At 64.6% G+C, this 56108-nt stretch carries 55 protein-coding genes, 1 tRNA gene and 1 pseudogene (1 of these 57 cut by a window edge); 32 read left to right on the top strand and 25 right to left on the bottom strand.

All coding sequences use genetic code 11. The features are described 5' to 3' along the window. Positions 1-167: 167 nt before the first annotated feature. From B597_RS38885 to B597_RS38935, 12 genes are all read right to left on the bottom strand, one after another. Positions 168-653, bottom strand: a complete 486-nt coding sequence (locus B597_RS38885) for a hypothetical protein (RefSeq protein ID WP_024162250.1) — start codon at positions 651-653, stop codon at positions 168-170. Positions 654-659: 6 nt separating this feature from the next. Continuing rightward, complete coding sequence (locus tag B597_RS38890) at positions 660-959, bottom strand: hypothetical protein (RefSeq protein ID WP_024162251.1); 300 nt, start codon at positions 957-959, stop codon at positions 660-662. 1 nt (position 960) lies between these two features. Then, positions 961-1281, bottom strand: a complete 321-nt coding sequence (locus B597_RS38895; protein ID WP_024162252.1) for a hypothetical protein — start codon at positions 1279-1281, stop codon at positions 961-963. Between the two features lie 67 nt (positions 1282-1348). Continuing rightward, positions 1349-1555, bottom strand: coding sequence for a hypothetical protein (locus tag B597_RS38900; protein WP_024162253.1), 207 nt, complete (start codon positions 1553-1555; stop codon positions 1349-1351). Then, the gene (locus B597_RS38905; RefSeq protein ID WP_024162254.1) at positions 1552-2370 is read right to left on the bottom strand and encodes an N-acetylmuramidase domain-containing protein; all 819 of its coding nucleotides are present in this window, start codon (positions 2368-2370) and stop codon (positions 1552-1554) included. The genes B597_RS38900 and B597_RS38905 overlap by 4 nt, the downstream gene beginning before the upstream one ends. Next, complete coding sequence (locus B597_RS38910) at positions 2367-2681, bottom strand: phage holin, lambda family (RefSeq protein WP_031323590.1); 315 nt, start codon at positions 2679-2681, stop codon at positions 2367-2369. Before B597_RS38910 ends, B597_RS38905 begins: the two co-directional genes overlap by 4 nt. Further along, positions 2674-3132 carry an enoyl-CoA hydratase gene (locus B597_RS38915; protein ID WP_024162256.1) on the bottom strand — a complete coding sequence of 153 codons (459 nt, stop codon included), beginning with the start codon at positions 3130-3132 and terminating at the stop codon, positions 2674-2676. Before B597_RS38915 ends, B597_RS38910 begins: the two co-directional genes overlap by 8 nt. Next, entirely contained in the window at positions 3123-3332 is a 210-nt protein-coding gene (locus tag B597_RS38920; RefSeq protein ID WP_024162257.1) for a tail protein X, read from the bottom strand. The genes B597_RS38915 and B597_RS38920 overlap by 10 nt, the downstream gene beginning before the upstream one ends. Next, positions 3332-3805, bottom strand: coding sequence for a head completion/stabilization protein (locus B597_RS38925; RefSeq protein WP_024162258.1), 474 nt, complete (start codon positions 3803-3805; stop codon positions 3332-3334). Before B597_RS38925 ends, B597_RS38920 begins: the two co-directional genes overlap by 1 nt. A 99-nt stretch (positions 3806-3904) precedes the next feature. Beyond that, positions 3905-4828, bottom strand: coding sequence for a phage terminase small subunit (gpM, locus tag B597_RS0223590; protein ID WP_024162259.1), 924 nt, complete (start codon positions 4826-4828; stop codon positions 3905-3907). A 3-nt stretch (positions 4829-4831) separates the two neighbouring features. Next, positions 4832-5902, bottom strand: coding sequence for a phage major capsid protein, P2 family (locus tag B597_RS38930; RefSeq protein WP_024162260.1), 1071 nt, complete (start codon positions 5900-5902; stop codon positions 4832-4834). Positions 5903-5935: 33 nt separating this feature from the next. Beyond that, the gene (locus B597_RS38935; RefSeq protein ID WP_024162261.1) at positions 5936-6766 is read right to left on the bottom strand and encodes a GPO family capsid scaffolding protein; all 831 of its coding nucleotides are present in this window, start codon (positions 6764-6766) and stop codon (positions 5936-5938) included. A 155-nt stretch (positions 6767-6921) separates the two neighbouring features. On the opposite strand from B597_RS38935, the gene B597_RS38940 reads away from it, so the two are divergent. Together B597_RS38940 and B597_RS38945 are read left to right on the top strand one after the other, a co-directional pair. Beyond that, complete coding sequence (locus tag B597_RS38940) at positions 6922-8688, top strand: terminase ATPase subunit family protein (protein WP_024162262.1); 1767 nt, start codon at positions 6922-6924, stop codon at positions 8686-8688. Beyond that, positions 8688-9686, top strand: a complete 999-nt coding sequence (locus B597_RS38945) for a phage portal protein (protein ID WP_051519741.1) — start codon at positions 8688-8690, stop codon at positions 9684-9686. The genes B597_RS38940 and B597_RS38945 overlap by 1 nt, the downstream gene beginning before the upstream one ends. A gap of 158 nt (positions 9687-9844) precedes the next feature. Here the strand turns inward: B597_RS38945 and B597_RS38950 are convergent, their stop codons facing one another. Both B597_RS38950 and B597_RS38955 read right to left on the bottom strand, forming a co-directional pair. Beyond that, positions 9845-10129: a hypothetical protein gene (locus tag B597_RS38950; RefSeq protein ID WP_024162264.1), complete on the bottom strand. Its 285-nt coding sequence runs from the start codon at positions 10127-10129 to the stop codon at positions 9845-9847. A gap of 728 nt (positions 10130-10857) precedes the next feature. Next, a tRNA-Ser gene (locus B597_RS38955) sits at positions 10858-10947 on the bottom strand. 127 nt (positions 10948-11074) lie between these two features. Between B597_RS38955 and B597_RS38960 the strand changes: the two genes are divergently transcribed. Beyond that, the gene (locus B597_RS38960; protein WP_024162265.1) at positions 11075-11743 is read left to right on the top strand and encodes a Bax inhibitor-1/YccA family protein; all 669 of its coding nucleotides are present in this window, start codon (positions 11075-11077) and stop codon (positions 11741-11743) included. A gap of 109 nt (positions 11744-11852) precedes the next feature. Here the strand turns inward: B597_RS38960 and B597_RS38965 are convergent, their stop codons facing one another. Further along, positions 11853-13115 (bottom strand): MFS transporter, encoded by a 1263-nt coding sequence (locus B597_RS38965; protein WP_024162266.1) that lies wholly within the window; start codon positions 13113-13115, stop codon positions 11853-11855. Between the two features lie 263 nt (positions 13116-13378). Here B597_RS38965 and tusD point away from each other — a divergent pair, with 263 nt between their 5' ends. From tusD to B597_RS38995, 6 genes are all read left to right on the top strand, one after another. Further along, positions 13379-13771: a sulfurtransferase complex subunit TusD gene (gene tusD, locus B597_RS38970; RefSeq protein WP_024162267.1), complete on the top strand. Its 393-nt coding sequence runs from the start codon at positions 13379-13381 to the stop codon at positions 13769-13771. After that, positions 13771-14130: a sulfurtransferase complex subunit TusC gene (gene tusC / locus B597_RS38975; protein WP_024162268.1), complete on the top strand. Its 360-nt coding sequence runs from the start codon at positions 13771-13773 to the stop codon at positions 14128-14130. Before tusD ends, tusC begins: the two co-directional genes overlap by 1 nt. Continuing rightward, positions 14130-14432: a sulfurtransferase complex subunit TusB gene (gene tusB, locus B597_RS38980; RefSeq protein ID WP_024162269.1), complete on the top strand. Its 303-nt coding sequence runs from the start codon at positions 14130-14132 to the stop codon at positions 14430-14432. Before tusC ends, tusB begins: the two co-directional genes overlap by 1 nt. Continuing rightward, entirely contained in the window at positions 14429-14761 is a 333-nt protein-coding gene (locus tag B597_RS38985; protein ID WP_024162270.1) for a TusE/DsrC/DsvC family sulfur relay protein, read from the top strand. Before tusB ends, B597_RS38985 begins: the two co-directional genes overlap by 4 nt. Then, entirely contained in the window at positions 14758-15741 is a 984-nt protein-coding gene (locus B597_RS38990) for a glycosyl transferase family protein (protein WP_024162271.1), read from the top strand. The genes B597_RS38985 and B597_RS38990 overlap by 4 nt, the downstream gene beginning before the upstream one ends. Before the next feature lie 86 nt (positions 15742-15827). Further along, on the top strand, positions 15828-16823 hold the full coding sequence (locus tag B597_RS38995; RefSeq protein ID WP_024162272.1) for a glutathione S-transferase family protein: 996 nt from the start codon (positions 15828-15830) through the stop codon (positions 16821-16823). Between the two features lie 50 nt (positions 16824-16873). Here B597_RS38995 and nahK read toward each other — a convergent pair whose 3' ends face one another. The 5 genes from nahK to B597_RS39020 all read right to left on the bottom strand — a co-directional run bounded on the left by nahK (position 16874) and on the right by B597_RS39020 (position 25976). Continuing rightward, the gene (gene nahK / locus B597_RS39000; RefSeq protein ID WP_152028185.1) at positions 16874-19513 is read right to left on the bottom strand and encodes a hybrid sensor histidine kinase/response regulator NahK/ErcS'; all 2640 of its coding nucleotides are present in this window, start codon (positions 19511-19513) and stop codon (positions 16874-16876) included. Continuing rightward, complete coding sequence (nosP, locus tag B597_RS39005) at positions 19443-20606, bottom strand: nitric oxide-sensing protein NosP (protein ID WP_024162274.1); 1164 nt, start codon at positions 20604-20606, stop codon at positions 19443-19445. The genes nahK and nosP overlap by 71 nt, the downstream gene beginning before the upstream one ends. Before the next feature lie 376 nt (positions 20607-20982). Continuing rightward, the gene (locus B597_RS39010) at positions 20983-22170 is read right to left on the bottom strand and encodes a porin (protein ID WP_024162275.1); all 1188 of its coding nucleotides are present in this window, start codon (positions 22168-22170) and stop codon (positions 20983-20985) included. Between the two features lie 288 nt (positions 22171-22458). Continuing rightward, positions 22459-24990, bottom strand: a complete 2532-nt coding sequence (gene pqqF, locus B597_RS39015; RefSeq protein ID WP_024162276.1) for a pyrroloquinoline quinone biosynthesis protein PqqF — start codon at positions 24988-24990, stop codon at positions 22459-22461. 38 nt (positions 24991-25028) lie between these two features. Next, positions 25029-25976, bottom strand: coding sequence for a MerR family transcriptional regulator (locus B597_RS39020; RefSeq protein ID WP_024162277.1), 948 nt, complete (start codon positions 25974-25976; stop codon positions 25029-25031). Positions 25977-26071: 95 nt separating this feature from the next. Between B597_RS39020 and B597_RS39025 the strand changes: the two genes are divergently transcribed. Then, positions 26072-26518, top strand: a complete 447-nt coding sequence (locus B597_RS39025; protein ID WP_024162278.1) for a thiol-disulfide oxidoreductase DCC family protein — start codon at positions 26072-26074, stop codon at positions 26516-26518. 155 nt (positions 26519-26673) lie between these two features. Here B597_RS39025 and B597_RS39030 read toward each other — a convergent pair whose 3' ends face one another. Then, entirely contained in the window at positions 26674-26988 is a 315-nt protein-coding gene (locus tag B597_RS39030) for a DUF6482 family protein (RefSeq protein ID WP_024162279.1), read from the bottom strand. Between the two features lie 223 nt (positions 26989-27211). Between B597_RS39030 and folE the strand changes: the two genes are divergently transcribed. The 7 genes from folE (at position 27212) to B597_RS39065 (ending at position 33749) form a co-directional block, all read left to right on the top strand. Beyond that, complete coding sequence (gene folE, locus B597_RS39035) at positions 27212-27769, top strand: GTP cyclohydrolase I FolE (protein WP_024162280.1); 558 nt, start codon at positions 27212-27214, stop codon at positions 27767-27769. Continuing rightward, positions 27769-28140: a dihydroneopterin triphosphate 2'-epimerase gene (gene folX / locus B597_RS39040; RefSeq protein ID WP_024162281.1), complete on the top strand. Its 372-nt coding sequence runs from the start codon at positions 27769-27771 to the stop codon at positions 28138-28140. The genes folE and folX overlap by 1 nt, the downstream gene beginning before the upstream one ends. A 9-nt stretch (positions 28141-28149) precedes the next feature. Next, positions 28150-28671 (top strand): chalcone isomerase family protein, encoded by a 522-nt coding sequence (locus tag B597_RS39045; RefSeq protein ID WP_024162282.1) that lies wholly within the window; start codon positions 28150-28152, stop codon positions 28669-28671. Then, positions 28668-29906, top strand: a complete 1239-nt coding sequence (locus B597_RS39050; protein WP_024162283.1) for an MFS transporter — start codon at positions 28668-28670, stop codon at positions 29904-29906. Before B597_RS39045 ends, B597_RS39050 begins: the two co-directional genes overlap by 4 nt. Further along, entirely contained in the window at positions 29903-30430 is a 528-nt protein-coding gene (locus tag B597_RS39055) for a DUF3833 domain-containing protein (protein ID WP_024162284.1), read from the top strand. Before B597_RS39050 ends, B597_RS39055 begins: the two co-directional genes overlap by 4 nt. A gap of 85 nt (positions 30431-30515) precedes the next feature. Continuing rightward, on the top strand, positions 30516-30965 hold the full coding sequence (locus B597_RS39060; protein ID WP_024162285.1) for a PAS sensor domain-containing protein: 450 nt from the start codon (positions 30516-30518) through the stop codon (positions 30963-30965). 144 nt (positions 30966-31109) lie between these two features. Then, positions 31110-33749: an EAL domain-containing protein gene (locus B597_RS39065; RefSeq protein ID WP_024162286.1), complete on the top strand. Its 2640-nt coding sequence runs from the start codon at positions 31110-31112 to the stop codon at positions 33747-33749. 57 nt (positions 33750-33806) lie between these two features. Here B597_RS39065 and hemH read toward each other — a convergent pair whose 3' ends face one another. After that, positions 33807-34832, bottom strand: a complete 1026-nt coding sequence (gene hemH / locus B597_RS39070) for a ferrochelatase (RefSeq protein WP_024162287.1) — start codon at positions 34830-34832, stop codon at positions 33807-33809. A gap of 80 nt (positions 34833-34912) precedes the next feature. Next, on the bottom strand, positions 34913-35815 hold the full coding sequence (locus B597_RS39075; RefSeq protein WP_024162288.1) for a TIGR01777 family oxidoreductase: 903 nt from the start codon (positions 35813-35815) through the stop codon (positions 34913-34915). Positions 35816-36136: 321 nt separating this feature from the next. Here B597_RS39075 and B597_RS39080 point away from each other — a divergent pair, with 321 nt between their 5' ends. Genes B597_RS39080 through B597_RS39115 form a run of 8 tightly spaced genes read left to right on the top strand, consistent with a single transcriptional unit; the run spans position 36137 to position 43982 of the window. Further along, the gene (locus B597_RS39080) at positions 36137-37096 is read left to right on the top strand and encodes a YbgA family protein (protein ID WP_024162289.1); all 960 of its coding nucleotides are present in this window, start codon (positions 36137-36139) and stop codon (positions 37094-37096) included. Between the two features lie 2 nt (positions 37097-37098). Continuing rightward, on the top strand, positions 37099-38034 hold the full coding sequence (locus tag B597_RS39085; protein WP_024162290.1) for a MerR family transcriptional regulator: 936 nt from the start codon (positions 37099-37101) through the stop codon (positions 38032-38034). Beyond that, the gene (gene phrB / locus B597_RS39090) at positions 38031-39461 is read left to right on the top strand and encodes a deoxyribodipyrimidine photo-lyase (RefSeq protein ID WP_024162291.1); all 1431 of its coding nucleotides are present in this window, start codon (positions 38031-38033) and stop codon (positions 39459-39461) included. The genes B597_RS39085 and phrB overlap by 4 nt, the downstream gene beginning before the upstream one ends. Beyond that, complete coding sequence (locus B597_RS39095; protein ID WP_024162292.1) at positions 39458-39886, top strand: nuclear transport factor 2 family protein; 429 nt, start codon at positions 39458-39460, stop codon at positions 39884-39886. Before phrB ends, B597_RS39095 begins: the two co-directional genes overlap by 4 nt. Further along, positions 39883-40650 (top strand): SDR family NAD(P)-dependent oxidoreductase, encoded by a 768-nt coding sequence (locus B597_RS39100; RefSeq protein ID WP_024162293.1) that lies wholly within the window; start codon positions 39883-39885, stop codon positions 40648-40650. Before B597_RS39095 ends, B597_RS39100 begins: the two co-directional genes overlap by 4 nt. Positions 40651-40652: 2 nt before the next feature. Then, positions 40653-41900: an NAD(P)/FAD-dependent oxidoreductase gene (locus B597_RS39105; RefSeq protein ID WP_024162294.1), complete on the top strand. Its 1248-nt coding sequence runs from the start codon at positions 40653-40655 to the stop codon at positions 41898-41900. Beyond that, positions 41897-42712 carry a DUF1365 domain-containing protein gene (locus B597_RS39110; RefSeq protein ID WP_024162295.1) on the top strand — a complete coding sequence of 272 codons (816 nt, stop codon included), beginning with the start codon at positions 41897-41899 and terminating at the stop codon, positions 42710-42712. Before B597_RS39105 ends, B597_RS39110 begins: the two co-directional genes overlap by 4 nt. Then, positions 42699-43982 (top strand): SAM-dependent methyltransferase, encoded by a 1284-nt coding sequence (locus B597_RS39115; protein ID WP_024162296.1) that lies wholly within the window; start codon positions 42699-42701, stop codon positions 43980-43982. The genes B597_RS39110 and B597_RS39115 overlap by 14 nt, the downstream gene beginning before the upstream one ends. A 187-nt stretch (positions 43983-44169) precedes the next feature. Here the strand turns inward: B597_RS39115 and B597_RS39120 are convergent, their stop codons facing one another. Further along, a complete protein-coding gene (locus tag B597_RS39120; RefSeq protein ID WP_024162297.1) occupies positions 44170-45498 on the bottom strand; it encodes an oxygen-independent coproporphyrinogen III oxidase in 1329 nt (442 codons plus the stop codon). Positions 45499-45718: 220 nt separating this feature from the next. Here B597_RS39120 and B597_RS39125 point away from each other — a divergent pair. The 5 genes and pseudogenes from B597_RS39125 to B597_RS39145 all read left to right on the top strand — a co-directional run bounded on the left by B597_RS39125 (position 45719) and on the right by B597_RS39145 (position 52590). Beyond that, positions 45719-46481 (top strand): annotated as a pseudogene (locus B597_RS39125) (SIR2 family NAD-dependent protein deacylase). Positions 46482-46973: 492 nt separating this feature from the next. Beyond that, positions 46974-49532 carry a nitrite reductase large subunit NirB gene (nirB, locus tag B597_RS39130; RefSeq protein ID WP_024162298.1) on the top strand — a complete coding sequence of 853 codons (2559 nt, stop codon included), beginning with the start codon at positions 46974-46976 and terminating at the stop codon, positions 49530-49532. After that, the gene (gene nirD, locus B597_RS39135; protein ID WP_024162299.1) at positions 49532-49915 is read left to right on the top strand and encodes a nitrite reductase small subunit NirD; all 384 of its coding nucleotides are present in this window, start codon (positions 49532-49534) and stop codon (positions 49913-49915) included. Before nirB ends, nirD begins: the two co-directional genes overlap by 1 nt. A gap of 82 nt (positions 49916-49997) precedes the next feature. Continuing rightward, positions 49998-50810 carry a formate/nitrite transporter family protein gene (locus B597_RS39140; RefSeq protein WP_024162300.1) on the top strand — a complete coding sequence of 271 codons (813 nt, stop codon included), beginning with the start codon at positions 49998-50000 and terminating at the stop codon, positions 50808-50810. Positions 50811-50868: 58 nt separating this feature from the next. Then, positions 50869-52590 carry a bifunctional protein-serine/threonine kinase/phosphatase gene (locus tag B597_RS39145; protein ID WP_024162301.1) on the top strand — a complete coding sequence of 574 codons (1722 nt, stop codon included), beginning with the start codon at positions 50869-50871 and terminating at the stop codon, positions 52588-52590. A gap of 1 nt (position 52591) precedes the next feature. On the opposite strand, the gene B597_RS39150 is transcribed toward B597_RS39145, so the two are convergent. Next, positions 52592-54541: a DEAD/DEAH box helicase gene (locus tag B597_RS39150; RefSeq protein WP_024162302.1), complete on the bottom strand. Its 1950-nt coding sequence runs from the start codon at positions 54539-54541 to the stop codon at positions 52592-52594. Positions 54542-54771: 230 nt separating this feature from the next. Between B597_RS39150 and B597_RS39155 the strand changes: the two genes are divergently transcribed. Next, a complete protein-coding gene (locus tag B597_RS39155) occupies positions 54772-55680 on the top strand; it encodes a LysR family transcriptional regulator (protein ID WP_024162303.1) in 909 nt (302 codons plus the stop codon). Between the two features lie 94 nt (positions 55681-55774). Continuing rightward, positions 55775-56108, top strand: partial view of a formate dehydrogenase accessory sulfurtransferase FdhD gene (fdhD, locus tag B597_RS39160; RefSeq protein WP_024162304.1) — the start only. Its footprint extends 470 nt past the window's final position; the window shows 334 of its 804 coding nt (coding positions 1-334); it begins with the start codon at positions 55775-55777; its stop codon lies beyond the right edge, outside the window.

Here is a 56108-nt window from a genome sequence, read left to right on the forward strand (position 1 = left end):
GATGCCACCAGAGATTACTAGATCACCCTCGCCCAGCAGCGATGTGCCGTTGATCGACTTGATGTTCGTGCCGGAAACGAGCTTGTCCTGCTTGCCCGCAAATAACTGCTTGATATCAAGGCCCACAGCAGCAGCCAGCGCGGCGATACGCGCCTGCATGCTCATGCTTAGGCCTTAGCGGCTACATAGGCAGCGGCGAAATCCGTCTCAGGGTCGCCGATGCCGATGTTCTGGCAGGCCTGCAGCTTCTGCGCGGCGGTCAGTACCTGCGCGGCGTCGAACCGCACGCGGTTGCTCAGGCCGGTGGCGATTGTCTGGGCGAAATTGGGGTCGTCGCCCATTGCAGCCGACAATTCACGGAAGGTGTTCAGCGCGGCAGATGCGCCATCGGTCAGCTCGTCGCGCAGGGCGTTGAGGCGCAGCGTCAGCTCCTCGTGGATCTTATCTGCGGACCAGGTCGCGTCGAGCGTGCCGTCGCCGGCCGCATCGTCGATCAACGCGTTGGTCAGGTCGAACAGCTCAGCCACCGCAGCCACAAGGCTGGCCTTGGCGGTGGTCGGCAGGCTGGACAGGTCACCGACCTGGGCACGCGCGGCTTTGATGTCGGCGCCAACGGCCTGCGCCAGGGCGATCAGTTTGGTTTCTAGGCTCATGTTTGGTTATCCCTTGGCGAGTATGTAGTAGGCAAGCGGGTCGGGTGTCAGATCGTCGCGGACGTAGAGGCCATCCGGCCGGCGCTCAAGTCGGTTTTTTTCGGCCGCACTGATGGGGGCCAGCGACGCGAAAAAATCGGCTGGCGGGCCTTCGTTGCCATCGTCGAGCCATGATTGGTAGGCGCTCTTGCCGGGATCGCCTTTTGCGTCGGTGACGGTCAGCACCACCGATTGGGTGTTGTCGTTGACCGTCAACTGAGTCGCGGCAGCGCGGTCGTGGATGGTGAGCGTGACGGTGCTGGCCATATCAGCGCGTCCGGTCGGGGATGATGGGCTGGGTGCCGGCTAGCCAGGTCACGGTGCGCCCAGAGGCCAGGGTGACCTCCAGATCGTATTCGAGCCGGCCGGTGGGCCAGCGGGCGGTTTCCTGCGCGGGTACGTCGGCCAGGGTGATGCGGTTGCCGGCGATGGCTACGGGCCAGGCGTAGACCAAACGTCCGGCTTCGGTGCACAGGTGCAGCCGGGCCGAGGCGATTTCGGCCGGCGCGTCGTCGATGGCGATATCTACGCTCCAGCCCAGCAGGGTATCGCCGCGCAGACAGGGCTTGCGGTCGTATCGGGCTGTCATGCGGCGTGCTCCTGGGCGTGCGCGGCGGCGAACTGGGCGAGGCCGTAAAGGAGTTGGCGGGTGGTGGTCATTTGCGGTACCAGCCGGCGGCGTTCATGTCGCTGACAGTCAGTTGGAGGATGTTTCCTAGCACCACCGAGCATTTGATACCCGGAGCCGTGGCCTGAATCGCATCCTGAAACGCCTTCGCAAATTCGATGGGGGTATCAGCAGGCAACGCGAAAACATCACCATCTTGCGGACGCATCTGAGCGACTTTTTCAAGATCAATCATGCGGCTTGCTCCTGCTCGCCGGCGAACTGGGCATAGGCCCGGGCGAGCTTGACGTCGTAGAGGTTGCGGGCGTAGTTCGGGCCGTTGTAACGGCGCGCGAACTCGGCCCACTTACGGCCCTTGAGGGCCTTGTGCAGGGCGGCGTCGGTTTCGATGAAACACACGAACGCGTCGAGCTGGGCGGCCTCGCTGAGCGCCATCGTGTCGGCGAAATGCTGGGCGTCCTGGTAGCCGAGGCGCTGCCAGTGGTAGCCCATGATCTGGAACAGGCCCCAACTGGCGGACTCGAGCGCGGCGGCGTCATGGATGAGCTGGCGGGCCTGTGCGAGGCGTTGGTTTTCTGCGGTACCGCCGAGGTAGCCACCGGGTTGACGGTTGACCAGGCTGGGGTATTGGGCGGCGAGGTTGTCGGCTGTGCGCGCGCTCAGGCCATGGGCCTGCAGGCGCTCGTGCATGACGTGGCGCTCGAAGAGGATGACCGGGCGGCCGTTGGCGGCAAAGCCCTCTCCCCGGCTTTCCACCTGGTTGATGGCCATGACGCTGGCCAGCGGCACGCCGAGGCGGTCGGCGGCCTGCTGCAGATCGTGCTGCTTGAGGTAGCGCGAGGTGTCGCGGCCGGCGAGCGCAGCCAGGGTTTTTGGCCCGGCGACGCCATCGCTCACGAGGCCAACGCTGCGCTGGTAGGCGCGCACGACGGCCTCGGTCTGGTCGCCGTAGTCGCCATCGATGTGGATGTCGAAGCCGGCGAGCCTGAGTGCGGCCTGGAGGTTGCGCACGGCAAAGCCGCGCGAGCCGTTGGACAGGAGGTCGCTCATAGCTGGTCGACCTTTTTGTGCAGGACGCGCCTGGCCGCGGCGCGGCTGGCCTCGACGCCGAACAGGCCGACCATGCAGGCGAGGAATGTGCCAGCCTCGGGCGGCGCGCCGATCAGCGAGGGGCCGTAGGAGACGCCGACGCCGAGCATGCCGCACAGGGGCGCCTCGAGGGCGAGCTGCCGGAGCTTGCCGCCGCTGTAGATGATGCGCCAGATGGCGATGAGGAAGGCGAGCCCGCCGGCGTAGAGCGCAGGGAAGTTGTGCTCGATCCAGGTGGCGAGAAACGCCCAGGTTTCCGGTCTGTCAGGCATGTGCTTCATCCTGTTGCCCTGCGGTTGTGATGGCATGAACGCGCTGCACGACTTCACCCAGCAGCGCGGGGCTGTAGCGCTGCGCGAGGGGGAAGCCCAGGGCGGCGGCACAGAATTCGCTGCAGAACATGCGGCGGCGGTTGTCGATGGTCAGGGGCAGCAGTTGGCTGCCGAACAGGCCGAGCCAGTCGTAACCTTTGCCCTGGTGCTTCTCGAACAGGTGCTGGATCTGACGTTGGTCAGCCCAGGGCACCGGGATGAGGTCCCAATGCTCGAGGTTCAGCTCGATGCGCTTGGCGCGCACGCCGCCGTCCATGGCCGAGGCTGACAGCCAGCGACCATCGGGCAGGACCAGCTCGCAGTGGCTGTATTTGGAGCGCGTCCAGAGACGGACCAGGCGGTTGAACAGCGTGCCGCGGCCTTTGTAGAGGGCGAGGTAGATCAGTCCCATAGGTTCACCATTTGGCGTTGTTCGGCGCGCACGGCCTGTTCGGGCAGCAAAACCTGCGTGCCGTGGGGGATGACCGGGCCGAGGTCGGCGAGGCCGGGGTTGGCTTCGAGGATCTGCTCGACCACGCCGGCGGTGCGCCCGTAGTGCCGCCAGCAGATGGCGTCGACGGTGTCGCCCTGCTGGGCGCGCAGGCTGGCCATCAGATGAGCTCCACGGTGGTGTGGGCGATGCCGAGGATGTTGCGGATGGCCCAGCGGGCGTCGCGGCGGTATTCGTCGGCGGTGGGCAGTTGCGCATCGGCGCGTTCGGCTCCGTCGCCGGTGGCGCTGTAGTCGCGGTAGCGCTCGGCCAGCTCGGCACCGACGGTGCAGGCGATGGCGCGGCGGTAAAGGTGCACGAGGTAGCTCTCGCCCTGGAGCTGGGAGGCAGGCACGGCCGCAAGGCTGGCATGGCCTTCTTCCTCGCGTGCGCTGCGGTAGAGGCTCAGCTCGCGGTTGACTTCGATCAGGGCGTTGACGGCGGCGACCTCGAGGCGGGCATCGGTCACGCTGCCGTCCAGGCGCAGGGCGGCGCGCAGGTGGCTGCCGCCGTCCAGGTCGGGGAACCAGCCGTCGTTGGTGATGGGGAACGATTCGGCGGCTGCGGGGGCGTTGGTGGCGATGAAGGCGCTCATGGTCGCGGCTCGAATAGGTCGGCGGTGGTCGGGGCTTCACAGCTGGGCAAGGAGTAAACCTGCTGATCGGCCCCGAGCCGCCGGGGTGCGTGGGGACGCTCAGTTAGCGGGTGGCTCGCCGGTACCGGTTTCGGCCGGAGTGCCCTCTGCGTCCGGTTCGCCGGTGCCCTGGTCGGGGTTGGGCTGGTCGTTCGCTGGGGGCTCACCAGTGCTGGCATCGATCGGGGTGCCCTCTGCGGTCGGCTCGCCGTTGCCCTGGTCGGGGTTGGCCTGGTCGTTCGCTGGGGGCTCGCCGGTGCCGGTGGTGGCTGGCTTGCTTTCCGCGTGTTTCTTGAGGAGGCGCTTTACCTGCTCCAGGTCTTTCTTGCCGCCGCAGCTGTCGTGCAGCTCGATGGCGCGGGCGATGGATTCGCGCGCCGCCACCAGATGGCCTTCGACATGCTGCAGTTCTGCGGCTTCGATGTGGCTTTCAGCGGCGCCGAGGTGGGCACGGCCGATCGCCAGGTGGAGCTTGGCACGGGCCTGATCGGGCATGTCTTGCTCGGCGGTGAGCGCGGCGGTGCGCAGCAGCAGGCCCAGCTCGAAGGTGCCGTCGGCTTTCTGGGCCTTGAGGGCGGCTTCGGCCACCACTTCGGCGATCAGGCAGCCGGTGGTGCGTTCGAAGCGGTCCGTCATGGCCAAGCCGTGCTTGAGCACGTAGTCGGCGACGTCAAGGGCGCCGGTGTAGTCGCCAGCATCGATGCGCCAGACCATTACGGTTGTGAGCACATCGTCCTGCGCGCCCCGCCCAGCTTCGAGCACGCCAGCCACGTAAGGGTCATAAGCCGGTAGCAGTTGCCGCTTGAGTTCGATCTTGCCCTCGGTGGACTGGATCTGTTTCAGGCGCAGGCGGTCCTGGTGCAGCTGGGCGAGCTGCAGTTCGTAGGCGGTGGCGCCGGCCATGGTTTGTGCCGGTGCGGTGGCGGCCGCCTCCAGGGCGGCGCGCTTACGCAGTTGGGTGCGCTGGGCGAGGGTCAGGGCCATGGGTTATGCCTCAGTCGGTGCCGGGTAGGTCATGGCCTCGATGTTCTCGACCAGGGCAATGGCGCCGAAGTCTTCGACGACGTAGGCATCGTTGCTGGACTGGTAGTCGGCGATGCGGTCGTATTCGGGCTCATCCTTCAGGTGACGGCGGCGGGCACCTTCCTGCCAGTAGATGGACAGGTTCTTGAGGAAGGTGACCAGCACGGTGCCCTCGGGGAAGAACGGGGCATCGACCACCGGCAGGCCGCCGAGGCGTGCGCGGCTGACGACTTCCTGCGCGGCGTTCTCTTCCTGGTTGGAGGCGGCGCCCTTCTCCACGGCCTTGAGCAGCTTCTCGTGCATGAGGTCGCGGCTGACCAGTACGACCAGGTCCGGACGGGAGCGGTGCCAGGGGTCGAGCGTCTGGATGGCATCGAATACCAGTCCGTCGAGGGTCTGGTAGTCGCCGCTGATCTCGGTGTCCACGCCGGCCACCTTGATGACCTTGGTGGCGCCCACGGTCACTTTGCCGGCGACGGCGCCTTCGTCGATCACGCGGTCCGGGGCCTTGGTGCGGATCTTCGCCAGCCAGCCGATGTTGACGTCCTGCAGCAGCGGGTTGTTGGCGCGGTCGGTGGCGGCAGCTGCGCTGACGCCGTTGAAGCCGACCATGATGCGGTCCAGCGCCTGGCGCTGGATGATGGCGTTGGTGAGGCGCACCTGGAAGTCGGGGAACTTGGCCCAGGCATCGAGCAGCGAGTACGGGAACGCGCTGTCGTAGTTGGTCTGCACGCAGTTGTAGCTGTCCTTGGCCATGGCTTGGCGCTGCGCCGGGGTGCGGCGGTTGCCGCCGGCGGTGTCGGTACGCCCGGCGATGGGGCCATTGACGCCGAGCAGCAGTGCCTCGCCGCTTTGTTCGATGACGCCGATCATGTTGATGCGGCCAAGGAAGCCGGTGGACTCCTGCATGGCGGTTTCGAGCGTCTGCTGGACCGACGGGGTGACGCTGAATTTTTCGGTGGCGCTGGCCACGCCGTTAAGCAGGGCGATCTGCGCTGCCAGGGCGGTGAATACGAGGCGGGTTTCGTTACGCATGGTGTTTCTCCGGGGCGTTGGGTGTGAGCGGGCTCAGAACAGGGTCTTGATCTGGCCGTTGCCGCCCGCTACCGCCGGGCGCTGCTGTTGGTTGTGGTCGTGGGTGGTGCCGAGACGCTGGGTGAGCGCCTGCAGGTCGGTTTCCAGCTTGGTGAGCTTGGTTTCCAGACCCTGGCGAGCGGTCTGCTCGGCGGTAAGCGCCTCGGCCTGGTCGGCGGAGTGCTTGGCGATGGCCTCGAGGGTTTCGGCCAGCTCGCCGAACTGTTCCTCGGTCTGCTTGCCCTTGCCGAGCAGCTCGCTGACCTTCTTGAACAGGCCGGCGACCTTGGACGGGGTGTCGTCCACCTCTTCGAACTCCAACTCGGCCGGCTCGGCGACGGTGAAGAGGTTGTCCTTGTCCTGCTTGCGGCTGGCGAAGGTGCCGTTCTTTGCGCTGAATTCCAGCGCCTCGGTGCCCAGGCTCGCGGGGCTGTCGGTGACGGCGAGGCCGACGAGGTAGGCCTTGCCGGTGTTGGCGAACTTGGGCTGGATCTCCATGGAGGTGTAGATCTTCTGGCCCTTCTTGTTCAGGGCCAGCAGGGCCTCGTTGGGCTGGATCTGGGCGAACAGGGCGAGCTTTTTCTCGCCGTTGATCTCGACCTCTTCGGTTTTCAGGGCGAGCACGTCGCCGTAGGCGCCGAACTGCGAGTCGGGGGACAGGCCCTTGATGTGCTCGACGTTGATGCGCGCGCCGTAGGTGTCGCGGTTGTAGCTGGCGGCCATTTCCTCCAGCCAGCTGCGCTCGATGGTGCGACCGTCGGTGGTCGCGCCTTCGACGCCGATGCGGAACATCTTGGAGCGGTACTTTTTGCTGTTGCCGGCCATGCGGGCTGTCCTCAACTGTTGGCTGCTGGGTGCAGTTGCTGTGAGGGCATGGTCGGCAGCCCGCGCAGGGTGGGCAATTCGCGCGCTGTGTAGCGTCGGCGGTTACAGGGCGCAGGGGTAACGGGCTCGCGCGCGCGAACGGCAGCATCGGCGCCATGAATGCACCCGCCGAACTTCCCGCACAACGCGACAACCGCCGCCAGGCCAAGTTTTTGTACTGGACGGGTTGGCGCATCACGGATATCGCCGACTACCTGGAGGAGAAGGAAAAGACCGTCCACAGCTGGAAAACCCGGGACGAGTGGGACCGGGCGGACAACGTGGAGCGCATCGGCGGCGCGCTGGAGGCCCGCCTGGTGCAGCTGATCCTGAAGGACGGCAAGACCGGCGGCGACTTCAAGGAAATTGACCTGCTGCACCGCCAGTTGGAGCGGCAGGCGCGAATCGAGCGATTCAAGGGCGGCGGCACCGAGGCGGAACTCAATCCGAACCTGGACAAGCGAAACGCCGGGCCGAAGAAGGCGCCGAAGCGCAACGAGTTCGATGAAGGCGAGATCGAGCTGCTGGAGGAGGCCTTCCGCGACGGTTGCTTCGAGTATCAGTTGGACTGGTACCGGGCGATCAACATGCGCACGCGGATGCTCCTCAAGAGCCGCCAGATCGGGGCCACGTATTACTTCGCGCGCGAGGCGCTGATCGACGCGCTGCTGACGGGGCGCAATCAGATCTTCCTTTCAGCGAGCAAGGCGCAGGCGCACCAGTTCAAGAATTACATGCAGGCATTCGTGCAGGAGGTGCTTGGCCGGCAGTTGACGGGCGACCCGATCGTGCTGGCGAACGGCGCGGAGCTGCACTTTCTCGGGACCAACTTTCGCACCGCCCAGGGGCGCAGCGGCAATTTCTACTTCGACGAATTCTTCTGGGTGCATGGCTTCGACGAGCTGAACAAGGTGGCGTCGGGCATGGCGCTGCACAAGAAGTGGCGCAAGACGTACTTTTCGACGCCCTCGAGCATGGGGCACCCGGCCTACAAGTGGTGGACGGGCGAGCGGCTGAACAAGGGCAAGCCCGCGGCGAAGCACGTGAAGATCGACCTGAGCCACGACACGCTGGCGCCGGGCAAGTTGTGCCGGGAGGACAAGATCTGGCGGCAGATCGTGACGATCCTGGATGCCGAGCGCCGCGGCTGCGATCTGTTCGACCTGGATGAGCTGCGCTTCGAGTACAACGCGGAGCAGTTCGCGAACCTGCTGATGTGCGAGTTCGTCGATGACGGGGCGAGCATCTTCCCGCTGCCCCTGCTGCAGCCGTGCATGGTGGACAGTTGGGTGGAATGGGGCGAGGACTACAAGCCGTTCGCGGCGCGCCCGCTGGGCGACCGGCCGGTGTGGATCGGCTACGACCCGGCCGAAACGGGCGACAGCGCGGGCATGGTGGTGGTGGCGCCGCCGGCGGTGCCGGGGGGCAAGTTCCGACTGCTGGAGCGGCACCAGTTCCGCGGGATGGATTTCGCCGCCCAGGCCGAGGCGATCCGCCAGGCCTGCAACCGCTACTGGGTGACCTATATCGGCGTGGACGTGACCGGGCTGGGCTCGGGCGTGGCGCAGCTGGTGCGTCAGTTCTTCCCCAATGTGACCACCTTCAGCTACTCGCCGGAGGTGAAGACGCGCCTGGTGCTCAAGGCCTACGACGTGATCCGCAACGGCCGGCTGGAGTTCGACGCCGGCTGGACGGACGTGGCCAGCTCGCTGATGGCGATTCGCAAGACGATCACGGCCTCGGGCCGCCAGTTCACATACACCGCCGGGCGCAACGATGAGACGGGCCACGCGGACCTCGCGTGGGCGCTGTTCCACGCCCTGCACAACGAACCGCTCGAGGGGCAGACCTCGGCGAACACTGGATTTATGGAGATCTGCTGATGAGCGAATTGATCACCGCCCCCGCCGCCGGCGTGGAGGCCTTTACCTTCGGCGACCCGCTGCCGGTGCTCGATGGGCGTGAGATTCTCGATTACCTGGAGTGCTGGCTGAACGGGCGCTGGTACGAGCCGCCGCTGTCGCTGGATGGGCTGGCGAAGTCGACCCGGGCGAGCGTGTTTCTGCAGTCGGGCCTCAACTTCAAGCGCAACATGCTGGAGCGCACGTTCATCCCGCATCGCCTGCTGAGCCGGCAGGCGTTCGGCCAGTTCGCGCTGGACTGGCTGTGGTGTGGCAATGCGTATCTGGAGCGACGGCAGAACATGCTCGGCCAGCCGCTGAGCCTGCAGCCGACGCTGGCGAAGTACATGCGCCGCGGCGCGGATCTGGAGACTTACTACCAGGTGCGCGGGTGGCGCGATGAGCATGAGTTCAAGCCCGGGACGATCTGCCATCTGCGCGAGGCGGATATCAATCAGGAGGTGTACGGGCTGCCGGAGTGGCTGTCGGCGCTGCAGTCGGCGCTGCTGAACGAGAGCGCCACGCTGTTCCGGCGGAAGTACTACCAGAACGGCAGCCACGCCGGGTTCATCATGTACATGACGGACGCGAGCCAGAATGAGGCGGACGTCGACGCGCTGCGCCAGGCGCTGAAGTCGGCCAAGGGCCCGGGCAACTTCCGCAACCTGTTCGTCTACGCGCCGAACGGCAAGAAGGACGGGCTGCAGCTGATCCCGGTGAGCGAGGTGGCGGCGAAGGATGAATTCGGGTCGATCAAGAACATCAGCCGCGACGACTTGCTCGCCGCGCTCCGGATCCCGCCTCAGCTGATGGGCATCGTGCCGACCAACGCCGGCGGATTCGGCTCACTGCGCGAGGCGGCCGAGGTGTGGGCCGTCAACGAGCTGGAGCCAATTCAGGCAAGGCTGGCCCAGGTGAATGAGTGGCTGGGGGATGAGGTGATTAGGTTCAGGGAGTTTGAGCTGCCGGCGAAGGGCTGAACTCGCCACCAATCGCGCAAACCGAAGCCGCCCTCGAGGCGGCTTTTTTTGTGCCTGGCCGACCCTGAAAAGAGCGTTTCGCTAGCTAGCAAAACCCCAGCAAACCATAGCAAAAATGTTGCTTCAAGTCCATCGGCAAAGTGGCTGCACGCCAGTATTTATGCGGGTTTCAGCTCATCACCGAGAGTGCTCTGCACCGCACGGTACCGGTAGCTGATGCCGGCATGGTGGATGTGCGTTTCATCGATCGTCGGGCTCGGGTCGGTGAGGCTTAGGCAGAACATCCGGCCATGGGTGTCACCTTCTCCGCCACCAGCCACTTCAAGCCTGCCGATCACATCGCCACCATGGTCGTATGGGTCGACCTTGCCGTCCTTCACCGTTACCAGCCTCGCGGCGCCATTGCCGCTGACCAGCTCATAGATCCCGTCGCAAATAGCCATGTGCCCTCCTGGTGCTCGGCTGAGCCGAAACCGTAGCGCAGTCGACGCGGCGCCGCCAGCACCCCCCCAATCCGCACCCGGCGCGCGCCGTCGTCCCCCCACCACGCCTGCGGGCTAAACCTATGGCATTTTCCGCACCCCTGCGGGATGGCCGAGAGCGGCCCAGGCTGCGCGCTGGAGAGGCGTTTTCGATGCCCGGCACCCCTGCGAAACCCTGCACAGAGGCCTCTTTCTGGAGCGCCTGCGTAGCTAGCCGAGCCAACCGATTTCAGAGGCGAATTCGAAAATGGGTAATTTTGGTCAGGCCCTTCCGAAATGCGGCTGGAGGCCCCGTATTTGCTGGGCTCGTCCGCTTACCTTCAAAGGTAATTTCGGGTAAGTGGATAGGTAATTTTTTCGTAACCCATTGATTTTAAAGGGCCTCCGTTATTCGGTGCCTGACCCTCAGAAAAGGTAAGTTGATTACCTATGAATTACCAAAAAAGTTACCTTTAAGAATCGTGCTTAAAGCATTGATATTAAAGGGGTTTAGGCTTTGCGAAAAAGGAGATTACCTAAATTACCCATTTTCGATGGGTCAGACGAAAACGCGGCGATGTGCCTGGGCGGGCTGCTTGCCGTGTCGCTCGCATGATCGTGATGGGAACAATATGGGAACACTCACACCCGCTTTTCCAGACCCCATAAACGCTGAAGGCCCCGGAATACGGGGCCTTCAGGATTGGATATGGCGGAAGCGCAGAGATTCGAACTCTGGGAAGGGTCTCCCCTTCGGCGGTTTTCAAGACCGCTGCCTTCAACCACTCGGCCACACTTCCGGATAAAGCGGGCGCAATAGTACCGGATAGAAATACACTGTCAAACACTGATGCTAGGCAGCGAACCTGCCTCTGTTATGATCCGGGCAAACCGTCCCAGGCTTGATTCATCCAAAGGAGTGTCGCCATGCACGAACACGAATACGCGCTTAGCCACACGCAGGTCGAGCAGCGCGAGGTCAGCAAGGTCCTGCGCAACACCTACGGGCTGCTGGCCATGACCCTCGCGTTCAGCGGCCTGGTCGCCTACATGGCCATGCAGGCCAACGCCGCCTACCCGAATATCTTCGTCGTGCTGATCGGCTTCTACGGCCTGTTCTTCCTCACCGCGAAGCTGCGCAACTCGGCATGGGGCCTGGTTTCCACCTTCGCCCTGACCGGCTTCATGGGCTACACGCTGGGTCCGATCCTCAACATGTACCTGGGGTTGGCCAACGGCGGTGAGTTGATCAGCTCGGCGCTGTCGATGACCGCCCTGGTGTTCTTCGGACTGTCGGCCTACGTACTGATTACCCGCAAGGACATGAGCTTCCTCAGCGGCTTCATCACCGCGGGTTTCTTCGTGCTGATCGGCGCCATGCTGGCGGGCTTCTTCTTCCAGATTACCGGTCTGCAACTGGCGATCAGCGCCGGCTTCGTGCTGTTCTCCTCGGCCTGCATCCTGTTCCAGACCAGCGCCATCATCCACGGTGGCGAACGCAACTACATCATGGCCACCATCGGCCTGTTCGTTTCGCTGTACAACCTGTTCATCAGCCTGCTTCAGCTGTTGGGCATCTTCGGCGGCAACGACTGACCGAGTCGTGAACCAGGCTGCTTCGGCAGGCTGATTGCCATCTCCCGACACCCTGCGAGAGCCATGCTTTCGCAGGGTGTTTTCGTTTTAGGCGGCCAAGAACCCCGTATCAGTTGGCGCGTTCCGCATGCGGCGCCGCATCCTCGAAACGATCCACCTGCCGCAAACTTCGGAAGCCGAGCATCCAGCCACCGGTCACGGCAAGGGTGCAGAAACTGCCCAGCAAAGCCGCCGGCACCGCACCGAACCAGGCGGCGCTGGTACCGGCCCGGAATTCACCGAGCTCGTTGGACGAGCCAATGAACAACATGTTCACGGCGTTGACGCGCCCGCGCATGGCGTCGGGAGTGGAGAACTGGACCAGCGTCGAGCGAATGTACATGCTCACCATGTCCGCACCGCCGGCCACGAACAGCGCGGCGAACGACAGCCAGAACAGGCTGGACAGAGCGAAGACCAGGTTGGCGAGGCCAAACACCGCCACCGCGATGAACATGGTCATACCGACGTGGCGATTGAATGGTCGCGTGCTCAGGTAGAAGCCCACCATCACCTCACCGAGGGCCATGGCGCTGCGCAGCGCACCGAGGCCGGCCGGCCCGACTTCCAGTACCTCCTGGGCGTAGATCGGCAGCAGCGCGACCACGCCACCGAGCAGCACGGCGAACAGATCCAGCGAAATGGTGCCGAGGATGATCGGCCGAGAACGGATAAAGCGGATACCTGCGGTGAAGCGTTGCCAGGCCGTGGCCTCCAGTGCCCGCATCGCCTCGGCATAGCGCACCGGCACGCGTTGCAACAGCGCCACCGCGGCGAGGAAGAACAACAGACAGGCCGCATAGGTCAGTCCGCCACCGCCCAGCGCGTACAAGCCGCCGCCGAATACCGGCCCGGCGATGGTCGATCCGCGCACGATCATGCTGTTGGCGGCGATCGCCGCAGCGAGCCTTTCGCGTGGCACGATCTGCGGCAGCAGGCTGGACAATGCCGGCCCGGTAAACGCACGGGCGCAGCCATAGAACACCAGCACGAGGTAGAAGCTGGCGACCGCCCCACCACTCAGCGACAACCACAGCAGCGCGGCGGCACAGACCGCTTCGAGCGCCCAGCTCAGGGAGAGGATGCGCTTGCGGTCGTAACGGTCGATCAGATCGCCCGCCGGCATCAGCAGCACGAGCATGGGCACGAACTGCGCCAGGCCGACATAGGCCAGCGACAGCGGCTCACGGGTCATGTCGTACACCTGCCAGGCCACCACGACGGCCAGGATCTGCACGGCGAACATGGCCAGCACGCGACTGATCAGGAAAGGCAGAAAACCGGGCTGGCGATAGATCGAGGCAGGTAAAGCGGAAGCGTCGGAAACAGGCATCACAGGTCCAGACGAAGCCCATGAGCTGGGCTGAAGGGCGGCCAATCTACCGGAGTGCCGCCAGTTCAGGCAAACCGCGGTCGGCCCCGGCGTAGCACTCCGGGACCCCATCGCTGCCGCCTGTCGAACATCTCTCGCACGCACTTATAGCTGCAACAGCATCGTTTGAGATCGCAAGACAAATGCACGACGGAATCGATCGGGGAGGATTCGTCACGCCCGTAGCTGGCGTATCATGTCGGCTGTTTCGCAATGGTGCCTCGATGAAGTTCGTAATAGCCCTGTTCGCTCCGCCTCACTCACCCGCTGGCCGCCGCGCGCTGCGCTTTGCCGAGGCGGCTCTCGGTGCTGGCCATGAAATCGTTCGCCTGTTTCTCTATCAGGATGGCGTGCACTGCGCCTCGGCAAATGTCGTGGCGGCGCAGGACGAACTGGATATCGCAGCCGAATGGAGTCGCTTCGTCAGCGCCCACCGACTGGACGGCGTGGTTTGCATCGCCGCGGGCCTGCGCCGCGGTGTGCTGGATACCGGCGAGGCGCAACGTTACCAGCGTCCGGCGGCGAATCTCGCGGCCGGCTGGGAGCTGTCGGGGCTCGGCCAGTTGCATGAGGCTGCGCAGCAGGCCGATCGTCTCGTCTGTTTCGGAGGTCAGTGATGGCTCGCTCGCTGCTCATCATCAGCCGCCAGGCACCCTGGTCCGGCCCCTCGGCCCGCGAGGCACTGGATATCGTGCTGGCCGGTGGCGCCTTCGAGCTGCCGCTGGGCCTGCTGTTCCTCGATGACGGTGTATTCCAGCTCGCCGCTGCGCAGCAGCCGGCAGCACTCGAACAGAAGGATCTGACGGCCAATCTCCAGGCGCTGCCATTGTTCGGCGTCGACGCGCTGTTCGCCGCACGGCATAGCCTGACCGAGCGCAACCTGGATGAAACCGCGCTGGCTCTGCCCGTCGAAGTGCTCGACGGCGCCGGCCTGAGCACCCTGATCAACCGCTACGACCATGTGATCACGATCTGATGGCGACCCTGCATCTGCTTTCCCATTCCCCTTTCGCCGATGGCCGCCTGCACAGCTGCCTGTCCCTGCTCGGCGCAGGCGATGCACTGCTGCTGACCGGTGATGCCAGCTATGCCCTGCGCGCCGGCACCGCTCCGTGTACGGCACTGCAGCAACTGGCCGAGGATGTTGCCGTATATGCCCTGGAGGAAGACGTGCTGGCCCGCGCGCTCGATCCCCTGCCGCCCCGTGTGCGCCAGCTGGACTACGCCGGCTTCGTCGAGTTGACCTGCCGCTACGAGCGGGTCAATAGCTGGTTATGAGCCTGTTCGTCGACGGGCGTGAGATCGCCCTGGACAGGGATGGCTTTCTGGTCGACCTGTCTGATTGGAGCGAAGCCGTTGCCGAAGCGCTGGCCGGTCGGGAAGAGCTGGTGCTGGAAACCGGGCATTGGGAGGTCATCCACCTGCTACGCGAGTTCTATGCGCAGTTCCAGCTGTCACCAGCGACACGACCGCTGATCAAGTACGCCGCGCTGAAACTGGGCCCTGACAAGGGCAACAGTCTGCACCTCAACCGCCTGTTCAAGGGCACCCCTGCCAAACTGGCCGCCAAGCTGGCCGGGCTGCCGAAACCGAGCAATTGCCTATGAACATCGAAACCCCAGCCGAACACCCGTTTGCCGTTTACGTGCGCATCCTCGGCAAGGGCAAGCGCGGTGCCCGCGACCTGACCCGCGATGAAGCCCGCGAAGCCATGGGCATGCTGCTCGATGGCAAGGTCGAAGACGCCCAGCTCGGCGCTTTTCTCATGCTCCTGCGGCACAAGGAAGAAAGCGCCGAGGAGCTGGCCGGCTTCACCGATGCCGTGCGCGAACGTGTGCAGGCTCCGCCGATCGCCGTCGATCTGGACTGGCCAAGCTACGCCGGCAAGAAGCGCCACCTGCCCTGGTATCTGTTGGCGGCAAAATGTCTGGCAGCCAATGGCGTGCGCATCCTGCTGCACGGCGGCGGCGCGCACACGGCAGGACGGATCTACACCGAGCAGCAACTGGAGCTTCTTGGCATCCCTCACTGCGAAGACTGGCAGCAGGTCGGCGCCGCGCTGGATCAGAACCGCCTCGCATTCATCGCCCTGGGCGCATGGATGCCGGTCCTGCAGCGCATGATCGACATGCGCAACCTGCTCGGACTGCGCTCGCCTATCCATTCGCTGGCACGCCTGCTCAACCCGCTCGGCGCCCGTTGCGGCCTGCAGAGCATCTTCCACCCCGGCTACCAGGATACCCATCGCCAGGCCAGCACCCTGCTCGGTGACCACGCCATTGTGATCAAGGGCGAAGGCGGCGAGATCGAGATGAATCCGGACAATATCGCCCACCTGTACGGCACCACTGCCGGCACGCCCTGGGACGAGGAGTGGCCGGCGCTGTCGGAACGACGCCATGTCAAACCGGCGCAACTGGATCCGGAGCACCTGCTGGCCGTGTGGAACGGTACCGCACGGGATGCCTACGGCGAGCTGGCGGTCGTGGCGACCATGGCACTGGCACTGCGCGGCCTTGGATCGCCGCGCGAAGCTGCTTTCGAGCAGGCGAACCACTACTGGCAGGCACGCCAATCATCGGCTTGAGCGATAGGATTGACCTGCTATTCAGCTACATAGATCGAACCATCATTCCTAGACTGGCCTCCAATATTCCATAACGGGAGGACAGAATGGGACTACTCATAGATGGCCAGTGGCACGACCGCTGGTATGCCAATCGAGATGGCAAATTCGAGCGCGAACAGGCCAAGCGCCGTCACTGGGTGACGGCAGATGGCGCGCCCGGGCCCGATGGCCAGGGTGGTTTCAAGGCCGAAGCCGGTCGTTACCACCTGTATGTATCGCTGGCCTGCCCTTGGGCGCATCGAACCCTGATCTACCGCAAGCTGAAGGATCTCGAGCCACTGATCGGTGTTTCGGTGGTGAGCTGGCTGATGGCCGACAACGGCTGGACATTCGAGCGGAGCACCGGTTCCAGTGGCGACGCGCTGGACGATCACAACTACCTGCACCAGCGCTACACCAGCGACGATCCGCAGTACTCCGGGCGGGTCACCGTACCCGTGCTGTGGGACCGGGAACGCCGATGCATCGTCAACAACGAGTCCGCCGAACTGATCCGCATGTTCAACGGCGCCTTCGACGGTCTCACCGGGTCGCGCCTGGATCTGTGCCCCGAACCGCTACGCGGCGAGATCGACGCGCTCAACGCGCGGATCTACCCTGCGATCAACAACGGTGTGTACCGGGCTGGCTTCGCCACCACGCAGGAAGCCTACGAAGAAGCGTTCGACGAACTGTTTCATGAACTGGACTGGCTCGAGCGGCGACTTGGCAAGCAGCGCTACCTGACCGGCGAATACCTGACCGAAGCCGACTGGCGGCTATTCACCACCGTGGTTCGTTTCGATCCGGTGTACTTCGGTCACTTCAAGTGCAATCTGCGGCGCATCGAGGATTATCCGAACCTGTCCAACTGGCTGCGCGAGCTGTACCAGTGGCCGGGCATCGCCGAGACAGTGGACTTCACTCACATCAAGAGTCATTACTACGCCAGCCACCGGCAGATCAACGCCAACGGCATCGTCCCGAGCGGCCCTGCCATGGACCTTGACAGCGCCCATGACCGTGACCGTCTGCCAGGTCGCGGCATATGGACGCGCTAGGTTCTGTACGAAAAGTCGTCGAGCGCAGGCACTCTTCGTACAGAGCCTAGTCATCCCGCCGAGCCGTGCTCGAGCATATGGCACATGGCAGTCTTCAGCTTCATGGGCCGCACCGGCTTGTGCATCAGCATGTGCCCGAGTTCGCGCACCTGCTGCTTGAGTTCGTTGCTGTAGTTGGCGGTGATCATCAGCGCCGGTAACGGGCTGGCGCGACGGGCATTGACGGTCGCCACCACGTCGATGCCGATGTGCCCGTTGTCGAGGTGATAATCGGCGATCATCAGGTCCGCCTCGGCGTGGAAATTGTCCACCTGGCGGGCCAGGTCCTCTTCGGACAGCGCCGTGACGACGTTGCAGCCCCAGCCTTCGAGCAAGGTCCGCATGCCGGCACAGATCGCGGTGTCGTTGTCCAGCACCCATACCCGAGCCCCCTGCAGGCGCTGCAGCAGCAGCTCGGTCGTGCTCGGCTCCGGCCGCGCCTTGGGCGCCCGCTTGGCCAGCGGCACCTCGATGGCGAAGCGCGAGCCGCGTCCCGGCTGCGAGCTGACATGGATGCGATGGCCGAGCATGCGCGCGATCTTCTCGACGATGGCCAGCCCCAGCCCGAGACCGCGGTCCTGATTGGGCCGCACGCCCTCCCCGCGCTTGAACTCCTGGAAGATTTCCTCCAGCTTGTCCGAGGCGATGCCGATGCCGGTATCCCAGACCTCGATGGCCAGGCTCTGCCGGCGTCGGCGGCAGCCCAGCAATACGCGTCCATGCGGCGTGTAGCGAATGGCGTTGGTCAGCAGGTTGCGCAGGATCCGCGCCAGCAGCTGGATATCGCTGCGCACCAGCGCCGAACAGGGAATGAAATCCAGCTGCAGCTGCTCGGCCCCGGCGATCTGGCGGAACTCCATGGCGAGGTTTTCCAGCAGTTCGCTGACGGCGAATGGGGCGATATCGGGCTTGATCACGCCAGCATCCAGCTTGGAAATATCGACCAGCGTGCCGAGCAGGTTCTCGACGTCTTCCAGCGAATTGCTGATGTTACGAATCAGGCCGGCATTGGGCGCGCCCGGTTGCTCCAGCAAGGCGCTGGTGAACAGTCGGGCGGCATTCAGCGGTTGCAGCAGGTCATGACTGACCGCAGCGAGGAATTTGGTCTTCGACAGGTTGGCCAGTTCCGCTTCGCGCTTGGCCTCGCGCAACCGCGCTTCGACCTGGCTGCGCTCGTCGATCTCGCGCAGCAACTGGTCGTTGAGACTGGTCAGTTCGGCGGTGCGCTCGCGTACGCGCTGCTCCAGGTTCTGGTAGGCCTGGTGCAGCGCCTCGGCGGTACGCCGACGGTCGGTGATGTTCTGGATCAGCACGAAGATGCCGGCCACCTCACCGTTGGGCTGGCGATTGGGCACATAGGAACGCAGCATGTAGCGCTGCTGGCCGGCATGGTTGCGCTCGGCCATCTCGAAGCTGACGTTCTCGCCGGACAGCGCCCGGTCGATGTACGGCTCGAGCTGGCGCCAGTGTTCACCGCTGTGCACCTCGCGCAGGGACTGCCCGAGCATGCCGTCGCTGGGCCAGCGATACCATTCCTCGTAGACCTTGTTGGTGAACTCGTAGGTCAGGTCGGACGATACGTAGGCAATCAACGCCGGTACATGGTCGGTGATCAGGCGGATCCAGCGCTCGCTTTCGCGCAGCGCCTCGGCGTGGCGGTAACGCTCGGTGATGTCGGTGAAGGTGTTGACGAAGCCGCCCGTGGGTAGCGCATGCGTGCGGATCTCCAGGACGCGCCCGTCGAACAGACGCTGCTCCAGTTCGCGAATCGGTCGCCCCCTGGCGTCACGGCTGTTGGGTGTGAGCAGGGTCAGCTCGCTGTCGGCCATGACCTCCTCGAACGGCCGGTGCGCCTCGATCGGCGCCAGACCGCAGAGCTCCAGGAAGCGCCGGTTCCACAGCTCCAGCGCACCTTCGGCACTGACCATCGCCACCCCCTGGGACAGGTTGTCCACGGCGCGCTGCAATAGCCGCGACTTCTGTGCCAGCGCCTGCTCGCGGCGCATGGTTTCGCTGACCTTCACCTCGGTGATGTCGGTGTAGAGGATCACCAGCCCGCCCTCGCGGGTCGGACGCTCGCTGACCTGTACCCAGCGCCCGTTGTTCAGGCGGTAGACCGTGGGTTCCTGGCCCTTGCCGCGGTGTTCCTCGACGATCAGACCGGTGCTCTCGGCCAGCCGCCGTACCTCTGCCAGCCGGGTCCCGGCATTGATACGGGCACGGGTGCGGGCCCACAGCGACTTGAAACGCCGATTGAACAGCACGATGCGCTGGTCGCGGTCGAACAGCACGAAGGCATCGGAAATGCTTTCGATGGCGTCGACCAGGTGCTGATGGGCGGTTTCCGCGCGCAGCCGCGCGTCGCTGAGCAACTGGTTGCTGCCCTTGAGTTCGGCCATCGCCTGGTTCAGCGCGTCGGTTCGCTCGCGCACCTGCTCGGCCAGCTCAACCGAATGCTGGAAGGCCGCGTAGGCGGCATCCCGACCGGTGCCGCCGGATTCGACACGCTCGATCAGGGCGGCGTTGATGCGCTTGAGCTTGTGGTTTTCGCGTTCCAGTTCGGCCTGACGCGCCAGCAGCTCAGCGACCGCCCCGCCCTCCGGGTCGGCCAATGGCGACACCGGTGAAGGTCTGGTTGATGTGCATGCCATTGAACTGCTCTCCGTAGGTGTTGAAGCCGATCACCTGCTGGCGTCGGAGAAAGGCCGAGGTCTGCTCGCTGGTGCCGTTGTCCTCGATTTCCAACCGACGCAGGAAGCAATCGCAGCCAATGGTCAGCAGCGGCGGCCCGAGGCGCTGCTCGAGCCTTGCGAACAGCGCCTCGAGATTTGGCATCAGCGGGCCGGGCTCCATGGCGGTGAGCACGATGCCGTTCTCGACCGCACAGTAGAAGGTCAGGCTGAGGTCCTCGTTGACCTTCTGGATCGAGCGCACGTAGTAGTGTTCGTTGATCCGCACCGCCAGCGGGTGAGCGGCGAACAGGCGATGATCGAGGTCGGCGACGCTCACGCCGATCAGCCTGGCGTACTCCTCGGCCGCCGGTTCGGCATTCAGCTCGTAGACCCTGCGGCTGTTGCTGTCGGCATGGGTGACCACCAGCTTCTCGCTGAGCGGAAGAATGTGGTGAGTGGTGAACACCTCGAAATCCAGCCAGGTGTTGACCAGCACCACGATTGCCGCGCCACTGTAGAAGCGCCCCTCGTAGTAGACATAGGTGTCGCTGAGGTGATTGTCATCGCCGGCCGAGCCGCCGAAATGCGGGATGCTGCCGAATGCGGCACTCAGGGCCGAGAGCACCACTTCCTCGCGGCTGGACAGCCCGTCGAGCAGCGTCAAGGCGAAACTGTGGTCCTTGATCGGCGCCAGCGAGTTGCTGCGACAGTCGTTCCCCAGGCGCTCCACCAGCTGCTGGGCCTCGACCAGGCCGAAGCGCTCCATCTCATCGATCAGCTCGCAGGCGATGGAGAAGCTGCGGTGGTCGAAGCCGATCGCCGTCACGCAGCTGCGTCCGTAGCCCTGGGCGGTAATCTCGCCAGCCGAGGTACAACCGACCAGGCGCACACCGCCGAAGTATTGCCGCAATGCATCGCCCAGCGCCGGCAGGTCATATTCGGCAGAGCAGAAGAACAGCACGAAGCCCAGATGCGGGTGCATCAGCTGACGCGCCAGATCCTGCGCCACCGTCTCGGCCAGCCGGGCCTCGGACATCGCCGTGCGGATTACTTCGCCTTGTTGTTCGGTCACCCGCCGCTCCCCGCACTGCCTGAATCGGATGGCTCATTCTTGGGCAGGGGATAGGACGCGAAAATGCTACTTGAGTACCGGTAAAGGCCTGCCTAGGTAGCATCGCGACGAAACGTAGCAGCGTGCAACGAGGAGCGGCGGCCCCGGAATGTGACTACCGCCGGGCCGGGCAGATCAGAATGCAACACCGCCCTGCCCCGGACTTTACCTAACGCCAACAAAAAGGCCGGCCTCCAATGGGCCAGCCTTTTCGTAATGCGGCGCAGCGAAGTCGCCGTGTCGGGCATGGGGTACGCTCAGCGTACGCACCACTGCATTGCAACGCATGGAGCGACCTACGGTTCGGTTTCCATCCGCGCCCGGCTGATCATGTCGCTTAGAAGCTCAGCGCCGCCCCCACTGCGAAGGTGCGGGTTTCTTCGTCGAGTGCCGGGCTGTTCTTGCCTTCGATCTCGAACTGGTTCAGTTCGGCGACCAGGGTCAGGTTGTCGTTGATGCTGTGGAACAGGGCAATGCCGCGGGTCTCGTAGTCAGCCTCGCCACCCAGACCGTTACCGTCATCCTGGGTCTGTCCGTAGGACAGCGCGACGCGGTTCTTGCCGAAACGGTAGGAGCCCTGCAGCAGGTAACCGTCGCTGTCCACTTCACGCAGCAGTGCTTCGCCGGCGTTGTTGGTGAAGAACGGGTTGATGCCTTCGGCCTGGAAACCCGAGGCGGTCAGCGACAGGTTGCCCATCTTGGCCTGCACGCCGTAACCCAGGCCTTTGGAGTCGACCTTCTCGATGCTGCTGTCGGTGTTGTCCGAGCTCTGCTGCATGCCGTTGATCCAGGTGTAGAACTGCGTGCCGCCCAACTCGAACTCGTAGGTGATCTCGGTTTCGAAGCGCGGTGCTTCCTGGTAGGCCTTGTCCAGGGTGGACGAGGTGTCGTCGGTGGTGTCTACCGGGTCCATGATGCCGGCCGCGACGCGCAGACCGCTCACCTTCGGCGAACGGTAGGTGATCTGCGAAGTCGGGAACGGATACGGGTAACCGGTACCGATGTTGCCGAACGATACGCCGCCGCCATCGACCAGGCCCAGGGTGTCGCTGACCTGGCCGTAACCGCTGAGCATTTCGTCGAGCAGGATATTGGAACGACCGAACAGGCCGAAGTCCTTACCGAACAGCACTTCACCCCACTGCTCGTTGCCGGCGGTGGCGTAGAACTGACGCACGTCGATACCGGTTTCGGTGCCGTTGCTTTCGCTGTCGTTGATGGTCACCCAGAACGAGGAACGGCCGCCCAGCTTGAGATCACCGACCTGCTTGCCGAAGTTGAAGCCGATCCAGTTGGGCAGGAAGCCCATCTTCACCCGCGACTGCTTGCGATCGAACTGCTCGCCCGCACGCTCGACGTCACTGTGGACGTAGAAGGTGTTGAAGTAACCATCGGTGGAAAAGGTGGTGTCGTCCTGATCGTAAAGCACGATTTCGGCGACAGCCGACTGGCTCACGGTCATGGCGACGGCACTGGCCAGGACCAGTGGCAACAGGGTTGATACGGCTTTCTTGTTGTTGTGCATGGCGCTCTCCGCGGTTTTGACGACAAGCAGTCGTGACGGGAGCGATTATCGAAAGGCGATCCGGGAGCACATACGCTGCGATAGCGGCGAAAGGCTAGTACTTTCGCCGCGGGTGCCGTCTTGCACGGAAAGCATGTCATCCACGGGGCTGGATGAATGAGGCTTAGGTCGTACACCCAAAGCAGCGTCAGCCGATACCGCCGGGCAGCGACACGGGAACGCACGGAAAAGTGGACGTCTGGGGAGATACCGCTTCTGACCGGCGACGGCAGAAACCGGCGAAGCCGCTCAGCGTTGCTGCCAGCGTGCATCCGGGGCGTCGCCATTGGCGACGACTCGCCAGCCACCAACCGCGGTACGCAGTGCCTGCATCTGTTCGGCGAGGCGGTCAGCCCGGAGCGCCGCCATCGCGCGCGCCACCGCAGCTGGATGCTCGGGACCGCAGCCGGCCAGCCGGGCTTGCCAGATTCGTTCGGCACGTCGGCGCAGATCGCTGCCTGGAGCCTGTGTAGAGTCATCGCCGGCCGCACCCGCTATCTGGGTATCCAGGCTGCCGGCGAACGCCTCGAGAAAGGCCTCGATATGCAGCAGTATTTCTCCAGCTGACGCACTCGGGGACTGCACGGCGAAAACGATACCCATGTGTTCGCCGAATTGACGGAAGCCGGAAAAAACGGCGTAGCCGAGCTGCAGCTCGCTGCGCAGGCGGCGGAAGAATGCACCTTCCATCAGCCGCGCCAGTTGTCGCCAGGCCGCCTCGACAGCCACCGAGCGCGCCGGCAACGGGCAGAACAGGACCAGGGCGCTCTCTTCGGCGGGGGTGCCGAAGCGCGACCACAGATAGCGAGGCGCAGCCTCGCCCGCCTCCGCCTCATCGCAGGCCTGGGGAATACCGGGCAGCGCTCGCAATACCGCCTGCAATGGCCCGCTCGATCCCGAGGGCAGCCCGATGGCCAGGGCCTCCCATTGCGATCGCCGCCAGGCTTCTGTGAGTCCCGCCTGATCCATCGGCACGCGACATTCTTCTGTACCGGGTTCGAGCAGCATGGGTACACGTCGCATGAGCTGCCGAATCAGTATCTCGTCGGCTGATGGCGTCCGGCCCGCCCCATGCAGGCGATTGCCTTCGGCAAACGCATCGACCGGCGGCGCTTGCAGCACTTCGAGCAGATCACGCAGCACAAGCGGTAGCGCCTCGGCATAGCCGATCAGTGCCAGGCACCAGCTGCGGCCATAATCATCGAAGCGCACCTCGACTCCGGCCTGGGCGGCTGCCAGGGTAAACGGCCGCAGCGCGGCCTGCAGCGTATGCCAGAGCTCGGCGAGCGGCAGGTTTGCGGCAAAGCGCCAACGCAGGTAGAGCACCGCCTGCTGGTCTGTACTGCCCTCATGATCGAGCCAGTGCAGCGCCGGCAAGCGCACAGGCGCCACGCATGGCGCCAGCCGCTCGCTCAGCCAGCGGTTGTGTGCAGGCAGGCGCCAGCTCCGTGTCCGATTCGCCGCGTCCGACAACGGCTCCTTTGCCAGTTCCAGGACGAAGCCGCTTGTCGCTGCAACGATCGGCTCGTCCCCTGTGGGCTGATCGCTGCCAACCGTCAGGATGATCGGCCGCAGGCTGCCCAGGCGTATGCCCAGGGTCTTGAATGCCAACTGCACGCCAGCAGAGTCGGTGGACGGCCGCCAGGCTGCGGGATCGATCCAGTAGCGCAAGCGCGCCAGCGGCTCCTTGCCCAGCAATCCACGCTCGCGGATCTGCACGTATTCATCCCAGACCTGCGACCAGGCCGCCTGAGAAGTCATGAACCGCAGCCAGTCGCGAAGCACAGCGACGACCTGCCCGCGTGCGGCCATGCCCTGCTCGGTCAGCTGCAGCTGGAAAATGACCACGCCCTGTCGGTCATGCCAGTAAGGCACACGCAGCGCCGCCGCCTCGCACCAGCCAGCCTGGCGCAATGCGGCCAGCAGACTGTCGGGCGCCTGTGAAGCCAGCCAGACGCCGAGCACGTCCAGCGCCAGGCACACTTCGTCCGGCATCTCGTCCAGGGCAAATGCCAGGTCCAGACAGGGCCGAGCGACGCTGACCTTCAGCCGCAACGAGGCACCGCTGTCGGCCCGCAATGGCACGACCGGCCTAGGCACCGGTGGTGCGACGGGAAGCCGGCATTCGGCGCAGTCCAGCAGTACCCGCAACGACTCCAGACTGCAGGGCGCCGCGACCAGCAGTTCGATCTGCCCGCTGTGATAGAAGCGCCGGTGGTAGTCCTGCAGGGCCTGCTGGAATAGCGGATCTTCCACCGGCAACGTCTCGCGATTGCCCGCGTGAAAGCCACTGAAGGGATGCGCCGAGCTCAACGCCGTGCCGACTGCGGCATCGCACAGTGTGTCGCGGTCGCGGCCACGCGCCAGGAACTCGGCCTGCAACACCTCACGCTCACGCAATTGTGCGGCGGGATCCAGCAACGGCCGGGCCAGCATGTCGAGCAACCGCTTGAGCGCTTCGCCAAAGGCTTCGGCAGGCACCTGGAAGAAATAGTCGGTGTGCCGCTCGCGGGTCGATGCGTTCAGCTGGCCGGCACAGCCTTGCACGAACGGCATCAGGCTCCGGGTCGGCGGATAGGCTTCACTGCCCAGAAACAGCAAATGCTCGAGAAAGTGCGCCAGCCCCGGGTATTGGCCCGGGGCATCGTGTGCGCCGGCCTGCACGCGCACCAGCGCTGCAGCCTGGCTGCCGGCCGGCAGCGAAACGAAACCCAGGCGCAGCCCGCCAGGCAGCATCGTCCGCTGTGGCGGCAAGGATGATGGATAGCCGGCTGAATTCATGGATTGCTCCCGTGGCACCAGACGACCGCTTGCATCGCTCAGGTATCCAGCTGGCCGGCGAGAAACTGTCGCAGCCGCCGCTGCATCAGCTTGCCCGAGCTGCCCAGGCATGCGACGGCCGTGCCGGCCAGCGCCTCACGGCCAAGCTCGGCCGCCTCGCCGGCCAGGGCCAGCGGGCAATCGACACCGAGCGACAACCTGTTGAGCTGACGCAGCTGCGCCTCGCTATGCGGCACGTTGGAAAACAGGACCAGCGCCTGAGGCTTGATCTTGCCGCAGACCAGCGTCAACTCTTCGAGGGGCTGCCCGATGGGCAGCACGCTGACGGCCAGGCTGTCGCCGCTCAACATCAACCCTGCGACCAGCAGTTCCAGTTCCCGACACTGTCCCGGCATCGCAGCCAGCAGTACGCGCTCAACCGAGTGATTGCGCGCCAGTTGCAACCGTTGCAGCAGCCGCGCCCGCAGAAACGCATCGAGGAACAACCATTCACTGGTACGCCCGAACTCATCCTGGCGCAGCAGCAACTGCTGCCAAAGCGGCAACAGCACATCCTGAAACACCACGGCCTGTGGATAGGTGGAGAATATCTGACCGTAAACCTGCTCCAGGCGGGCTTCGTCGAAACCGCCCACAGCATTGCGCAGCAACTCTTGCCATTCTTCCCATTCACTGCCGGTCGTGGCGACTGGCTCGTCGGCTTCACGGCTGGCAGCGCTGCGGGCCAGGATGCTGCCCACCTTGCTCACTGCCACGCCCCGTTCGGTCCAGGCCAGGATGCTACGCACAGCCTCGACATCGGCCATCGAATAAAGCCGGTGGCCGCTGTCCGTGCGCGTCGGCCGGATCAAGCCGTAGCGGCGCTCCCACGCCCGCAGCGTGACAGGATTGACGCCAGTCAGGCGAGAAACCTCGCGTATCGGAAACAGATCCTGCTGACTGAGCGCGTTCGCAGCGAGGGTCGAAGCGGCTGAAGAATCGCTCATGAGGGCGGCTCGTTGAAGAAGGAATACGGCGATTGTAACTCAGCGTTTCCCGTCATACCCTCTACAAACATTGTACAAATGCGAGACGCGATAAAATGCTGCCCGATCTCCCGCTGACGCTTTACGTCGATCGCGCCTGTCCGCTGTGCGCACGCGAAGTCCGCTGGCTGGAGCGCCAAGCCGACCCTGCACGGCTGTTGCTGGTGGATATCAGTGCTGCGGACTTCGACACCGACGGGCTCGGTCGCGATCAGGCCCAGCTGCGTCGCCGCCTGCATGCGCGCAGCGCCAGCGGACAATGGCTCACCGGGGTTGACGCGACCTACTGGAGCTGGCGTCTCGCCGGGCATGGCTTCTGGGCCGCCCCACTGGGCTGGAAGCTGCTGCGCCCCCTGTTGTTGCCGGCTTACGGCCTGTTCAGCGTGTTGCGACCACACCTGGACTGGCTGCCCCACCCCGATGGTTCCAGCCGCTGCGGCGCGCAGTGCCGCAGCGCGCAGCCACCTTCGTCCACGTCCGACAGGCCGGAAGAAGGCTCCTAGTGGCCTGCTTGACTGATTCAGCTGGGCGATATCGGCTTGAGGCTCCGATACGGCGTTGCCGCTGCTCCCATAGGCCAGCCATGAATCGTCGCGGCGCCTCGTCTCAGCGCCTGCTGGATCCGAGCTCGAGACAACAGATCTAACCGCACAGGCCACTAGTCCCGAGCAGAAAGCGCAATCATCAGGCCGTCGCCGGATTCCGTACAGGCCGGGCGACCGATCATCTCGTCGTGGCTCACCGCCTGACGCCAGTAGACCTCGCGCACCCCGCAAGCGTGCAGTGTGCGCTTCAGGCTGCCCTGCTCGTGCCAGACAGTACGATCGCCCGCGACGAACTGCCTTCGACGCCCGGCGCTATCGATCACCCAGGCGCTGTAGCCGCAACAGCGCAAGCCGTGGAGCTCGACTCGCACGATCTGGCCCCGGCACAGCGCGAAACGCAGTCCTAGCCTCGACAGTTTGTTTTTCAAGCGCGCAATACCTATACAGAGTCAGTTTCGACGCGAAGCAGGTGTAACGCAGCTTCCTCAAGAACGCCGCAGCCTGGCGCGTCCCCAGCTGTAATGCAGAATATTCCTATACATTTAATTGTACAAAAAATAATATTCGTATAGCTTTATCTCATCCGGCGCGACTACCGCGCCGCCACCTCATCGACTGCAATCGCAGCTAATCGCAGGAAAGGAACCCGTCATGAACGATCTGCCTGGTCACTACCGAGAAATACTCTCCGGGGTAGGCGAGAACCCTGAGCGCGAAGGTCTGCGCGATACACCGCAGCGCGCGGCGAAGGCCATGCAGTACCTGTGCGGCGGCTACAACCGCAGCCTCGAAGAAGTGGTAAACGGGGCGTTGTTCGCCTCGGACAACGACGAAATGGTCATCGTCAAGGACATCGAGCTGTACTCGCTGTGCGAGCACCACATCCTGCCATTCATCGGCAAGGCGCATGTGGCCTACATCCCCACCGGACGCGTGCTGGGTCTGTCCAAGGTGGCGCGGATCGTCGACATGTACGCCCGCCGGTTGCAGATTCAGGAGAACCTGACCCGGCAGATCGCCGAAGCCATCCAGGAAGTCACCGGTGCCTCCGGAGTCGCCGTCGTCATCGAGGCCAAGCACATGTGCATGATGATGCGCGGCGTCGAGAAGCAGAATTCGGTCATGAACACCTCGGTGATGCTCGGCGCCTTCCGGACCTCCTGCAACACGCGCATGGAGTTCCTGCAATTGATCGGGAGGGGTCAGTGATGCCACGCCTCGAGCCAGGCATGGCGCGCATCCGGGTGAAAGATCTGCGTCTGCGCACCTACATCGGCATCAACGAAGACGAGATCCTCAACCGCCAGGATGTACTGATCAATCTCACCATTCTCTATGGTGCCGTCGAAGCGGTGCGTGAAAACGACATCGAGCAGGCGCTCAACTATCGCACCATCACCAAGGCGATCATTGGCCATGTGGAGCAGAACCGCTTCGCCCTGCTCGAACGCATGACCCAGGAGATCCTCGACCTGGTCATGGCCCATCCGGCGGTCAGCTATGCCGAAGTGGAAGTCGACAAGCCCCATGCGCTGCGCTTCGCCGATTCTGTATCCATCACGCTTGCCGGCAGCCGCTGAGCCCTGGCCATGAACAGCCGATCCGTTGCCGCCCTGGCCTGCCTGCTGTGGCTGTTGCCGCCCGTCGTATCCGCCGACTGGCGTGACGCAGTGCCGGACGCCAGGCTGGTCGGCGAAGGTCAACTGCGCTTCTTCGGCTTCCGCATCTATGACGCACGGCTGTGGAGCAGTTCCACGCCAGTGCGGCCCGATACACCCTTCGCCCTTGAGCTGACCTACCACCGGGCCATCGGTCGGGACGACTTCGTGCGCACCAGCCTGGAGGAAATCCAGCGCTTGTCCGGTGCATCCGTCGGTGCCGCGCGGCTGGCCCGGTGGCAGGCGGAAATGCAGCAGGCCTTCGTCGATGTGCGGCCGAACGAACGTATTACCGGCGTTTTCCTGCCAGGACGCGGCTGCCGTTTTTACGTCAACGACCGCCTGCAGCACGAGGTGGCAGATCCGGCATTTGCCGATGCCTTCTTCGCCATCTGGCTTGATCCGCGCAGCCGCGACCAGAAACTGCGGCGCAATCTGCTGGGTGAGCGGTGAAAAGCCCGGCGTTGGCCGCCTACGCCGCACTGGGCCTGCCGATGGCCATGGCGATGTTGCCGATCTATGTACTGCTGCCGAACTTCTATGCAGCGGATCTCGGCCTCGGCCTGACGTTGACTGGCACCGTCCTGTTCCTGGCACGGCTGCTGGATACGCTGCAGGACCCCTGGCTCGGCCGCCTGATGGACCGCCGATCTGCCCGTGGCTGGAATCTGCTAATGGGCGGATCGGCAGTATTGTTGAGCGCGACGATGGCGGCCCTGTTGATCCCGCCCGAAGGGCTCGACCGCTTCGGCCTCGCCGCCTGGCTCGCGGTCCTCCTGGCACTTACCTACACCCTGCACAGCCTGATCAACATCACCTATCTGGCCTGGGGCGCACGATTGTCCGACCGGCCGCAGCTTCGCACGCGAGTGACTGCCTGGCGGGAGGGTGCCGGCCTGCTCGGCGTGATCATTGCCAGCGTGCTGCCCGCGACACTGGCAGCGAGGTACGGCATGGCAGCCGCGCTCGGCATATTCGCCGTGACTTTCGCGCTGTTGCTGGGCATCGGCACCAGCACGCTGCTATTCGCAGCGCCAAGACCACAGCGTGAGCCGCCTGCTCCATCGCCAGGCAGCGGTCGGCCGCTGCGAAACCCGGCGTTCCGATGGCTGGCCGGCGTGTATTTCATCAATGCGGTGGCGGTGGCGATTCCTGCCACGCTGGCGCTGTTCTTCATCGCTGATCGCCTGCAACTGACGAACCTGACGGGCCTGTTCCTGGCGCTGTATTTCGCCAGCGGGGCGCTGGGCCTGCCGCTGTGGACCCGCCTGGCAGATCGGCTGGGCAAGTGGCAGAGCTGGCGAATCGGCATGCTCACCGCCTGCGCCGCCTTCATCTGGGCGGTGCTGCTCGAACCCGGCTCCGCCTGGGCCTATGCCGGCGTTTGCCTGATGTCCGGTCTCGCCCTGGGCGCGGACCTGGCGCTGCCGCCAGCACTGCTCGCCGACATCATCCCGCCCGATCAACGCGACTCCACCGCTGCCTATTTCGGCCTGTGGAGTCTGCTCGGAAAGTTGGCGCTGGCGCTTGCCGGCCTTGCTCTGCCGCTTCTGGCCTTGACGAACTATCAGCCTGGCTCGCCGGCTGGCTGGAATCTCGCCCTGGTCTACGCCGGGCTGCCCTGCCTGCTGAAACTGCTGGCGGCGCGGCTGCTCACATCCATGCCCAATGGAGAACCGACACCATGAAAAAGATAATGATCCTGGCTTTTTGTCTGTTGCTGCTGAGCTGTACCGCCGTCGACGTCGAACGCTACCGCAACGAGACACCCCAGCTGGACATGCGTGACTACTTCGTCGGCCGGCTCGATGCCTGGGGCATGTTCCAGAAGCGCTCCGGCGAAGTGGTCAAGCGTTTCCATGTGGCGCTCACCGGCAGCCTCGATGGCGACAGGCTGATTCTCGACGAGCGCTTCCGCTACAGCGACGGCACCACCCAGCGGCGCGTCTGGACGCTGACGGAAACCAGCCCCGGCAGCTGGCGCGGCACCGCCGCCGATGTCGTAGGCGAGGCGCGTGGCGAGGTCGTCGGCAACACCCTGCACTGGCGCTACGTGCTGAGCCTGCCGGTGGATGACAAGGTATACGAGGTCGACATGGACGACTGGATGTACCTGATCGACGAGGACACCCTGGCCAATCGCTCGTTCATGAGCAAGTTCGGCGTCGAAGTCGGCCAGGTGACGCTGTTCTTCCGCAAACGGAACGACTGAGCAGCGCATCGCCTGCTTGCGGCAAGGCACTGATCGAGCCAAGTTGTTCTAGAATGCGCCGCATGCCCCTTCAGGATGTCGTCACATGATCAATGCCAAGCTGCTGCAACTGGTTATCGAAGCCTCCAACGACGGGATCGTGGTCGCCGAGCAGGAAGGCGACGACAACATCCTGATCTACGCCAACCCGGCGTTCGAGCGGCTGACCGGTTACGCAGTCGATGACATCCTCTATCGCGACTGCCGTTTCCTGCAGGGCGAAGACCGTGACCAACCAGCGCTCCAGGCTATCCGCGAGGCCGTCAAGAGCAACCGGCCGTGCCGCCAGATCATCCGCAACTACCGCAAGGACGGCACGCCATTCTGGAACGAGCTGTCGATCACGCCGGTATTCAACGAGGCGGATCAGCTGACCTATTTCATCGGCATCCAGAAGGACGTCACCACGCAAGTCGATGCCTTGCAGCGGGTCGAAGCGCTCGAAGCCGAGATCCGCGAGCTCAGGTTGCAGCTCGCCCGGTCCCAGACAGACTGATCAGCACCGGTCGGCCGCCTCACGCGCTGAGCGTCCTATGTACAGACTCCCGGGGCCGTTACCGTCGGGCCGACTGATTGTGCAATACTGGCAAACCGCCATTTCACCACTCCTGTTGTGGGCATTGCGCTCTGGGATGATGTCTTGACCATAAATGCCGTTGTTGAAAACGCGGTCACGCTGCTCGCGCTGTGCTGGCTGCTCGCATTTACCACCCGCAACTGGAACCAGAGCAGACAGCTCTCTACCAGGCTGCTCGCCGGACTCTGGTTCGGCAGCGCCTGCATTTTCGGCATGCTGACCACCAGTGTCGGCCAGACCGAGATCGTCGTAGACGCCCGTACCGTGGTGCTGAGCATGGCGGGCCTGTTCGGCGGACCACTGGTAGCCGGCATCGCCGGTATTCTCGCGGCCGGCTATCGCCTGTGGATGGGCGGACCGGGCGTCGTTCCGGGGCTCGCCAACATCCTGCTCCCGATCCTGCTCGGGCTTGCCTACCGATACGCTTACCGTCGGCGCTTGCTCGGCATCGGGTTCTGGCAGCTACTGGGGTTCGGTCTGCTGCTGCACTTGGCCATGCTGGGACTGGTCGCATTGCTGCTGCCCAACCCGCTGGGCGTCGCTGCAGTGAAGGAAATCGCCCTTGTGGTGCTGCTGACCCTGCCGCTGGCGACCGCAATCCTCGGCGTGCTGCTCGACGATCTGCTCGAACGGGATCGGACCGAACAGGCACTGAGAGAAAGCGAAGCAAGGCTGCGGGCCATTGCCGAAGCCATCCCCGATCCCCTGCTGGTGATCGATGAAGACGGCCGCTGCGTCGATATCATCTGTTCCGAGCGCAACGCGCTGTATAGCGATGCCAGCCTGTTGCTGCACAAGAGCCTGCAGGACGTGCTGCCGCAAGCCGAAGTGCGCCGCTTTCGCGACTTCATCCAGCAGACGCTCGACAGCCATGCGCCGCAGTTGATCGAATACAGCCTGCCGACTCGGGTCGGCCAACGGACATTCGAAGGCCGCGCGCTGCCGCTGGAACAGCCATGCGGCGAGAAGCGTGCAGTGGTCTGGCTGAGCCGCGATATCACCGAACGAGTGAATACCGAGCTGGAGCGCAGGATCGCCGCGATCGCCTTCGAGTCGCAGCAAGGCATGCTGATCACCGATGCGCAGAATCACATCCTGCGGGTCAACGGTGCGTTCAGTCGAATCAGTGGCTACAGCGCCGAAGAAGCCATCGGCAAGACCACCGCCCTGCTCGCATCCGGCAAGCACGATTCCGAGTTCTACCGCGCCATGTGGTCAAGCATCGCGACTACCGGCGTCTGGGAAGGAGAAATCTGGAACCGTCGCAAGAACGGCGACATCTTCCCCGAGTGGCTGACGATCAGCACGGTACGCAACGCCGAAGGCGAGGTCAGCCACTATGTCGCGGCATTCACCGATATCACCGATCGCAAGATGGCCGAAGAGCGCATTCACAACCTGGCGTTCTACGACCCGCTCACCGGCCTGCCCAACCGTCGGCTGCTGCTGGATCGGCTGCACCAGGCGATAGCGGCCAGCCGACGCAGCAGCCAGCTCGGCGCGCTGATGTTCATCGACCTCGACAACTTCAAGAACATCAACGATCTGCATGGACACCAGACCGGCGATCAGGTCCTGCGTATCGCGGCCGAACGCCTGCAGAACGACGTGCGCGGCAGCGATACCGTGGCTCGCCAGGGGGGCGACGAGTTCGTGGTGATGATCGAGAACCTCGGCTTCGACCCGCTACGGGCAGCGTCCCGGGCCGAGCACGTCGGCATGAAGCTACTCGACTCGCTGGACAGGCCGTACCGCGTCGACGACCTCCGCCTGTACAGCAGCGCGAGTATCGGCGTGGTGCTGTTCGGCGCGGAGGTCAGCAGCAGCGACGAATTGATGAAACGCGCCGACATGTCGATGTACGAAGCCAAGATATCCGGCAAGAATGCACTGCGCTTCTTCGACCCACGCATGCAACTGGCGGTACAGGAGCGCCTGCGACTGGAGGATGAAATTCGCCAGGGGCTGAACAACGGCGAATTCGTGCTGCACTTCCAGCCACAACTGGAACAGAACGACGGCATCGTCGGCGCAGAAGCACTGGTGCGCTGGCAGCACCCACGACGCGGCCTGCTGGCACCGGGCGCGTTCATCGCTCAGGCCGAACAGGCCGGGCTTATCCACCTGCTGGATCAACAGGTGCTGCGCAAGGCGTGCGACCAATTGGCCCAGTGGGCGAAAGCGCCGGCATTCGCCGAACTCACACTGTCGGTCAATCTCAGTGCGCACCTGTTGTATCAGGACAACTTCATAGACAGCCTGCTCGAACTGCTGCAAGGCAGCGGCGCCAATCCGGCCAGGCTCAAGCTCGAGCTGACCGAAACACTGCTACTGGACAACATGCCCGAGGCCATCGCGCGGATGAAGCTACTCAAGCAGCACGGCATCCGCTTCGCCATCGACGATTTCGGTACGGGCTACTCCTCGATGAGCTACCTTCAGCAACTTCCTCTCGACCAGTTGAAGATCGATCAGACCTTCACTCGCCGCCTGCCCGGTGATGCCAGCAGCCTGACCATCGTTCGCGCCATCTGCGCGCTGGCCACCGGATTGGGCCTGGAAGTGATTGCCGAGGGCGTCGAAAACGCCGCCCAGCACGAGATGCTGCTCAGCAATGGCTGCCATCATTACCAGGGTTATCTGTTCGGCAAGCCGCTTCCGCTCAGCGAGTTCGAACGAATGGTTCTCGACCAGACAAGATGAACGGCAGATACCTGCCAGGAGGAAGGCGCCCGCAGACGCGCCGTCTCCTCCAGCAGATCAAAGCGCCAGCGGTGCGCGGTTGCAGAGCGTGACCAGCGCCTGCACCCAGTCTTCGTGGGTATTCAGGCAAGGCACCAGCACCAGTTCCTCGCCCCCGGCTTCGACGAACTGCTCGCGGCCACGGTCGCCGATTTCTTCCAGCGTTTCGATGCAGTCGGAAACGAAGGCCGGGCACATCACCAGCAACCTCTTCACGCCCTGCCCGGCCAGCTCGTCCAGACGCGTTTCGGTATAGGGCTCGATCCATTTGGCCCGCCCCAGGCGCGACTGGAAGGAAACCGACCACTGATCGTCACGCAACCCGGCCCGGGCCGCGAAACCCGCCGCCGTGCGCATGCACTGCGCGCGATAACAACCGGCCAGCACTTCACCTTCGGCGCGCTGACAACAATCGTCACGCTTGAGACAGTGCGAGCCCGTCGGATCGGTCTTGTGCAGGTGGCGCTCGGGCAGTCCATGAAAACTCAGCAGCAGATGGTCGAACGGCTGCTGCAGATGCGGCCTGGCGCTGGCGGCCAGTGCTTCGAGGTATTCCGGCTGGTCATAGAAGGGCTGCAGGATCGACAACTGCACGCCCAGCCCGCGTTCGCGGATGACCCGCCGTGCCTCCTCGATGACCGTGGTGGTGGTGCTGTCGGCAAACTGCGGATACAGCGGCGCAAGCGTCACCTGGGTGATGCCCTGCCCGGCCAGGCGCGTCAGGGTGTTTTCGATGGATGGCTCGCCATAGCGCATCGCCAGCTCGACCGGGCCTTTTGTCCAGTGTGGACGTACCGCCTCCTGCAGCCGCCGACTGAGCACCACCAGCGGCGAACCTTCGGGCCACCAGATCGAGGCGTAGGCATGCGCGGACTGCTCGGGGCGCTTGACCAGGATCAGCGAGACCAGCAGACGTCGCAGCGGCCAAGGCAGATCGACCACGTAGGGATCCATCAGGAACTGATTGAGGTAACGGCGCACATCGGCGACTTCCGTGGAGGCTGGCGAACCCAGATTGACCAATAACAACGCCTGCTCTGTCATGCAACTTTCCTGACTACTGTTTTAAGGATGGCGCCCCGCTGCAAGCGGCAGGCGCGCTATTTTCACACAGGGTGCCGCCTTCAGCGATGCGTCAATAGGTCGGCCAGGGCCTGGTCCAGATCATCGAACCGGAAGCGGTAACCCTCGCCCAAAAGCCGCTGCGGCATGGCGTGCTGGCCACCGAGCAACAGCCCTGCCAGTTCGCCAAGGGACGTCTTCAACAGCACCGCCGGCACCGGCAGCAGTGTCGGGCGATGCAGGCATCGACCGAGGCTGCGCGTGAAATCGCCATTGCGCACCGGCGTCGGCGCACAGGCATTGTAGGGGCCGCTGGCCGCCGGTTGCCGCAGAAGAAAATCAATCAGGCCGATTTGATCCTCGATATGAATCCAGGGCATCCACTGCCGCCCATCGCCCAGGCGTCCACCCAGACCCAGCCGAAACACCGGCAACAGCCGCTGAAGAAAGCCGCCGTCGTGGGCCAGCACCAGTCCGGTGCGGACCAGAGCTACACGTATTCCCAGCACCGCCACTTCCATGGCGCGCTCTTCCCAGGCGTTGCACAGCTGGCTGGCGAAGTCTGCCGATACCGGCTGATCGGCTTCGCTCAAGCGATGCTCGCCGCCATCGCCGTACCAGCCCACCGCCGAACCGGAAATCATCACCGCAGGCTTCTGCTCGCGCTTGCCCAGCCACTCGACCAGCTGTTCGGTGAGCTTCACCCGGCTGTCCCACAGCAGCGCCTTGCGTGATTTGGTCCAGGGCCGGTCGGCGATCGGTGCTCCGGCCAGGTTGACCACAGCGTCCAGCATCAGCGTATCGAGTTGCTGCAGGCTGCCTATGCCCTGCACCTGCGAGCCACACAGCTGGGCAACACGGTCCGGTGTACGGCTCCACACCCACAGTCGATGTCCATCCGCCAGCCAACGCCGACACAGCGCACGGCCAATCAATCCGGTACCGCCAGTCAACAAGATGTTCATGGTGAGCTCCCGATGCGATGCAGCTGCGCGAATGGCCGCAGTTGCATTCAGCATACACCTATACATGCAAATGCGGCTGTACAGCCAACCGCCCCATGGATTGCCCCCGCGGGCGCTCGCCTTGGCAAGCTGATGCCGCGACGAGCTTCATCGCCAACAACCCTGAACAGCCGGCAGGCCGCACAGATTAGCCATGACGACAAGCATTTTGTACAGGAAACCCAACTTACTTGTACATCTATTATTGACTTGTACAAGATGTGCAATATGATGGCTCCAAGTTGTACATAAAATCGATTTGTACAAGATGAGGTTTCCACCATGCACACCACCCTCCCTACGCCAAAGATCGGTATTAGCGCCTGCCTGCTGGGCAACCCGGTGCGTTTCAACGGTGGACACAAGGAATCACGCCTGTGCAGCGAAACCCTGGCACAGCATTTCGAATTCGTACCGGTATGCCCTGAAGTCGCCATCGGCCTCGGCACACCACGCGAGCCGATCCGGCTGGTGGGCGACACGGCTTCACCCAGAGCGGTGGGCACCGTGCGCCCTCAGCTGGACGTAACCGATGCCCTGGCCGCATACGGCCGACAGATAGCCGAACAGTTGCATGACATCAGCGGCTACATCCTGATGCAGAAGTCGCCTTCCTGCGGCATGGAGCGTGTGAAGGTCTATGCCACGAACGGTCATACCTTGCCCGGCGGCGGTACCGGCGTGTTCGCTCAGGCACTGATGCAGGCGCGGCCGGATCTGCCGATAGAAGAAGACGGCCGCCTGAACGACGCCGTGCTGCGCGAGAACTTCCTTACCCGGGTCTACGCCTACGCCGACTGGCAACGTCTGCTCCAGGGCGGCCTGACGCGCAAGGCCATCGTCGATTTCCATTCCCGCTACAAGTACCAGCTGATGGCCAGCAACCCCCAGCAATACAAGGAGCTGGGCAGGCTGGTAGCCAACCTGGCCGAGCGCTCCCTGGACGAATTCGCTGTGCGGTACTTCAGCCAGATGATGCAGGCGTTGAAGAAGCCTGCCACCCGTGGCACCCACTGCAACGTGCTGCTGCACCTGAGCGGCTACCTGAAGGACGCGCTGGGCCAGGAAGATCGCCGCGAGATGCGCCACCTCATCGATCAATACCGCGCCGGGGTGATTCCGCTGGTGGTGCCGCTGACGCTGCTCAAACACCACTTCCGCCGCCATCCCGATCACTACATCGCACGCCAGGCCTACCTGCAGCCACACCCCGAGAGCCTGAGCCTGCGCAATGGAATCTGACCATGTTCGAATCACATGACGAGGCACAGTCGACTGCTGACGGACTTCTTCCCATCCGCGAAGTCGCGCGCCTGACCGGCGTCAACGCCGTGACCTTGCGTGCGTGGGAACGCCGTTACGGGCTGATCGTGCCGCTTCGCACGCCCAAGGGCCATCGGTTGTACGAACAGGCGCACATCCAGCGTATCCGCGACATTCTCGTCTGGCTCAATCGCGGTGTAGCGGTCAGCCAGGTAAAGCCTCTGCTCGATACCGGCCTGCCGCAGGAACTGCCCAGGCAGAATCAGTGGACCGAGCTGCTGGAGGAACTGCTGCAGGCCATCGAGCGCCATAGCGAGCGCAGCCTGGACGATGCCTTCAACCGTGCCATGGCGCTGTATCCACCGCGCACGCTCTGCCAACACCTGCTTCATCCGTTGCTCGAGCTGCTCGACCAACGCTGGCAGGGCCAGTACGGGGCCGCGCTGGAGCGCGCGATGGTTCACTCCTGGCTGCGCAGCAAACTGGCTACACGCATCTATTTCAACAATCGCCAGCAGTCCGGCCGCCCGCTGCTGCTGGTCAACCTCGACGAACAATCCTTCACTCCCGGCCTGTGGATCACCGCCTGGCTCGTGTCCAGCGCGGACTGTCCGGTGGACATCGTCGAATGGCCGGTGCCGCTCAACGAACTGAGCCTGGCAACGGAGCGCATCCGGCCACGCGGTGTGCTGCTGTATGCCGACCATGCGCTGCCCGGCGACTGTCTGCAACGCCAGCTGCCACGCCTGCTCGAGCACAATGCCGCGCCCCTGCTGCTCGCGGGCCCGGCCGCCCATATCCATGCGCTGGAACTGCGCCGGCACCGCGAACTGCTGCTGGCAGACGACCCATTCGAGGCACTGCAGCAGCTGCACGAAGCCGGCCTCCTGCCGGGCAATGAAGAGAGAGCATCATGACCCAGCTGCTTTGGCTGCGCAGCGATTTGCGCATGAGCGACAACACCGCGCTCGCCGCGGCGATGGCGAGCGGACCGACCGTGGCGCTCTACGTGATCACGCCCTGCCAGTGGCTCGCCCATGACGATGCGCCATGCAAGGTGGATTTCTGGCTGCGCAACCTTGCCGAGCTGTCGGAGCAACTGCGCACACTCAATGTCCCGCTGCTGATCCGCGAGGTCGATGACTGGTCGGCCGTCGCCAATGCCCTGCTGAAGGTATGCCGCCAGCTCGGCGTGCAAGGCGTGCACTTCAACGACGAGTATGGTGTCAACGAACAGCGCCGAGACCAGGCGGTGACCAGGCTCCTGGAAGACGCCGGGATTGGCGTACGCCGCCATCTGGACCAGCTGCTGTTCGCTCCAGGCACCCTGCTGACCCAGTCGGGCAGCTACTTCAAGGTCTTCGGGCAGTTCCGCAAGGCCTGCCTGTCGCGCCTGGAGATATCGTTACCGGCTTGCCAGCCGATACCCGCCCCGCAGGCGCCATTGCCTGTCGACAGTGACCAGGTCCCTGTCGAGGTTTCCGGCTTCGCGCCACCGAGCGACTACTTGCGTGCGCTCTGGCCCGCGGGGGAAACCTTTGCCCAACGCCGCCTGGCTGCGTTCGTCGACGATGATCTGGAACAGTACCACCAGCGCCGCGACCTGCCGGCCGAACCGGGCACCAGCCAGCTGTCCGCCTACCTTGCTACAGGCGTGATCTCCATCCGCCAGTGCCTGCACGCAGCGCTGGCGCACAACCAGGGCGAACTGGATAGCGGCAGCACGGGCGCCACGACCTGGATCAACGAACTGCTCTGGCGCGAGTTCTACAAGCACATCCTGGTGGGCTATCCGCGGGTGTCGATGCACCGTGCCTTCCGTGCCGAAACCGAAGCGCTGCCGTGGCGCCACGCACCGGACGAACTGGCCGCCTGGCAGGAAGGACGCAGCGGCTTTCCCATCGTCGACGCCGCCATGCGCCAGCTGCGCGAAACCGGCTGGATGCACAACCGCCTGCGCATGGTCGTTGCCATGTTCCTCAGCAAGAACCTGCTGATCGACTGGCGCGAAGGCGAACACTGGTTCATGCGCCAGTTGATCGATGGCGACCTGGCCGCCAACAATGGTGGCTGGCAATGGAGCGCATCCACCGGAACCGATTCGGTACCCTACTTCCGCCTGTTCAACCCGATCAGTCAGTCACAGCGTTTCGATCCGGATGGACAATTCCTGCGTCGCTGGCTGCCGGAACTGCGGCACCTGGGCAAACGCGAGATCCACAATCCTTCGGCGCAGCAGGGCCTGTTCGGCGCGCCGAACTATCCGAAACCGATCGTCGATCTCGGCAAGAGCCGCGCCCGGGCCCTGGACGCCTTCCGCAATCTGCCGGAGGGCCGCCCATGAGCAGTTTCCTGCATCGTTTCGCCAGCGATTTCGCCAGCCTGGATGCGACCAACCTCGAGCGTCTGGCGGACCTCTACAGCGCCGATGTGCATTTCACCGATCCGCTGCACGAGGTACGCGGGCTGGATGAACTGCAGCGCTACTTCAGCGAGCTGTATGCCAGCGTCCAGCAGTTGCACTTCGAGTTCATCGGCCACGACCAGGTCTGCGAAGGCCAGGGCTACCTGCGCTGGATCATGAGCTATCGCCACCCACGGTTGAACGGCGGAGCCCTGATCAGTCTCGAGGGCTGTTCGCTGCTGCGCTGGAATGCCGAGGGTAAGGTGGAGCGGCACCTCGACTACTTCGACGCCGGAGCCCTGATCTACCAGCATGTGCCGTTGCTCGGCACGGCCATCCGCTGGTTGCAGCGGAGGCTCGCATGAACCTCTCGCGGCGAATCTGGCTGACCGGCGCCAGCAGTGGCATCGGCCAGGAACTGGCACGCGTGCTGCTGGCCGAGGGGCATTGCCTTGTACTGTCGGCGCGCCGCGCCGGGCCTTTGCATGCATTTGCCAGACGCTATCCAGGGCAGGTTCTGGTACTGCCCGGCGATCTCGCCGACCCCGCGCAGGTGCGCAGCATCGGTGCGGCCATCGAATCGCACTGGGGCGCGCTGGACAGCGTGATCCTCAACGCCGGAACCTGTGAATACATCGACAGCCGGCATTTCGAAGCGGCACTGCTGGAGCGCGTGCTGCAGACCAACCTGCTGGCCGCCGGATATTGCATCGAAGCCGCGCTGCCCTTGCTGCGTCGGGGCGTTCGACCACATCTGGTCGGCATCGGGAGTTCGGTCACCTGGCTACCGCTGCCACGCGCCGGCGCCTACGGCGCCTCGAAAGCGGCGTTGCGCTATTTGCTCGAATCGCTGCGCCTGGATCTGGCCGGCGAAGGTATCGACGTAACCCTGGTCAGCCCGGGCTTCGTCGATACCCCGCTGACCCGCCGCAACGACTTTCCGATGCCCCTGCGCTGGCCGGTAGACAAGGCCGCACGGCATATCGCCAGACACCTGGAGCGGCGCCCGCTGAACATCAACTTTCCCCGCTCGTTCACCGGTGCGCTACGTCTGCTTTCACTACTGCCCGCACGCCTGCAATTCGCCCTGGGCCGGCGCATGGCACGCGCGCAAATCAAGGAAGGATAACCATGAAGATCGCCATCATCGGCAGCGGTATCGCTGGTCTCACCTGTGCGCACCTGCTGCACCACCGGCATCAGGTCGCCGTCTTCGAGTCAGCCAGCTGGATCGGTGGCCACACGCATACGGTCGACGTCCATGTGCACGGCCGGGACTATGCCGTGGACACCGGGTTCATCGTCTTCAACGACTGGACCTATCCCAACTTCATCCGGCTGCTGGGCAAACTCGGCGTGCGCTACAAGCCGACCGAGATGAGCTTCTCGGTCAGCGATCCGCACAGCGAACTGGAATACAACGGACACAATCTCAACAGTCTCTTCGCGCAGCGCAGCAATCTGTTCTCACCAGCATTCTGGGGCATGATCCGCGACATCCTTCGCTTCAACCGTGAAGCATTGGATGACTATCACAGCGGTCGCATCGGCACGCATGTGACGCTCGGCAGCTATCTGCAACTGGGGCGTTACAGCCAGCGCTTCATCGATCACTACATCGTGCCCATGGGCGCCGCGATCTGGTCGATGTCGCTGGACGACATGCTTGAGTTCCCGCTTGAATTCTTCATCCGCTTTTTCAAGAACCACGGCCTGCTCTCGGTGAACAGCCGCCCGCAGTGGTACGTAGTCGAGGGCGGCTCCAGGGCCTATGTGTCACCGCTGACGCAGGGTTTCAGCCAGCATATCCGCGTCAACTGCCCGGTGTACGAAGTGCTGCGCGACGCCCATGGCGTGACGTTGCACAGTCCGGCAGGCTCCGAACGCTTCGACAAGGTGATCTTCGCCTGCCACAGCGACCAGGCCCTGCGCCTGCTCGCCGGACCGAGTCGTGCAGAACGGGACATCCTCGGAGCCATCCGCTACGCCAGCAACGACGTGGTGCTGCACACCGACAGCCGCCTGCTGCCCGAACGCCGGCGAGCCTGGGCCAGCTGGAACTATCGCCTTGGCGGGCCACGCGAGCAGCCCGCCGCGGTGACCTATAACATGAACATCCTGCAAGGCATCGCTGCGCCGGAAACATTCTGCGTCAGCCTCAACCAGACCCAGGCCATCGACCCCGAGCGGATTCTCGCCCGCTTCACCTACGACCACCCGCAGTTCAGCCTGGCGGGTATCGCCGCCCAGGCCCGCGCCGACGAGCTGCTGGGCGCCAATCACAGCTATTTCTGCGGTGCCTACTGGGGCAGCGGCTTCCATGAAGACGGTGTGCTCAGCGCTCTGCGCGTCGCCAGCGCATTCGGGGAATCCCTGTGAACGGCGCCATCGAGCACAGCGCGCTGTACCGCGGCTGGGTGCAGCACCGCCGGTTCGCTCCGCGCGCGCATGCGTTCAGCTATCGCATGGGGTTGCTGTACCTGGATCTGGCCGAACAGGACGCGGTGCTCGGTCTTTCCCCCTTCAGTGGCCGGAGTCGCTTCGCACCCTTTTCCTTTCGCGAGAGCGACTACCTGCCGCACTACACCGGTCAGGGAATGCGCCTGGCCGACGCCGTGCGCCAGCAGGTCAGCGAGGCGCTGGGGCGGCCGGTCCGCGGTGCCGTGCGCCTGCTGACCCAACCACGCAGTTGGGGCCTTTGCTTCAACCCGGTCAGCTTCTTCTACTGCTTCGACGAGCAGGAGCAACTGGCTGCCGTGCTCTGCGAGGTCAGCAACACGCCCTGGCGCGAGCGCTATCACTATGTCTTGCCGGCCAGCGGCAATCGCAACCTGCGCTGCTCGGTGGCCAAGACCTTTCACGTCTCGCCGTTCCTGCCGGGGGACCTGGAGTACCGCATGCGTTTCAACCCGCCCGGGCGACGGATCGGTGTGCACATGGAGGACTGGCAAGGCGAGCGCAAGCTGTTCGACGCCACCCTCGGCCTGCAGCGCGAGTCGCTGTCAGGCAGCGCCGTGCACCGCTACCTGCTGGGTTTTCCCTGGATGACCGCCAAGACCCTGCTCGCCATCTACTGGCAGGCGTTGCGCCTGCTGCTCAAGCGCACCCCGATCTTCACCCACCAGCCCGCATCGGCCCCTTACGGACTGGCCGTCACCCAACCAAACGGAGCCCGTCATGAAAAGCCCTAGCCTGACCGTCAAAGCCCATCCGCTGGCCGGCCTGGGACTGGCCAGCGGCCTGCTGCGTCGCAGCGTGCTGCGCCAGCTCGAAAAGCTGCGTCACGGCCAGCTGACGCTGATATACGGCGATGTTCGCCAGCAGTTCGGTGACCCGGCCAGTGCGCTTGAGGCAGAAATCCACTTGCTCGACGACGCCGCCTGGGGCCTGATCGCCGCTCGTGGCTCGATCGGCGCAGGCGAAGCCTACATCCATGGCCACTGGCACAGCCCGGACCTGACGGCAGTGATTCGCCTGTTCGTCGCCAACCTGGACGTTCTGGACAGCATCGAGCGCGGCAGCCTGGCGCTGTTCGGCCAACCGGTGATCAAGGCCCTGCACTGGCTCAACCGCAATACCCGGGCCGGCTCGCAGCGCAACATCGCCGCCCATTACGACCTCGGCAACGAGCTGTTCGAGCTGTTTCTCGACCCAACCATGATGTACTCGGCAGCGATGTTCGCCAGCCCCGAACAGGATCTGGAACAGGCCCAGTTGCACAAGCTCGAGCGCATCTGCGAAAAGCTCGACCTGCAGCCTGAGGATCATCTGCTGGAGATCGGCACCGGTTGGGGCAGCATGGCGCTCTATGCCGCTACCCATCGCGGCTGCCGGGTGACCACCACCACGCTGTCGCGCGAACAGTTCGCCTACACCCAGCGGCGCATCGAAGAACAGGGTCTGCAGGACCGCATCACCCTGTTGCTCAAGGACTATCGCGATCTCGACGGTCAGTTCGACAAGCTGGTGTCCATCGAGATGATCGAGGCGGTCGGCCACGACTTCCTGCCGACCTACTTCCGCCAGTGCTCGCGGCTGCTCAAGGACGACGGGCTGATGCTGCTGCAGGCCATCACCATTCGCGACCAGCGCTACGAACAGGCGCGGCGCAACGTCGATTTCATTCAGCGCTACATCTTCCCCGGCGGCGCCCTGCCCTCGCTGCAACGCATGCTCAACGTCGCATCGCAGGACACCGACATGAACCTGTTGCACATGGAGGATTTCGGCGAGCACTACGCGCGCACCCTGCGTCTGTGGCAAGAGAACTTCCGCCGCGCCCGCGGCGAGCTGGAACAGCACGGCTACGACGACTACTTCTACCGGCTCTGGGAGTTCTACCTTTGTTACTGCGAAGGCGGCTTTCTGGAGCGTGCCATCGGCACCGCGCATTTGCTGCTGGCCAAGCCGGGCGCCCGGCGCAAACCGTTGTACACGGTCGCTGCCCAAGCGCTCTGCTAGGTTCTGTACGAAAAGCCGTCGAGCGAAGGTCAGGCGAGGCAAAAACGGGGGAGGAAGCGGAGTTTACGTTGCTGAAAATGAGCATTCCGAACCCGTTTTTAACGAAGCATCACCCAGCGCAGGCATTTTCGTACAGAGCCTAACGCGGGGGCTATCAGCGCGTCGTGACTGAGGCGGAGACCCGGCCTCAGCGTTGCCAGCCATGGCCAGCCGAGCTGCCGATGACCTCGGCACTGAACCGCTCGAAGGCTTCACAGACCGCCGCGACCAGCAGCCGCGCCCGTGGCGGTATGTGCAACCCGCTTTCGCCCAGCACGATCACGCCCTCGGCATGCAGCCGCCGCAGCGCAGGCCAGTGCCGCGCATAGCGCTGGCGGACATCCACCCCGCTCTGCCTGCCGAGCGCGTCGAAGTCCACCTCGAAGGTGCAGAGCAGACGCTCGAACAGCGCGCGGTGCAGTCGATCCAGATGTGCCGGCTGCAGCCCGCAACTGCTGGGCAACTGGCCCTGCTCGAGCGCCCGCTGGTAGGCGTGCAGCGTATCGGCGTTGCGGCAGTACAGATCGCCGACCCGGCTGACCGCGCCGACCCCCAGCCCCAGGTGATCGCAGTCGCCGTGCAGGCTGTAGCCAGCGATGTCGTGGTGCAGGGCACCGGTTTCCTGGGCCATCGCCAGGTCGTCGTGCGGCAGGACGAACTTGCCGAGGCCGATGTAGCGATAGCCGGCGGCGCTGAGCTGCTCGACACCATGGCGATACATTGCCAGGGTATCGCCCAGCGAGGCCAATCCCAGCCGCGCGCCGCCTGCCTGCGTCACGTCGCGGTAGTCGAACATCGTCACCTGGTCGGGCGCCAGCTCGATGATCGAAGCCAACTTGCGGGCGAAACTCGTCGGGGTCTGCCAGGAGCGTCCGTAGCCGAGGTCCAGATTCACCGCACGGTAATGCAGCGCATGCGCCGCCTCGACTACCGCACGAATGCGCGCCGAGCTGCGAAAGTACGCCACCGTGCCGCCATCGTCCGCACCCAGGTCGGGCACGCCGACGCTGAGCTGGTTGAAGCCCAGCTCGTGCAAGGCGCCGATCAGTGGCCAGTCGGCGTGCGCCAATTCGATTCTGGCGGTGTAACTGGCCGCGCCACCTTCGGCGAAGTGAAAGCTCGTCTTGAGCAGCGCCACCAGCCTGCGCAACGCGTCGATACCCAGCGTGCCAACGCTCAGTTGCAGTTGCATCAGCTGCTGCGATTGTCCGACGTGACAACCGAGCTGCTCGATTTCCCGCGCCAGGCGCGACTGGTAGGCGGCCGACTCGTCCGCCCGCATGCGCACACCGCCGGGCTGCTGGATAGCCAGGGACAACGGACGTTCGGCGCGCCGGCTTTCACGCATCGCGCGCAACAGATCCAGCGGCGCGATACGGTCCTTGAAATCGAACGCAGCGGGATAGCTGCAATGCAGCTGCCCGATGTGCCCATGGCGCTGGACCAGGCCGTCGTCCCAGTACACTGAGCCAAGCATAGAAGCCTCCCGGCATCGAATATCGCTGTAGCATCATCCCGGAGCCGCCGCGGGCGGCGTTGACTCCCGTCAAGGACGTGACAAATGGCTCCAGCACTCAGCCGGACGGTTGGAATCCGGGGTTGCCATGGCCTTGCGTCAGCGCCTGTCCCGGCGACGCTTTGGAAAGTCCGTAACGGGTGGTATTGGTAGACCCTTATAAGCCTGACAGGAGCCGATCGTGATCCCAGCCGCCCTGCTCGCCGCCATGCGTTCGGCAGCCCACACCGTCGTCTTTACCGGTGCCGGCGTCTCCGCCGAGAGCGGCATCCCCACCTTTCGCGATGCCTTGACCGGCCTGTGGGAGCGCTTCGACCCGACGGCCCTGGCAACGCCGGATGCCTTCCGCCGCGATCCGGCGCTGGTCTGGGGCTGGTACGAATGGCGGCGCATGCGCGTACTCCAGGCGCAACCGAACCCCGCGCATCTGGCCATCGCCGAGCTGGCCCGGCATGTACCGAGACTGACGCTGATCACGCAGAACGTCGATGACCTGCATGAGCGCGCCGGTAGCCGCGAGGTGATCCACTTGCACGGCAGCCTGCATGCGCCGCGTTGCTTCGCCTGCTCGCGTCCAGCCGCCGAGCCGCTGCCCGCCGCCAACGAGCCGGACGCCGGCCGCCGTGTAGAGCCGCCGCGTTGCGCGCACTGCGGCGGACGACTGCGCCCTGGCGTCGTCTGGTTCGGCGAGAATCTTCCGGTCGCTGCACTGAACGCCGCATTCCAGGCTGCCAGCGAATGCGACCTGCTGCTGGCGGTCGGCACCTCCGGTGTGGTCTATCCCGCTGCGGACATACCGCGTGTGGCCAGGGATGCCGGCGCTACGGTGATCCACATCAATCCCCAGGGCGAGCCCCCCCCTGAGCGAGCGCGAGCATCTGCTTGCCCTGCCCGCTGGCGAGGTCCTGCCGCTGCTGGTCAGCGAGGCCTTTGCTGCCCGATAGCCGCTGCCCGGGCAGATCCCAGAGGCCGGACGCTTTGTCCCCTGAGCGCGCCCACGCCTTCTCTGCCGACCTCTGCTGACTGCCCCAAAGCAGGGATCGCGTAAGCCTAGTCGCACCGTTCTGGTTCAGTCTCGCCTCAGGCCACCCCCTCGGCACTCACCACCGGCAAACCTGAAGCGAAACGCGAGCAGCCCTCGATACCGCGCCATAGCGCCCGTCGACGCCAGGCAAATGGCCTCACCGCAGGATCTGGCACGCAAACTGCAATTTCCCTGGCAAAACCTGTCGCAGCGCGGCAGGACGTCCCAGGCGGTCAGCGGCGACCGCCAGCCAACAGGCGCGGGACCTGGGTGCAGCAGGCAACGATGCCTGACCAGCCACCCCCACACATCACTAATTACCAGGCAAAGGCGCCTGGAGCTGATACCAGCTCCAGGCGCCTTTTTGCGTTTTGCCGGCCGCGTGCCGCAGCAGCTCGACTGAGGAAAGACCATGAGTTCTACCGTCACTCCGCTCACGCACGAAAAACTGGTCATCGTCGGCAACGGCATGGTCGGTCACCACTGCATCGAACAGCTGATCGAGCGCGGCGCGCTTACCCGCTACGAACTGCATGTGTTCGGCGAGGAACGCCAGCGCGCCTATGACCGCGTGCACCTGTCCGAATACTTCGGCGGCCGCGATGCCGAGTCGCTGGCCATGTGTGAAGCCGACTACTACGCCCGCCACGGCGTCCAAACCCATCTGGGCGTACAGGTGCTGGGTATCGATCGCGAGCGCAAGGAAGTCGTCACCAGTGCTGGCCGCCAGGCCTACGACCAACTGATTCTTGCCACCGGTTCCTACCCCTTCGTGCCGCCGATCACCGGCGCCGAAGGCAGTGCGCGACTGGTCTACCGCACCCTCGACGACCTTGATGCGATTCGTGCGGCCGCCAACGGCGCCAAGCGCGGTGTGGTGGTCGGTGGCGGTCTGCTCGGCCTGGAAGCGGCCAACGCGCTGAAGTCGCTCGGCCTGGAAGCTCACGTGGTCGAATTCGCCCCGCGCCTGATGCCCGTGCAGCTCGACGATGAAGGCGGCGCGGCGCTGAAGGCAAGGATCGAGGCATTCGGCGTCGGCGTGCACCTCTCGCGCGCCACCCAGGAGATCGTCGCCGGCGAAGACTACGCCTGGCGGATGAACTTCACCGACGGCGAATTCCTCGAAACCGACCTGATCGTGTTCTCTGCCGGCATCCGACCGCAGGACGCCCTCGGCCATGTCGCGGAGCTGGAGATCGCCCCGCGCGGCGGCATCCTGATCGACAGCGAATGCCGCACCTCGGATCCGGCAATTTTCGCCATCGGCGAATGCGCCAGCTGGAACGGCAGCGTGTTCGGCCTGGTTGCACCCGGCTACAGCATGGCGCGCAGTGTCGCCGCCCAGCTGTCCGAGGAACCCCACGAGCCCTTCTACGGCGCCGACATGTCGACCAAGCTCAAGCTGCTCGGCGTCGACGTCGGCTCCATCGGCGATGCCCACGGCGCCACGCCGGGCTCGCGCAGCTACCGCTTCATCGACGAGGCCAGCGCCAGCTACCGCCGTTTGGTGGTATCCGCCGATGGCAAGAGCGTGCTCGGCGCGGTGCTGGTCGGTGACAACAGCTACTACGACACCCTGCTGCAGTACGCGCAGAACGGCATCAAGCTGCCGGCCGATCCGTCCGCGCTGATCCTGCCGCAGACCGAAGGCGCTCCAACCCTTGGTCCTGACGCCCTGCCGGCCAGCGCGACCATCTGTTCCTGCCACAACGTCAGCAAGGGCGCGGTGTGCTGCCAGGTCGAGGCCGGCATCACCGATCTCGGCGAGCTCAAGGCCGCAACCAAGGCGGCCACCGGCTGTGGCGGTTGCAATGCGCTGCTCAAGCTGGTGTTCGACGCCGAACTGGCGGCGCGCGGCGTGGCGGTGGACAAGAGCCTGTGCGAGCACTTCGCCTACACCCGTCAGGAGCTCTACGGCATCGTCCGCGTCGAGGGCATCCAGAGCTTCGCCGAACTGCTGGCCAAGCACGGCCGTGGCCATGTCGGCTGCGACATCTGCAAGCCGACGGTGGGTTCGATCCTCGCCTCCTGCTGGAACCACCCGATCACCGATCCGGCGCTGATTCCGCTGCAGGACACCAACGACACCTTCATGGCCAACATGCAGAAGAACGGCACCTACTCGGTGGTGCCGCGCATTCCAGGCGGCGAGATCACCCCCGAGGGGCTGATCGCCATCGGCCAGGTGGCGAAGAAATACGACCTCTACACCAAGATCACCGGGGGCCAGCGCATCGACCTGTTCGGCGCCCAGCTGCACGAGCTGCCGGACATCTGGGGCGAGCTGATCGCCGCCGGTTTCGAGACCGGTCACGCCTACGGCAAGAGCCTGCGCACGGTGAAATCCTGCGTGGGCAGCACCTGGTGCCGCTACGGCGTGCAGGACAGCGTCGGCATGGCGCTGCGTCTCGAGGACCGCTACAAGGGCCTGCGTGCACCGCACAAGATCAAGTTCGCCGTATCCGGTTGCACCCGCGAATGCGCCGAGGCGCAGAGCAAGGACATCGGCGTGATCGCCACCGACAAGGGCTGGAACCTCTATGTCTGCGGTAACGGCGGCATGCGACCGCGGCATGCCGAGCTGTTCGCCACCGACCTCGACGATGAAGCGCTGATCCGCACCATCGACCGCGTGCTGATGTTCTACGTACGCACCGCCGACAAGCTGCAGCGCACCTCGGTCTGGCGCGAAAGTCTGGAAGGCGGCTTGGACTATCTGAAGGACGTCATCCTCGACGACAGCCTGAATCTCGCCGCCGAGCTGGAAAGCCAGATGCAGCACGTGGTCGACAGCTACCAGTGCGAATGGGCCAACGCCATCAGCGATCCGGAAAAGCTCAAGCGCTTCCGCACCTTCGTCAACGACGGGCGCGCCGACCCGGACATCCACTTCGTCAAGGAGCGCGGCCAGCGTCGGCCGGTACGCGCCAGCGAACTTCACCTGATCCCACTTACCCAGGAGGTGCTCTGATGAGCCAGTCCAACGTCGTTCGTCTCGACTCCCGTTCCGCAGCCCCGGCGGCCTGGCAGGCACTGTGCAGCCGCTCCGATCTGGTCGCCAATTCCGGTGTGGTGGCCTGGCATGACGGCGCCCAGGTGGCGCTGTTCCACCTGCCCGACGGTAACGAAGGCGAGCAGCTGTTCGCCATCGACAACCGCGACCCCAAGTCCGGCGCCAACGTCATCGGCCGTGGCATCGTCGGCAGCCTCAAGGGTGAGCTGGTGATCGCCTCGCCGCTGTACAAGCAGCATTTCCGTCTGCACGACGGCAGTTGCCTGGAATACCCCGAACAAAGCCTGCGCGTCTGGCCTGTGCGCCTCAATGGCGATGCCGTCGAGATCGGCCTCGCATGAATTCAGCGCCGCCGCGCGTGCTGTCGGCGGCGCCCCGAATATCCGATTCAACGCTTCTGCCAACTATTCGAGAGATCCCGCCATGTCCTACATAGTCCCTGCCGAGTTCGCCACCAAGATGGTGGATGCCGGCGAATCGAAGATCTTCATGTCCACCCGCGACACCCTGATTCGTGCCTTCATGGCCGGGGCGATCCTCGCCCTTGCCGCCGTGTTCGCCGTGACCGTCACCGTGCAGACCGGCTCGGCGCTGGTGGGCGCGATGCTCTTCCCGGTCGGCTTCGTGATGCTTTACCTGATGGGCTTCGACCTGCTCACCGGGGTGTTCATGCTCACCCCGCTGGCGCTGCTCGACCGCCGTCCCGGCGTGACCGTCGGTGGCGTGCTGCGCAACTGGGGCTGGGTGTTCCTCGGCAATTTCGCCGGCGCGCTGACCGTCGCCTTCATGATGGCGTTCGTCTTCACCATGGGCTTTTCCACCGAGCCGGGGCCGATTGGCGAGAAGATCTCGCATGTCGGCGAAGCCCGCACCCTGGGCTATGCGGAGTTCGGCGCGGCGGGCTGGGCGACCATCTTCCTGCGCGGCATGCTGTGCAACTGGATGGTCTCGATGGGCGTGGTCGGCGCGATGATCTCCACCTCGGTCAGCGGCAAGGTGATCGCCATGTGGATGCCGATCATGCTGTTCTTCTTCATGGGCTTCGAGCACTCGGTGGTGAACATGTTCCTGTTCCCCTCGGCGATGATCATGGGCGGCAACTTCTCGGTGATGGACTACATGATCTGGAACGAGATCCCCACCGCGCTGGGCAACCTGGTCGGCGGCCTGGCCTTCACCGGCCTGACGCTCTATACCACCCACGTGCGTACCGCGCCCAAGCGCGCCGTCTACTGATCGGAGTGAACGAAGGCCCCGGTGCGCAGGCGCGCCGGGGCCTTCGCGCAGACAAAGCATGCCCAGCCAACTCGCCATTTCCCTCGGCCAGCATTCGGACCGCGGACGCAAGCCGGTCAACCAGGACTTCCACGCTGCCTGCGTGCCCAGCGACGCGCAGCTCGCCAGCAAGGGCATCGCCGTGGCCCTGGCCGACGGCATCAGCAGCAGCGCAGTCAGCCATGTCGCCAGCGAAACCGCGGTGGCAGGCTTTCTTTCCGACTACTTCTGTACCTCCGACGCCTGGTCGGTGAAGCAGTCGGCGCAGCGGGTCCTGGTGGCGATCAACTCCTGGCTGCATGCGCAGACCCGCCACAGCCCGCACCGCTATGATCGCGACCGCGGCTATGTCTGCACCTTCAGCGCGCTGGTGCTCAAGTCCGCCAGCGCGCACCTGTTCCATATCGGCGATGCGCGCATCTATCGGCTGCGCGACGGCGCCCTCGAGCAGTTGACCGAGGACCACCGCGTACGCGTGTCCGCCGACACCAGCTACCTGGGCCGCGCACTGGGCATCGACCGGCATCTGGAAATCGACTATCACAGCCTGCCGCTGGCGGTCGGCGATCTGTTCCTGCTCGCCACCGATGGCGTCTACGAGCACATCGGCGCGCGGGATGTAGCGCAGCTCGTTGCCGAGCATGGCGACGACCTCGACCTGGCGGCGCGGCTGATCGTCGAGCAGGCCTTGGCCAACGGCAGCGACGACAACCTCACCGCACAGCTGGTGCGCATCGACCGCCTGCCGGAACAGGCCGTCGACGACGTGCAGCGGCAGCTTGGCGACCTGGCGCTGCCACCGCTGCTGGAGCCGCGCATGCAGTTCGACGGCTATCGCATCGTTCGCGAGCTGCACGTCAGCAGCCGCAGCCATGTGCACTTGGCCGTCGACGAAGCCAGTGGCGCCACCGTGGTGCTGAAGACGCCCTCGCTCGATCTGCGGGGCGACGCGGCCTATCTCGAGCGCTTCCTGCTGGAAGAGTGGATCGCCCGACGGCTCGACAACCCGCACGTGGTCAAGGCCTGCCCGCCGTCGCGGCAACGCCGCTACCTGTACACGGTCAGCGAGTACATCGACGGCCAGACGCTGGCGCAATGGATGCTCGACCATCCACAGCCGGACCTGGAAACCGTGCGCGGCATCGTCGAGCAGATCGCCCGCGGCCTGCGTGCCTTCCATCGCCTGGAAATGCTGCACCAGGACCTGCGCCCGCAGAACCTGATGATCGACGCGACCGGCACGCTGAAGATCATCGATTTCGGCTCGACCCGTGTCGCCGGGCTGGCCGAACGCAATGCGCCGGACGCCCAGGACAACCTGCTTGGCACCGCGGCCTATAGCGCACCGGAATACTTCCTCGGCGAGGCCGGCACGCCGCGCTCGGACCAGTTCTCCCTCGCGGTGATCGCCTATCAGATGCTCAGCGGCCGCTTGCCCTACGGCGCCGACGTCTCCAGGGCCCGCACCAGCGCAGCGCAGAAGCGCCTGTGCTACCAGCCGCTACGCCACGCTCAGCGCGACATTCCGGCGTGGATCGACGAAGTGCTGGGCAAGGCGCTGCATCCCGATCCCGCGCGGCGCTATGCCGAACTGTCGGAGTTCGTCTTCGAGCTGCGCCAGCCCAACCCGGCCTTTCTCAGCCGCGCTCGCCCGCCACTGTTGGAGCGCAACCCGCTGCTGTTCTGGAAAGGCCTGTCGCTGCTGCTGGCCGGTACAGTCGTCGCGCTGCTGTTGCGCTGACCTAGCCCCGCGCCAGGCGCTCGGTGGCACCCTGCACCTTGCGCGTGAACCAGAGTACCCGGCTGACGCCGCGGGTGATCGCGACATAGCCCAGGCGCAGGCTCTCATCCGTCATCGCCTGGTCGTAACTGTTGCGGAAGAAACCCGAGTAGGCATACAGCGCGTTGCGCAACGGATTCGGCTGCACCGGGGCGCAGTCGTCGACGATGATCGCCACCTCGGCCTGCAGTCCCTTGGCGCGGTGAATGGTGTACGCCTTGACCGGTAACTTGCGGTCCAGCTGCGCCTGGATGGTCCGCAGCGGCTCGTTGCGCCGGCTGAGCAGCAGCACCGCGGTGCGTTCGCGGCTTTGCCGCTCGGCCACATGGGCACATTGCGCGGTAATCGCCTCGATCAGCTTCGGCAGGCCCTTGTTCAGCTCGAAACCGGTGACCAGCTTTACCCCGTGGTCGCCCGGCTGTGTCGGCTTGCATGGCCGGCTGGTCTTGGCCTGCTTGAACTGCACCCCGGCCAGCACCGCCTCGCCATCGCGAATCACCGGCTCGATGGAACGGTAGTTGGTTTCCAGCAGCAGCGTCTCGCTGCCCTTGGCGCCCCGGCGCGGGAAGTACCTGTCGAAGTCCATGAACAACTCCGGCGAACTGCCGCGCCAGCCATAGATCGACTGCCAGTCGTCACCGATGGCCATCAGGCTCGGGCTGCTCTTTTGTCGCGCCAACTGGCGATGCAGTGCCTGCAGCCATTGGACGATCTGCGGGGAAATGTCCTGGAATTCATCGATCAGCAGATGCTCGAACGGCGCGAGGCTGGCCTGTGACACATCCTTGCCTGAGCTCAGGCGCTCGGTGAGCTGTTGGAAAGCCTCGTTGAAGGTCATCAGCCCCTGCTCACGCAGTACGGCCTTGAAGTAGCCATGGAAGCTCACCAGCGCTTCGACGAAATCCCGTTCGCGCGCTGCGCACTGCAGCCTCGCCGGTTGCAATTGATCGATGCGAATGCCGATGCTCTCGATAAAGCCCGCCTGGGCATGGAAGGCCTCGTACAGCGGCAGCGGCGTGAACTCGCCGGCCAGGCTGAAGGTAGCGCCTGGCGCTTTCGGCGCGGCGCGCTTGCCCTGTTCGGTTTCGGGTGGTGGCGCGGGCAGGTCGAGCAGGCGGTGCACTATTTCGCGGAATGTCGCCTGCTCGGCGTAGCACTGCTGATAGGCCAGTTTGAGCAAGCGCGTTTGCGCCGGGCGCAGGCGCGAGGCGGCCAGCGGGTTGTCGGGTTCGTCGGCCGCGGCGGCCTTGTCGTCCAGCTGCTCGAACCACACCGGCCGGGCCAGCACCTCGCGCGCCAGCTGCGCCATGGCCGAATGGAAGGTGCGCACGCACTGGCGCGCCTGCTGCGCGTCGAACGGCACCTGCCAGAAGCCCAGCACCCGCACCAGCTGTTCGCGCAACTGCGCGCAGGAGGCATTGGTAAAGGAAATCACGGTCAGCCGCCCGGGTTCGACGCCCATGTGACAGAGCATGAACACCACGCGCAGCAGCAGCGTGGTGGACTTGCCGGAGCCGGCACCGGCGAAGATTCGCGTCACCGGGCTGCGACTGAGGATCATCGCCCATTGCTCCTGCGACGGTGCACTGATGATCCCGGCGACCACCGCCTGCTCGACCCGCTCGCGCATCGCCTGGACCTGGTCGTCGGCCACCTTCAGTTGCGCCGCCGCATAGATGCCCTGCGCGGTTGTCTTGCGCGGCCGCGGCGCAGCCCCATCGGATGCCCTCGCTGCTCCCTTCGGTTTGGCCTTGCGCTTGCCAGCCGGAGCCTGGCGCGATTTGGCCGACGCCCCGCCCCAGTGCCGAAACAACAATTCGTCCTCGTCGCGCAGGTGCGCCGATGTACGGGGAAAGCAGCGCACCAGTGCCCGGGCGAGCATGGCTCTGTAGCGCTTGACGGCAGAAAGCATCGAAAAACTCACCTGAATCTGTACATATCGTCGATATGGTACGGGTTTTCCCTGCGCGCCGATCCTGGCAGGCACCATGCTGGGCAACCTCATGCTGCAGACCTCGCCACTTTCCACACATTCAAGCGCCGGGCCGGTGTGGAGTTCGGCAGCCCACCGCCTTCGTTCGGCGCGCCGGCGGAAATGCTAAGGTGCCGCCCGCACAACCTTCGACGCGGGCAGGCCCGGACATGGATATCAAACAGCTGAAGTTTCTCGTGGCGCTCGACGAAACGCGTCATTTCGGTCAGGCCGCGGCGCGCTGCCATGTCACCCAGCCGACGCTGTCGATGCGCCTGCGTGGCCTCGAAGACGAACTCGGCCTGCAACTGGTGCTCCGTAGCCAGCGCTTCGAAGGCTTCACCCCCGAGGGCGAACGCATCCTGGCCTGGGCGCGCAGCCTGTTGGCGGCGCAGGACGGCCTGCTCGCCGAAGCGGCCTCCTGCCGTGGCCAACTGGTCGGCACCCTGCGCCTGGGCGTGGTGCCACTGGCCGGCTTCGACCCCATGCAACTGGTCCAGGCATTCGCCGAACGCCATCCGAGCCTGCGCTTCGAGCTGTTCGCGCTGAGCAGCGAGCAGATCCTCGAACGCCTGAACCGCAATCTGCTGGATCTGGGCCTGTCCTATCTGGAACGTCTGGACGACGTCCATTTCGCCAGCCTGACGCTGGGCGAAACCCGCATGGGCCTGCTGCATGACGAACGCCACTTCCGCTTCAGCGAGGCATCGCTGAGCTGGGAAGCACTGGCTGACCTGCCGCTCGGCCTGCTGACCGGCGGCATGCACTTCCGCCAGTCCATCGACCACGCGCTGCGTAGCCGTGGCCTGAGCCTGGCGCCGCGGCTGCAGACCGATGCCGTGCACCATCTGCTGCAGGCGGTCGGGGCCGGACTGTGCTGCGCAATCATGCCGCTGGATAGCGGCCTCGACGCCCTGGACGAACGCCTGACGCTCACCCCCATCGAGGGGGCCAGCACACTTGCGCCGCTGGGCCTGATCCTGCGCCGCGGCTCGCCCCGCTCGGCCCTGGGCGAGGCCTGTTTCGAAGAGGCGCGCGCGCTGCTGCAACGGCCGAAAGCGCACTCGACCGCCCCCTGATCGATACGCTCGATCAGCCCATCGAACATAGCGATTGGACGACCTCTCCCTGCGCTCCTAGGCTCCCTGCGTCGACCTGTCGCAGGCCACCGCCATGCAGTACGCCACCCTCAACACCGCAAGCAACAACGACCCGGATCTCGGCGCGGCATGCCTGGCCGACGAGTGCGCCCTGGCCATCAGCTACAACGGCCTCAACCAGGCCGTGATGATGGTGACACCGCTGGACCTGGAAGACTTCGTCATCGGCTTCAGCCTGAGCAGCGGCCTGATCGAGTGCATCGATGAACTGCGTGACCTGCGCCTGCATGGCAATGGCCGCGCGCAGCATGCCGAGGTGCAGGTGGGCTCGCGGGCGTTCTGGAGCATCAAGCAGCAGCGGCGGCAATTGGCTGGCCACAGCGGTTGCGGCCTGTGCGGTGTGCAGG

It is taken from the genome of Stutzerimonas stutzeri KOS6 (assembly GCF_000307775.2).
In the GTDB taxonomy this organism is placed as follows: domain Bacteria; phylum Pseudomonadota; class Gammaproteobacteria; order Pseudomonadales; family Pseudomonadaceae; genus Stutzerimonas; species Stutzerimonas stutzeri_B.

Excerpts from the sequence above, each read along its gene's own strand:
- B597_RS38885 (WP_024162250.1), bottom strand. The coding sequence starts at position 653 with ATGAGCCTAGAAACCAAACTGATCGCCCTGGCGCAGGCCGTTGGCGCC.
- B597_RS38890 (WP_024162251.1), bottom strand. The coding sequence starts at position 959 with ATGGCCAGCACCGTCACGCTCACCATCCACGACCGCGCTGCCGCGACT.
- B597_RS38895 (WP_024162252.1), bottom strand. The coding sequence starts at position 1,281 with ATGACAGCCCGATACGACCGCAAGCCCTGTCTGCGCGGCGATACCCTG.
- B597_RS38900 (WP_024162253.1), bottom strand. The coding sequence starts at position 1,555 with ATGATTGATCTTGAAAAAGTCGCTCAGATGCGTCCGCAAGATGGTGAT.
- B597_RS38905 (WP_024162254.1), bottom strand. The coding sequence starts at position 2,370 with ATGAGCGACCTCCTGTCCAACGGCTCGCGCGGCTTTGCCGTGCGCAAC.
- B597_RS38910 (WP_031323590.1), bottom strand. The coding sequence starts at position 2,681 with ATGCCTGACAGACCGGAAACCTGGGCGTTTCTCGCCACCTGGATCGAG.
- B597_RS38915 (WP_024162256.1), bottom strand. The coding sequence starts at position 3,132 with ATGGGACTGATCTACCTCGCCCTCTACAAAGGCCGCGGCACGCTGTTC.
- B597_RS38920 (WP_024162257.1), bottom strand. The coding sequence starts at position 3,332 with ATGGCCAGCCTGCGCGCCCAGCAGGGCGACACCGTCGACGCCATCTGC.
- B597_RS38925 (WP_024162258.1), bottom strand. The coding sequence starts at position 3,805 with ATGAGCGCCTTCATCGCCACCAACGCCCCCGCAGCCGCCGAATCGTTC.
- gpM (WP_024162259.1), bottom strand. The coding sequence starts at position 4,828 with ATGGCCCTGACCCTCGCCCAGCGCACCCAACTGCGTAAGCGCGCCGCC.
- B597_RS38930 (WP_024162260.1), bottom strand. The coding sequence starts at position 5,902 with ATGCGTAACGAAACCCGCCTCGTATTCACCGCCCTGGCAGCGCAGATC.
- B597_RS38935 (WP_024162261.1), bottom strand. The coding sequence starts at position 6,766 with ATGGCCGGCAACAGCAAAAAGTACCGCTCCAAGATGTTCCGCATCGGC.
- B597_RS38940 (WP_024162262.1), top strand. The coding sequence starts at position 6,922 with ATGAATGCACCCGCCGAACTTCCCGCACAACGCGACAACCGCCGCCAG.
- B597_RS38945 (WP_051519741.1), top strand. The coding sequence starts at position 8,688 with ATGAGCGAATTGATCACCGCCCCCGCCGCCGGCGTGGAGGCCTTTACC.
- B597_RS38950 (WP_024162264.1), bottom strand. The coding sequence starts at position 10,129 with ATGGCTATTTGCGACGGGATCTATGAGCTGGTCAGCGGCAATGGCGCC.
- B597_RS38960 (WP_024162265.1), top strand. The coding sequence starts at position 11,075 with ATGCACGAACACGAATACGCGCTTAGCCACACGCAGGTCGAGCAGCGC.
- B597_RS38965 (WP_024162266.1), bottom strand. The coding sequence starts at position 13,115 with ATGCCTGTTTCCGACGCTTCCGCTTTACCTGCCTCGATCTATCGCCAG.
- tusD (WP_024162267.1), top strand. The coding sequence starts at position 13,379 with ATGAAGTTCGTAATAGCCCTGTTCGCTCCGCCTCACTCACCCGCTGGC.
- tusC (WP_024162268.1), top strand. The coding sequence starts at position 13,771 with ATGGCTCGCTCGCTGCTCATCATCAGCCGCCAGGCACCCTGGTCCGGC.
- tusB (WP_024162269.1), top strand. The coding sequence starts at position 14,130 with ATGGCGACCCTGCATCTGCTTTCCCATTCCCCTTTCGCCGATGGCCGC.
- B597_RS38985 (WP_024162270.1), top strand. The coding sequence starts at position 14,429 with ATGAGCCTGTTCGTCGACGGGCGTGAGATCGCCCTGGACAGGGATGGC.
- B597_RS38990 (WP_024162271.1), top strand. The coding sequence starts at position 14,758 with ATGAACATCGAAACCCCAGCCGAACACCCGTTTGCCGTTTACGTGCGC.
- B597_RS38995 (WP_024162272.1), top strand. The coding sequence starts at position 15,828 with ATGGGACTACTCATAGATGGCCAGTGGCACGACCGCTGGTATGCCAAT.
- nahK (WP_152028185.1), bottom strand. The coding sequence starts at position 19,513 with ATGGCATGCACATCAACCAGACCTTCACCGGTGTCGCCATTGGCCGAC.
- B597_RS39010 (WP_024162275.1), bottom strand. The coding sequence starts at position 22,170 with ATGCACAACAACAAGAAAGCCGTATCAACCCTGTTGCCACTGGTCCTG.
- pqqF (WP_024162276.1), bottom strand. The coding sequence starts at position 24,990 with ATGAATTCAGCCGGCTATCCATCATCCTTGCCGCCACAGCGGACGATG.
- B597_RS39020 (WP_024162277.1), bottom strand. The coding sequence starts at position 25,976 with ATGAGCGATTCTTCAGCCGCTTCGACCCTCGCTGCGAACGCGCTCAGT.
- B597_RS39025 (WP_024162278.1), top strand. The coding sequence starts at position 26,072 with ATGCTGCCCGATCTCCCGCTGACGCTTTACGTCGATCGCGCCTGTCCG.
- folE (WP_024162280.1), top strand. The coding sequence starts at position 27,212 with ATGAACGATCTGCCTGGTCACTACCGAGAAATACTCTCCGGGGTAGGC.
- folX (WP_024162281.1), top strand. The coding sequence starts at position 27,769 with ATGCCACGCCTCGAGCCAGGCATGGCGCGCATCCGGGTGAAAGATCTG.
- B597_RS39045 (WP_024162282.1), top strand. The coding sequence starts at position 28,150 with ATGAACAGCCGATCCGTTGCCGCCCTGGCCTGCCTGCTGTGGCTGTTG.
- B597_RS39055 (WP_024162284.1), top strand. The coding sequence starts at position 29,903 with ATGAAAAAGATAATGATCCTGGCTTTTTGTCTGTTGCTGCTGAGCTGT.
- B597_RS39060 (WP_024162285.1), top strand. The coding sequence starts at position 30,516 with ATGATCAATGCCAAGCTGCTGCAACTGGTTATCGAAGCCTCCAACGAC.
- hemH (WP_024162287.1), bottom strand. The coding sequence starts at position 34,832 with ATGACAGAGCAGGCGTTGTTATTGGTCAATCTGGGTTCGCCAGCCTCC.
- B597_RS39075 (WP_024162288.1), bottom strand. The coding sequence starts at position 35,815 with ATGAACATCTTGTTGACTGGCGGTACCGGATTGATTGGCCGTGCGCTG.
- B597_RS39080 (WP_024162289.1), top strand. The coding sequence starts at position 36,137 with ATGCACACCACCCTCCCTACGCCAAAGATCGGTATTAGCGCCTGCCTG.
- B597_RS39085 (WP_024162290.1), top strand. The coding sequence starts at position 37,099 with ATGTTCGAATCACATGACGAGGCACAGTCGACTGCTGACGGACTTCTT.
- phrB (WP_024162291.1), top strand. The coding sequence starts at position 38,031 with ATGACCCAGCTGCTTTGGCTGCGCAGCGATTTGCGCATGAGCGACAAC.
- B597_RS39095 (WP_024162292.1), top strand. The coding sequence starts at position 39,458 with ATGAGCAGTTTCCTGCATCGTTTCGCCAGCGATTTCGCCAGCCTGGAT.
- B597_RS39100 (WP_024162293.1), top strand. The coding sequence starts at position 39,883 with ATGAACCTCTCGCGGCGAATCTGGCTGACCGGCGCCAGCAGTGGCATC.
- B597_RS39105 (WP_024162294.1), top strand. The coding sequence starts at position 40,653 with ATGAAGATCGCCATCATCGGCAGCGGTATCGCTGGTCTCACCTGTGCG.
- B597_RS39115 (WP_024162296.1), top strand. The coding sequence starts at position 42,699 with ATGAAAAGCCCTAGCCTGACCGTCAAAGCCCATCCGCTGGCCGGCCTG.
- B597_RS39120 (WP_024162297.1), bottom strand. The coding sequence starts at position 45,498 with ATGCTTGGCTCAGTGTACTGGGACGACGGCCTGGTCCAGCGCCATGGG.
- nirB (WP_024162298.1), top strand. The coding sequence starts at position 46,974 with ATGAGTTCTACCGTCACTCCGCTCACGCACGAAAAACTGGTCATCGTC.
- nirD (WP_024162299.1), top strand. The coding sequence starts at position 49,532 with ATGAGCCAGTCCAACGTCGTTCGTCTCGACTCCCGTTCCGCAGCCCCG.
- B597_RS39140 (WP_024162300.1), top strand. The coding sequence starts at position 49,998 with ATGTCCTACATAGTCCCTGCCGAGTTCGCCACCAAGATGGTGGATGCC.
- B597_RS39145 (WP_024162301.1), top strand. The coding sequence starts at position 50,869 with ATGCCCAGCCAACTCGCCATTTCCCTCGGCCAGCATTCGGACCGCGGA.
- B597_RS39150 (WP_024162302.1), bottom strand. The coding sequence starts at position 54,541 with ATGCTTTCTGCCGTCAAGCGCTACAGAGCCATGCTCGCCCGGGCACTG.
- B597_RS39155 (WP_024162303.1), top strand. The coding sequence starts at position 54,772 with ATGGATATCAAACAGCTGAAGTTTCTCGTGGCGCTCGACGAAACGCGT.